Source organism: Amycolatopsis sp. La24 (assembly GCF_029087445.1).
GTDB classification, from domain to species: Bacteria; Actinomycetota; Actinomycetes; order Mycobacteriales; family Pseudonocardiaceae; genus Amycolatopsis; species Amycolatopsis nivea.
Genome location: NZ_JARACH010000031.1, coordinates 1 through 55,567, shown reverse-complemented (window position 1 = coordinate 55,567; position 55,567 = coordinate 1). Strand labels below are relative to the sequence as shown.

General features: G+C 68.6%; 54 protein-coding genes and 1 riboswitch (1 of these 55 cut by a window edge). Of the genes, 24 read left to right on the top strand and 30 right to left on the bottom strand.

Going from position 1 to position 55,567, the window contains the following annotated elements; translation table 11 throughout:
- Nucleotides 1-5, bottom strand: the start of a protein-coding gene (locus tag PUT80_RS26715; RefSeq protein ID WP_275293885.1) for an NAD(P)H-binding protein. 730 nt of this gene lie to the left of the window's left edge; the window shows 5 of its 735 coding nt (coding positions 1-5); it begins with the start codon at nt 3-5; its stop codon lies beyond the left edge, outside the window.
- An 88-nt stretch (nt 6-93) separates the two neighbouring features.
- Between PUT80_RS26715 and PUT80_RS26710 the strand changes: the two genes are divergently transcribed.
- A complete protein-coding gene (locus PUT80_RS26710) occupies nt 94-948 on the top strand; it encodes a sigma-70 family RNA polymerase sigma factor (RefSeq protein WP_275293884.1) in 855 nt (284 codons plus the stop codon).
- Nucleotides 949-951: 3 nt separating this feature from the next.
- Here the strand turns inward: PUT80_RS26710 and PUT80_RS26705 are convergent, their stop codons facing one another.
- Both PUT80_RS26705 and PUT80_RS26700 read right to left on the bottom strand, forming a co-directional pair.
- Entirely contained in the window at nt 952-1,266 is a 315-nt protein-coding gene (locus PUT80_RS26705; RefSeq protein WP_037808251.1) for an SMR family transporter, read from the bottom strand.
- Between the two features lie 33 nt (nt 1,267-1,299).
- Nucleotides 1,300-1,362, bottom strand: a riboswitch (guanidine-III (ykkC-III) riboswitch).
- A gap of 49 nt (nt 1,363-1,411) precedes the next feature.
- Nucleotides 1,412-2,176 carry a class I SAM-dependent methyltransferase gene (locus PUT80_RS26700; RefSeq protein WP_275293883.1) on the bottom strand — a complete coding sequence of 255 codons (765 nt, stop codon included), beginning with the start codon at nt 2,174-2,176 and terminating at the stop codon, nt 1,412-1,414.
- An 82-nt stretch (nt 2,177-2,258) separates the two neighbouring features.
- On the opposite strand from PUT80_RS26700, the gene lysS reads away from it, so the two are divergent.
- Together lysS and PUT80_RS26690 are read left to right on the top strand one after the other, a co-directional pair.
- The gene (gene lysS / locus PUT80_RS26695; RefSeq protein WP_134728478.1) at nt 2,259-3,767 is read left to right on the top strand and encodes a lysine--tRNA ligase; all 1,509 of its coding nucleotides are present in this window, start codon (nt 2,259-2,261) and stop codon (nt 3,765-3,767) included.
- A gap of 162 nt (nt 3,768-3,929) precedes the next feature.
- Complete coding sequence (locus PUT80_RS26690) at nt 3,930-4,283, top strand: Lsr2 family protein (RefSeq protein ID WP_037354752.1); 354 nt, start codon at nt 3,930-3,932, stop codon at nt 4,281-4,283.
- 120 nt (nt 4,284-4,403) lie between these two features.
- On the opposite strand, the gene PUT80_RS26685 is transcribed toward PUT80_RS26690, so the two are convergent.
- A complete protein-coding gene (locus tag PUT80_RS26685) occupies nt 4,404-5,231 on the bottom strand; it encodes an AraC family transcriptional regulator (protein ID WP_238603966.1) in 828 nt (275 codons plus the stop codon).
- Nucleotides 5,232-5,299: 68 nt separating this feature from the next.
- On the opposite strand from PUT80_RS26685, the gene PUT80_RS26680 reads away from it, so the two are divergent.
- Nucleotides 5,300-5,869, top strand: a complete 570-nt coding sequence (locus tag PUT80_RS26680) for a TIGR03086 family metal-binding protein (RefSeq protein ID WP_275293882.1) — start codon at nt 5,300-5,302, stop codon at nt 5,867-5,869.
- Between the two features lie 18 nt (nt 5,870-5,887).
- On the opposite strand, the gene PUT80_RS26675 is transcribed toward PUT80_RS26680, so the two are convergent.
- The gene (locus PUT80_RS26675) at nt 5,888-6,703 is read right to left on the bottom strand and encodes a (2Fe-2S)-binding protein (RefSeq protein WP_275293881.1); all 816 of its coding nucleotides are present in this window, start codon (nt 6,701-6,703) and stop codon (nt 5,888-5,890) included.
- Nucleotides 6,704-7,070: 367 nt separating this feature from the next.
- Between PUT80_RS26675 and PUT80_RS26670 the strand changes: the two genes are divergently transcribed.
- A complete protein-coding gene (locus PUT80_RS26670; RefSeq protein WP_037808241.1) occupies nt 7,071-9,620 on the top strand; it encodes an ATP-dependent Clp protease ATP-binding subunit in 2,550 nt (849 codons plus the stop codon).
- A gap of 62 nt (nt 9,621-9,682) precedes the next feature.
- On the top strand, nt 9,683-10,672 hold the full coding sequence (locus PUT80_RS26665) for a hypothetical protein (protein ID WP_275293880.1): 990 nt from the start codon (nt 9,683-9,685) through the stop codon (nt 10,670-10,672).
- Nucleotides 10,673-10,678: 6 nt separating this feature from the next.
- Here the strand turns inward: PUT80_RS26665 and PUT80_RS26660 are convergent, their stop codons facing one another.
- Nucleotides 10,679-11,071, bottom strand: coding sequence for a hypothetical protein (locus PUT80_RS26660; protein WP_275293879.1), 393 nt, complete (start codon nt 11,069-11,071; stop codon nt 10,679-10,681).
- 57 nt (nt 11,072-11,128) lie between these two features.
- A complete protein-coding gene (locus tag PUT80_RS26655) occupies nt 11,129-11,554 on the bottom strand; it encodes a helix-turn-helix domain-containing protein (RefSeq protein WP_037808236.1) in 426 nt (141 codons plus the stop codon).
- Nucleotides 11,555-11,687: 133 nt separating this feature from the next.
- Here PUT80_RS26655 and PUT80_RS26650 point away from each other — a divergent pair, with 133 nt between their 5' ends.
- Nucleotides 11,688-13,475 (top strand): Hsp70 family protein, encoded by a 1,788-nt coding sequence (locus PUT80_RS26650; RefSeq protein ID WP_275293878.1) that lies wholly within the window; start codon nt 11,688-11,690, stop codon nt 13,473-13,475.
- Between the two features lie 3 nt (nt 13,476-13,478).
- Here the strand turns inward: PUT80_RS26650 and pcp are convergent, their stop codons facing one another.
- Both pcp and PUT80_RS26640 read right to left on the bottom strand, forming a co-directional pair.
- Nucleotides 13,479-14,084: a pyroglutamyl-peptidase I gene (gene pcp / locus PUT80_RS26645; protein ID WP_037808230.1), complete on the bottom strand. Its 606-nt coding sequence runs from the start codon at nt 14,082-14,084 to the stop codon at nt 13,479-13,481.
- Nucleotides 14,081-15,526, bottom strand: coding sequence for a M1 family metallopeptidase (locus PUT80_RS26640; RefSeq protein WP_037808228.1), 1,446 nt, complete (start codon nt 15,524-15,526; stop codon nt 14,081-14,083). Before PUT80_RS26640 ends, pcp begins: the two co-directional genes overlap by 4 nt.
- A 146-nt stretch (nt 15,527-15,672) precedes the next feature.
- Here PUT80_RS26640 and PUT80_RS26635 point away from each other — a divergent pair, with 146 nt between their 5' ends.
- Nucleotides 15,673-18,855 carry a BTAD domain-containing putative transcriptional regulator gene (locus tag PUT80_RS26635; protein ID WP_275293877.1) on the top strand — a complete coding sequence of 1,061 codons (3,183 nt, stop codon included), beginning with the start codon at nt 15,673-15,675 and terminating at the stop codon, nt 18,853-18,855.
- A gap of 69 nt (nt 18,856-18,924) precedes the next feature.
- On the top strand, nt 18,925-19,944 hold the full coding sequence (locus tag PUT80_RS26630) for an amidohydrolase family protein (protein ID WP_275293876.1): 1,020 nt from the start codon (nt 18,925-18,927) through the stop codon (nt 19,942-19,944).
- Here PUT80_RS26630 and PUT80_RS26625 read toward each other — a convergent pair.
- Nucleotides 19,933-20,346 (bottom strand): SRPBCC family protein, encoded by a 414-nt coding sequence (locus PUT80_RS26625; protein ID WP_037808221.1) that lies wholly within the window; start codon nt 20,344-20,346, stop codon nt 19,933-19,935. The genes PUT80_RS26630 and PUT80_RS26625 overlap by 12 nt on opposite strands.
- Before the next feature lie 116 nt (nt 20,347-20,462).
- On the opposite strand from PUT80_RS26625, the gene PUT80_RS26620 reads away from it, so the two are divergent.
- Complete coding sequence (locus tag PUT80_RS26620) at nt 20,463-21,272, top strand: helix-turn-helix domain-containing protein (protein ID WP_037808220.1); 810 nt, start codon at nt 20,463-20,465, stop codon at nt 21,270-21,272.
- Nucleotides 21,273-21,345: 73 nt separating this feature from the next.
- Here PUT80_RS26620 and PUT80_RS26615 read toward each other — a convergent pair whose 3' ends face one another.
- On the bottom strand, nt 21,346-22,152 hold the full coding sequence (locus tag PUT80_RS26615; protein ID WP_037808218.1) for an ABC transporter permease: 807 nt from the start codon (nt 22,150-22,152) through the stop codon (nt 21,346-21,348).
- Complete coding sequence (locus PUT80_RS26610) at nt 22,149-23,126, bottom strand: daunorubicin resistance protein DrrA family ABC transporter ATP-binding protein (protein ID WP_037809320.1); 978 nt, start codon at nt 23,124-23,126, stop codon at nt 22,149-22,151. The genes PUT80_RS26615 and PUT80_RS26610 overlap by 4 nt, the downstream gene beginning before the upstream one ends.
- A gap of 108 nt (nt 23,127-23,234) precedes the next feature.
- Between PUT80_RS26610 and PUT80_RS26605 the strand changes: the two genes are divergently transcribed.
- Both PUT80_RS26605 and PUT80_RS26600 read left to right on the top strand, forming a co-directional pair.
- On the top strand, nt 23,235-24,188 hold the full coding sequence (locus PUT80_RS26605) for an endonuclease/exonuclease/phosphatase family protein (protein WP_275293875.1): 954 nt from the start codon (nt 23,235-23,237) through the stop codon (nt 24,186-24,188).
- Entirely contained in the window at nt 24,185-24,619 is a 435-nt protein-coding gene (locus PUT80_RS26600; protein ID WP_275293874.1) for an acetyltransferase, read from the top strand. The genes PUT80_RS26605 and PUT80_RS26600 overlap by 4 nt, the downstream gene beginning before the upstream one ends.
- Here PUT80_RS26600 and PUT80_RS26595 read toward each other — a convergent pair.
- A complete protein-coding gene (locus PUT80_RS26595) occupies nt 24,606-25,409 on the bottom strand; it encodes a Sir2 family NAD-dependent protein deacetylase (protein WP_275293873.1) in 804 nt (267 codons plus the stop codon). The genes PUT80_RS26600 and PUT80_RS26595 overlap by 14 nt on opposite strands.
- Nucleotides 25,402-25,710, bottom strand: a complete 309-nt coding sequence (locus tag PUT80_RS26590) for an antibiotic biosynthesis monooxygenase (protein ID WP_037808215.1) — start codon at nt 25,708-25,710, stop codon at nt 25,402-25,404. The genes PUT80_RS26595 and PUT80_RS26590 overlap by 8 nt, the downstream gene beginning before the upstream one ends.
- Nucleotides 25,711-25,795: 85 nt before the next feature.
- Between PUT80_RS26590 and PUT80_RS26585 the strand changes: the two genes are divergently transcribed.
- A complete protein-coding gene (locus tag PUT80_RS26585) occupies nt 25,796-25,927 on the top strand; it encodes a hypothetical protein (RefSeq protein WP_275293872.1) in 132 nt (43 codons plus the stop codon).
- 19 nt (nt 25,928-25,946) lie between these two features.
- Here PUT80_RS26585 and PUT80_RS26580 read toward each other — a convergent pair whose 3' ends face one another.
- Nucleotides 25,947-27,368: a M1 family metallopeptidase gene (locus tag PUT80_RS26580; RefSeq protein ID WP_037808210.1), complete on the bottom strand. Its 1,422-nt coding sequence runs from the start codon at nt 27,366-27,368 to the stop codon at nt 25,947-25,949.
- A 57-nt stretch (nt 27,369-27,425) separates the two neighbouring features.
- Between PUT80_RS26580 and PUT80_RS26575 the strand changes: the two genes are divergently transcribed.
- Nucleotides 27,426-28,178, top strand: a complete 753-nt coding sequence (locus tag PUT80_RS26575; RefSeq protein WP_199817286.1) for an alpha/beta hydrolase — start codon at nt 27,426-27,428, stop codon at nt 28,176-28,178.
- Between the two features lie 46 nt (nt 28,179-28,224).
- On the opposite strand, the gene PUT80_RS26570 is transcribed toward PUT80_RS26575, so the two are convergent.
- The 4 genes from PUT80_RS26570 to PUT80_RS26555 form a co-directional block, all read right to left on the bottom strand.
- Nucleotides 28,225-29,178, bottom strand: coding sequence for a peptidoglycan recognition family protein (locus tag PUT80_RS26570; protein ID WP_037808209.1), 954 nt, complete (start codon nt 29,176-29,178; stop codon nt 28,225-28,227).
- Nucleotides 29,179-29,268: 90 nt separating this feature from the next.
- Nucleotides 29,269-30,144 (bottom strand): A/G-specific adenine glycosylase, encoded by an 876-nt coding sequence (locus PUT80_RS26565; protein ID WP_037808207.1) that lies wholly within the window; start codon nt 30,142-30,144, stop codon nt 29,269-29,271.
- Nucleotides 30,145-30,167: 23 nt separating this feature from the next.
- Nucleotides 30,168-30,659: a carbonic anhydrase gene (locus PUT80_RS26560; RefSeq protein ID WP_037808204.1), complete on the bottom strand. Its 492-nt coding sequence runs from the start codon at nt 30,657-30,659 to the stop codon at nt 30,168-30,170.
- Nucleotides 30,660-30,765: 106 nt separating this feature from the next.
- The gene (locus tag PUT80_RS26555; RefSeq protein WP_037809317.1) at nt 30,766-31,866 is read right to left on the bottom strand and encodes a LacI family DNA-binding transcriptional regulator; all 1,101 of its coding nucleotides are present in this window, start codon (nt 31,864-31,866) and stop codon (nt 30,766-30,768) included.
- A 178-nt stretch (nt 31,867-32,044) separates the two neighbouring features.
- Between PUT80_RS26555 and PUT80_RS26550 the strand changes: the two genes are divergently transcribed.
- From PUT80_RS26550 to PUT80_RS26540, 3 genes are read left to right on the top strand one after another with little or no spacing between them, the layout of a single operon-like run.
- Nucleotides 32,045-32,959 (top strand): zinc ABC transporter substrate-binding protein, encoded by a 915-nt coding sequence (locus PUT80_RS26550; protein ID WP_238603978.1) that lies wholly within the window; start codon nt 32,045-32,047, stop codon nt 32,957-32,959.
- Nucleotides 32,959-33,795 carry a metal ABC transporter ATP-binding protein gene (locus PUT80_RS26545; protein WP_275293871.1) on the top strand — a complete coding sequence of 279 codons (837 nt, stop codon included), beginning with the start codon at nt 32,959-32,961 and terminating at the stop codon, nt 33,793-33,795. The genes PUT80_RS26550 and PUT80_RS26545 overlap by 1 nt, the downstream gene beginning before the upstream one ends.
- Before the next feature lie 3 nt (nt 33,796-33,798).
- Nucleotides 33,799-34,683 carry a metal ABC transporter permease gene (locus PUT80_RS26540; RefSeq protein ID WP_275293870.1) on the top strand — a complete coding sequence of 295 codons (885 nt, stop codon included), beginning with the start codon at nt 33,799-33,801 and terminating at the stop codon, nt 34,681-34,683.
- Between the two features lie 82 nt (nt 34,684-34,765).
- Here PUT80_RS26540 and PUT80_RS26535 read toward each other — a convergent pair whose 3' ends face one another.
- The 4 genes from PUT80_RS26535 to PUT80_RS26520 all read right to left on the bottom strand — a co-directional run bounded on the left by PUT80_RS26535 (nt 34,766) and on the right by PUT80_RS26520 (nt 39,945).
- Nucleotides 34,766-36,082 carry a hypothetical protein gene (locus tag PUT80_RS26535; protein ID WP_037808193.1) on the bottom strand — a complete coding sequence of 439 codons (1,317 nt, stop codon included), beginning with the start codon at nt 36,080-36,082 and terminating at the stop codon, nt 34,766-34,768.
- A gap of 53 nt (nt 36,083-36,135) precedes the next feature.
- Entirely contained in the window at nt 36,136-37,359 is a 1,224-nt protein-coding gene (locus PUT80_RS26530) for a DUF445 family protein (protein ID WP_037808190.1), read from the bottom strand.
- Nucleotides 37,360-37,407: 48 nt separating this feature from the next.
- Nucleotides 37,408-38,583 carry a DUF445 family protein gene (locus tag PUT80_RS26525; RefSeq protein ID WP_051171477.1) on the bottom strand — a complete coding sequence of 392 codons (1,176 nt, stop codon included), beginning with the start codon at nt 38,581-38,583 and terminating at the stop codon, nt 37,408-37,410.
- Nucleotides 38,584-38,715: 132 nt separating this feature from the next.
- Entirely contained in the window at nt 38,716-39,945 is a 1,230-nt protein-coding gene (locus PUT80_RS26520; RefSeq protein ID WP_275293869.1) for a DUF445 family protein, read from the bottom strand.
- A gap of 129 nt (nt 39,946-40,074) precedes the next feature.
- Here PUT80_RS26520 and PUT80_RS26515 point away from each other — a divergent pair, with 129 nt between their 5' ends.
- A complete protein-coding gene (locus PUT80_RS26515; protein WP_275293868.1) occupies nt 40,075-41,937 on the top strand; it encodes a hypothetical protein in 1,863 nt (620 codons plus the stop codon).
- A 549-nt stretch (nt 41,938-42,486) separates the two neighbouring features.
- On the opposite strand, the gene PUT80_RS26510 is transcribed toward PUT80_RS26515, so the two are convergent.
- The 4 genes from PUT80_RS26510 to PUT80_RS26495 all read right to left on the bottom strand — a co-directional run bounded on the left by PUT80_RS26510 (nt 42,487) and on the right by PUT80_RS26495 (nt 46,744).
- Nucleotides 42,487-43,926, bottom strand: coding sequence for an FGGY family carbohydrate kinase (locus tag PUT80_RS26510; RefSeq protein ID WP_275293867.1), 1,440 nt, complete (start codon nt 43,924-43,926; stop codon nt 42,487-42,489).
- Nucleotides 43,923-45,254, bottom strand: coding sequence for an MFS transporter (locus PUT80_RS26505; protein ID WP_167754080.1), 1,332 nt, complete (start codon nt 45,252-45,254; stop codon nt 43,923-43,925). Before PUT80_RS26505 ends, PUT80_RS26510 begins: the two co-directional genes overlap by 4 nt.
- Nucleotides 45,255-45,330: 76 nt before the next feature.
- The gene (locus PUT80_RS26500) at nt 45,331-46,125 is read right to left on the bottom strand and encodes a DeoR/GlpR family DNA-binding transcription regulator (RefSeq protein WP_037808176.1); all 795 of its coding nucleotides are present in this window, start codon (nt 46,123-46,125) and stop codon (nt 45,331-45,333) included.
- Between the two features lie 7 nt (nt 46,126-46,132).
- Entirely contained in the window at nt 46,133-46,744 is a 612-nt protein-coding gene (locus PUT80_RS26495; protein ID WP_275293866.1) for a histidine phosphatase family protein, read from the bottom strand.
- 102 nt (nt 46,745-46,846) lie between these two features.
- Between PUT80_RS26495 and PUT80_RS26490 the strand changes: the two genes are divergently transcribed.
- The 6 genes from PUT80_RS26490 to PUT80_RS26465 are packed head-to-tail and all read left to right on the top strand — an operon-like array spanning nt 46,847 to nt 52,864.
- Nucleotides 46,847-47,530, top strand: a complete 684-nt coding sequence (locus tag PUT80_RS26490; protein WP_037808172.1) for an HAD family phosphatase — start codon at nt 46,847-46,849, stop codon at nt 47,528-47,530.
- 3 nt (nt 47,531-47,533) lie between these two features.
- A complete protein-coding gene (locus tag PUT80_RS26485) occupies nt 47,534-49,219 on the top strand; it encodes a dihydroxyacetone kinase family protein (RefSeq protein ID WP_275293865.1) in 1,686 nt (561 codons plus the stop codon).
- Nucleotides 49,219-49,674 (top strand): ribose-5-phosphate isomerase, encoded by a 456-nt coding sequence (locus PUT80_RS26480; protein WP_037808168.1) that lies wholly within the window; start codon nt 49,219-49,221, stop codon nt 49,672-49,674. Before PUT80_RS26485 ends, PUT80_RS26480 begins: the two co-directional genes overlap by 1 nt.
- A gap of 53 nt (nt 49,675-49,727) precedes the next feature.
- On the top strand, nt 49,728-50,768 hold the full coding sequence (locus PUT80_RS26475) for a 2-hydroxyacid dehydrogenase (RefSeq protein ID WP_275293864.1): 1,041 nt from the start codon (nt 49,728-49,730) through the stop codon (nt 50,766-50,768).
- Nucleotides 50,765-52,213, top strand: coding sequence for an FGGY-family carbohydrate kinase (locus PUT80_RS26470; protein WP_275293863.1), 1,449 nt, complete (start codon nt 50,765-50,767; stop codon nt 52,211-52,213). Before PUT80_RS26475 ends, PUT80_RS26470 begins: the two co-directional genes overlap by 4 nt.
- Nucleotides 52,214-52,864, top strand: coding sequence for a class II aldolase/adducin family protein (locus PUT80_RS26465; RefSeq protein ID WP_037808161.1), 651 nt, complete (start codon nt 52,214-52,216; stop codon nt 52,862-52,864).
- A gap of 22 nt (nt 52,865-52,886) precedes the next feature.
- Here the strand turns inward: PUT80_RS26465 and PUT80_RS26460 are convergent, their stop codons facing one another.
- From PUT80_RS26460 to PUT80_RS26450, 3 genes are read right to left on the bottom strand one after another with little or no spacing between them, the layout of a single operon-like run.
- Nucleotides 52,887-53,252 (bottom strand): hypothetical protein, encoded by a 366-nt coding sequence (locus PUT80_RS26460; protein WP_037808158.1) that lies wholly within the window; start codon nt 53,250-53,252, stop codon nt 52,887-52,889.
- A gap of 16 nt (nt 53,253-53,268) precedes the next feature.
- On the bottom strand, nt 53,269-53,829 hold the full coding sequence (locus tag PUT80_RS26455) for a TFIIB-type zinc ribbon-containing protein (RefSeq protein WP_275293862.1): 561 nt from the start codon (nt 53,827-53,829) through the stop codon (nt 53,269-53,271).
- Between the two features lie 58 nt (nt 53,830-53,887).
- The gene (locus PUT80_RS26450) at nt 53,888-55,321 is read right to left on the bottom strand and encodes an MBOAT family protein (RefSeq protein ID WP_275293861.1); all 1,434 of its coding nucleotides are present in this window, start codon (nt 55,319-55,321) and stop codon (nt 53,888-53,890) included.
- Between the last annotated feature and the right edge of the window lie 246 nt (nt 55,322-55,567).

Here is a 55,567-nt window from a genome sequence, read left to right as displayed (position 1 = left end):
GTCATGACAATTCCTTCCGGGTACAGTGCCGCTGGGCTTGGGCACTGGGGGTGTCCTACTGGGATGAACCCGGCCGTGAAGGAGATGTGACAAGTGGACGACAAAGGCCTGCTCGCGGCTCAATTCGAGGAGCAACGTCCACGGTTGCGCGGAGTCGCTTACCGGATGCTCGGGTCGCTGAGCGAGGCTGACGACGCGGTGCAGGAAGCCTGGCTGCGCGTCGACAGCGCGGACATTTCCGCAGTGCAGAATTTGCCTGCCTGGCTCACGACTGTGGTCGCGCGGGTGTGCCTGAACCTGTTGCGCACGCGCGAACGCCGTCGGGAGGATTCGCTGGACGCGTTCCCGCTCGACCGCGGCGACGACGGCGCGGACCTCGCCGAAGAAGCCCAGCTGGCCGATTCCGTCGGCCTGGCGATGCTGGTAGTGCTCGACGTCCTAGCCCCGGCCGAGCGGATCGCGTTCGTGCTGCACGACATGTTCGCCGTGCCCTTCGAGGACATCGCGCAGATCCTGGACCGCAATCCGGCGGCGGTCCGGCAGCTGGCCAGCCGAGCCCGCCGCCGGGTGCGTGGCGGAGAAGCCGGACCGGCTGATGCGAGCAAGCGGCGTGGGGTCGTCGAGGCGTATCTGGCCGCGGCTCGCGAGGGAGACTTCGCGGGACTGTTGAAGGTGCTCGACCCAGACGTCGTGCTGCACTCGGACACCGGCGCGGCCCCGGTGGTGCTGCGCGGTGTCCGAGCGGTCAGCAAGGGCGCGCTGCTCGCTTCGGAAATGGCGCGCAGCACGCAGGTCGCGGTGGTCGACGGCGTTCCCGGATTGGTGCTCGCCCCGCGCGGCAGGCTGGCCGTGGTTCTCAAGTTCGTTTTCGACGGCGACCTGATTACCGGGATCGACGTGATTTCCGCGCCGGAGCGGCTGCGCGGGCTGGAGATCGCGCTCGGATGAAGCTCAGTGGAACAGTTTCAGCCCGACGACCCCGGCGACAATCAGCACGAGGCAGGTGATCCGGCCGACGGTGAGCGGATCGTTCATCGCGACGATCCCGTACACCGCGGTCCCCACCGCACCGATGCCGACCCACACCGCGTATCCGGTGCCGAGCGGAATTTCGCGCAATGAATACGCGAGGCCGGACATGCTGAGCAGCAGCGCGCCGCCGAACAGCACGCTCGGCCAGAGCCTGCTGAAGCCTTTCGAGGCGCCGAGCGCCGCGGCCCACACGGTTTCGAGAAATCCGGAAACAACGAGAACGAGCCAGGCCATGATCGAGAACCTTTCGCAGTGACGGATGCGTTCACTGCGCCGTCTTGTCGTCACCGGGTACGACGCGCTCGTCCGGGGCGGGAGCACCGCCGCTTCCGAAATTAGCACTCCGGGCCCGCGGCGAGGTGGTGATTTCGGTCGCCGCTCAGCCCCGGCGAGCCCGCATAACCGTCGTGACCAGTGGATAGTCGAATTCGCCTGTTCCCGTCTCCGGAACTGATTCCAGGTACTCCCTGGCTCGCGCGAGCGTCCGGTCGCGGTCCGGCTCCGAAGCGACGAGCAGATGCGAATGCGTGGCCACGGTCGCCAGCAGCGAATCGATCGAGCGCCGGTGCGTGTGGGCGAACCGGTCCTGTTCGAACGGGCCGAAGCCGTCCGCGCGCAGCGGTTGCGCCGAATCGGCGAACCCGCGGCTGATGCCCGTGCGGACCAGCCGGGCGAATTCGAGCACCCACGGCACGGATTCGTCGTCGTGATTCCACAGCGCCACGACGGCCCCTCCCGGCCGCAGCACCCGGCGGATCTGCGCGAACGCCGGCGCCAAATCGAACCAGTGCAGGGCCTGTCCGACGAACACCGCGTCCACCGACGCGTCCGGCAGCGGAATGTCCTCGGCCTTGCCGAGCAGCGCGGGAACGTCCGGCAGCCGCCGGGACAGTTCGGCGAGCATGTCCGGATCGGGCTCCACCGCGGTCACCGAGCGGCCGAGGCCGGCCAGTCCCTCGGTGAGTTTTCCGGTGCCCGCCGCGAGGTCCAGCACCTCGCGTACCGGTCGATTTGCTCCGGACATCCCCCATTCGAGTGCGGCCAGGGGATAGTCCGGCCGGTGCCGGGCGTAGGCGCCCGCCTGGTCGCCGAACGAAGAAGCCCGCCGGGCGTGCAGTTCCGCATCAGTGCCGGGATCGCTCACGAGTAACCACCCTAATACCGTGAGTGCCCCGGTAGGGGAATCCGGTTGACGCGGTTCACCAGCGGCTTCGTACGCTATGGCCATGACCGAATTCCCCGCGTCCGACGCACTGCCCGATGACGACCTGCCCGAACAGATGCGGGTGCGCCGGGACAAGCGCGACCGGATAATCGCGGAGGGCGCCGATCCTTACCCGGTAGAGGTTCCGCGTACGCACACTCTCGCGCAGATCCGTGCCGAACATTCCGGTCTCGAAGCCGACACCAGCACCGGTCAGTCGGTCGGCGTCACCGGTCGCGTCATGTTTCTCCGCAATACGGGCAAACTGTGTTTCGCCACTCTTCGTGAGGGCGACGGCACGGAACTGCAGGCGATGCTGAGTCTCGCGCAGGTCGGCGCCGAGTCGCTCGCCTCGTGGAAGTCCACTGTCGATCTCGGCGACCACGTATTCGTGCACGGCGAGGTGATCACCTCGAAGCGCGGCGAGCTTTCCGTGCTGGCCGACAGCTGGCAGATCGCGGCGAAGTCGCTGCGCCCGCTGCCGGTGGCGTTCAAGGAGCTGGCCGAGGAAACGCGAATCCGGCAGCGTTATGTCGATCTGATTATGCGGCCGAAGGCGCGCGACGTGGTGCGCACGCGCTCCGGCGTGATGCGTTCGCTGCGGGAGTCGTTCCACCGCCGGGGATTCACCGAGGTCGAGACGCCGATGCTGCAGACGCTGCACGGCGGAGCGGCGGCCCGGCCGTTCGTCACGCATTCCAATGCCTTCGACCTCGAGCTGTTCCTGCGCATCGCGCCGGAGCTGTACCTCAAGCGCTGTGTGGTCGGCGGCATCGAGAAGGTTTTCGAGATCAACCGGAACTTCCGCAACGAGGGCAGCGACTCCTCGCACTCGCCGGAGTTCGCGATGCTGGAGTACTACGAGGCGTACGCCACTTACGACACGAATGCCGTGATGACGCGCGAACTCATCCAGGAGGCCGCGGAGAACGTGCTCGGCACCCAGGTCGTCACTCTCGCCGACGGAACCGAGTACGACCTTTCCGGCGAATGGACGACACTCGGCATGTACGAGTCGCTCTCGGAAGCGCTCGGCGAGGAAGTGACGCCGGATACTCCCGCCGAAGCACTGCACAAGATCGCCGCGGCGCGCGAGATTGAGGTGGATCCCAAGCTAGCGCACGGCAAACTCGTTGAGGAACTGTGGGAACATCTCGTCGGCGACGGACTGCACGCCCCCACATTTGTCCGCGATTTCCCGCTCGAGACGTCTCCGCTCACCCGGCAGCACCGCACCCGCGCGGGCGTGGCCGAGAAGTGGGACCTGTACGTGCGCGGATTCGAACTCGCCACCGGATACTCCGAGCTGGTGGATCCGGTCGTGGAACGGCAGCGGCTCACCGAACAGGCGCGGCTCGCCGCTGCCGGGGATAGCGAGGCCATGCGTCTCGACGAGGATTTCCTCCGCGCGCTCGAGTACGGAATGCCGCCGAGCGGCGGGGTCGGAATGGGGATCGACCGGCTGCTCATGGCACTGACCGGGCTCGGTATCCGGGAGACGATCCTCTTCCCGCTCGTACGCCCTGAATAGGCCGCGGCCCCGTCGCACGGTCGGATTTTCTCAATGCGGATTTGCCTACGGCGGGGCAAGCGGGTATTAATATGGGTGTCAAAGACTTCTGTAGCTCGGGGCTTGCCCCGAAACCAGATCATGTAGCCAGATCATTCGGGCAAGCCCCGCAGGAGGAATCAGATGGCACAGAAGGTGCTGGTCTCTCTGGTCGACGACCTCGACGGCAGTGAGGCGGAAGAGACCGTTGAGTTCGGTTTGGACGGTGTGAGCTACCAGATCGACCTGTCGAGCGAAAACGCCGAGGAACTGCGGGACGCGCTGGCGCAGTATGTCGAGCACGCGCGCCGCGCCGGCGGCCGCAAGCGCGCGCCGCTGCGTCCGGTCGCTGGCGGCAAGTCCCCGGCCCGCCCGGCCGCGGTCGACCGCGAGCAGAACCAGGCGATTCGCGCGTGGGCCCGCAAGAACGGTTTCCAGGTTTCCGACCGCGGGCGCATCCCGTCGGAGGTCGTCGAGGCTTACCACAAGAAGAACTGACCGGGCATTTCCGGAACTCGCGGATGCGGTCCTCCGGTTAGCGAACCGGAGACCCCCCTTCGCGGACTGCCTGCCAAACGGCCGTCGGGAACATTCCCGGCGGCCGTTTGGCGTTCCGGATTAGTTTCCCGGCTTTGCGCCGTCCGGCGCGCCCGACATCAGCCGGCGAGCGGAGCGCGCGTACTCCGCGGGAGGCGCTCCGGTCACCGCGCGGAAATCGCGGATGAAGTGAGGTTGGTCGCTATAGCCCAGCCGAGTCGCCAGATCTGCGTAATCCGGCGGGATCGGTGCGGCGAGCAACCGAGCGGCTTCGTTGAGGCGGTAAATCCGGATCGCCCACTTCGGCGTTGTTCCGACGTGCTCGGCGAACAACCGCTGCACCGCCCGGACGGACAGTCCGAGTGCTGCCGCCAGTTCCGCGACCTTGGTGATCCCGGGATCCGCGGCGATTGTTTCCACCGCGTCGGCGGCCGCTCGGGTCGCTCGCGGAATGGGACGGCGGCGTGCGATCAGCAAGTTGTCGATTGCATTGATCATTTCCGCGTCGGTCCGCGCATTCCGGATGGATTTTTCCGCGAGCGCGGCGTCCGGCCCGAAGACCTCGGCCACGTCCGCCGCGCGATCGGCGAGGGTGCGCACCGGGGCGTCGAGGAACGGGCGGAAACAGCCGGGCCGGATCCTCGCCCCGATCCCGTGCACGCGTCCGGTGAGCCGGTGCGTGAAAAGCTGGTGCGCCGGACCGTAAACCCCGCACGCGCCGGGAAAGAACGTCACGTGCACCGACAGATTCGGCAGCACGTGCTGGTCGTGGGGTTCGGTCAGGTCCCAGCGCAGGATCCAGTGGTGTTCCACGAATTCGCGCAGTTCCGGGGCGGGCGGATGCCGGGTCAGCGTGAACTTGGTGCGAGCCGTCCGCTCGTTCAGGATGCCGCTCGGGATCCGCCGCATGGCTGAAAACAGTAGTGCGTCGCGTAATTTCAAGACGGCCGCCGAACCCGGGTGGTTGGCTCGGGAGCATGTCGAATCACTCCGGACTGCTCGCCCCGGCCGCCGCCGAACTGCGGCGCGTCGCGGCGGCCGCCCCGTCGCTGACCGCGCCCACCGCGTGCGCCGACTACGACGTTCGCGGCCTCCTCAACCACCTTCTCTACTGGGGCCCGTGGCTCGCCGCCGCGATCCGGCACGAGCCTTACGAACCGCCCGCGCCGACCGAAGCCGAGGCATCCCTCGTCGGCGACGACTGGCCGAAGGCGTTGGAAGCGATGACCGACGACGTGCTCGCCGCGCTCGCGCCGGCGGAGGCGTGGACCGGCACCATCACCTTCGGCGGTTCCGAGTTGCCCGCCGCGGTCGTCGGAGACATGGTGCTCGGCGAACTCGTCCTGCACGCCTGGGACCTGACGCGAGCGAGCGGCACTGAGCTGAACTGTCCGGACGAAACTGCCGAGGTGGTCCTCGCGTTCGCGGCGGGGATGGGCGAGGGGGCCCGCAAGGGCGGCGTCTTCGGCCCGGAAGTCGCGGTGCCGGAAACCGCGCCGGTGCTGCATCGGGCGCTGGGCGCGACGGGCCGGGACCCCTACGCCTGAAATTTCACTCGATGGAGATCATCGGGGACAGGTGCGCGGGCAGCTGTCGCATTCCGCCTCGCCGGGTAGGAGATAGGAGAAGCAACAGCTCTCCCGGCGGCGCTCCCAAACCCGGTGTCCGTCGTCGTTGACCGCCATTCGCAAGGTGGACGCCGAGGTCAGCGGGCGGTACTGCGCGTCGAGCACCAGCGCGGCATCCGCGACGCCAGCGCCTTCGGACTCGGCTGTCCCGCCTTGCCGGCCAACCCGCCACAGCGCGCCGTCCAGTGCGTCTGTGGCGGCCGCCCAGAGCATGCGGCGGCCGAGCCGGGTGCCGGGGGCGTAGGCGCGGACGAAGCGGGCAGCGTGGCCGACGAACTGCGCGCGCAGCACCGCGGCCAGCGCGCGCTCGTCGCGGACGACGGTCGCCTCGGGGCGGACGCCGCCCGGGTCGGTGGGCAGGCAGTAGAAGGCGTCGCTGAGCACGGCCATGCCCTCGGGATGCGGCCGGTCGGGGCCGAGGCCGAACGCGAGCTGCTCCGGCTTCAGCGACGGCACCCGGCGCTCGTGGTGCAGCAGCAGCGCGCCCGCGTAAGCGGGGACGTACAGGTACCAAGACATCACGTAGCTGGCCGCCGTGCGCGCGGGCGCCGCGCCGTGCTGGTCGAGGAGCCAGTCGGTCAGCCGGGACCGCCACTCGGCGAACAGCTCGGGCTGTTCCAGGAGGTCAGCGCAGCGGAACCAGTCCTCGGGGACGTCGCGGCGCAGTTCGTACCGGGCGCTGGTGCGCAGCAGGGAGGACGCGAGACCGTCGCCGATCTCGCGGGCGTCGTCGCGTGAGCGCTGCGGGTTCACCGGTCCACCCCCTGTTCTGCCTGCATTAGGTGTGCCTAACTTTACATACGGCGCGGGATTGCGCCAATCGGGTGGCCAAGGGGTGAGACCACCCGGACGCGCGGGGGTGTTCGCGCTGAGCGGACAGGGGCGCCGGGGCGGAATCCTGATCCGGTCCCGTACGTTCGAGAGGGAGTAAAGGTGCAGCGCAACCGGATGAGCAGCGGTGACCGACCGGGTCGCCGTCCGGGTGCGAACGGGCCGCCGGAAGCCGTAGTGGTACGCAAGCGCGACCGCTTGGCTACTAGAGTGGTCTCACGGTGCTGTCCGCCGCGGACGCGATCCGCGGAGGTTACGGGCCGCCGACGCAGCAGTCGAGGGAGTGCGCATGTTTGAGAGGTTCACCGACCGCGCGAGGCGGGTGGTCGTCCTGGCCCAAGAAGAGGCCCGGATGCTCAACCACAACTACATCGGCACCGAGCACATCCTCCTGGGTCTGATCCACGAGGGTGAGGGTGTCGCCGCCAAGGCGCTGGAGTCGCTGGGCATCGCCCTCGAGGGCGTGCGCCAGCAGGTCGAGGAGATCATCGGCCAGGGCCAGCAGGCGCCGAGCGGGCACATCCCGTTCACGCCGCGGGCGAAGAAGGTGCTGGAGCTGTCGCTGCGCGAGGCGCTGCAGCTCGGCCACAACTACATCGGCACGGAGCACATCCTGCTCGGCCTGATCCGCGAGGGCGAGGGCGTCGCCGCCCAGGTGCTCGTGAAGCTGGGCGCGGACCTCAACCGGGTCCGCCAGCAGGTGCTGCAGCTCCTGTCGGGCTACCAGACCGGCGAGAAGTCCGCCGAGAGCGGTTCCGGCCGCGGCGAGGGCACGCCGTCCTCCTCGCTGGTGCTCGACCAGTTCGGCCGCAACATGACCGTGCTCGCCCGCGAGGGCAAGCTCGACCCGGTCATCGGGCGCGGCAAGGAGATCGAGCGGGTCATGCAGGTGCTGTCCCGCCGGACCAAGAACAACCCGGTGCTCATCGGCGAGCCCGGCGTCGGCAAGACCGCCGTCGTCGAGGGGCTCGCGCAGAGCATCGTCAAGGGCGAGGTGCCCGAGACGCTCAAGGACAAGCAGCTCTACACCCTCGACCTCGGCTCGCTGGTCGCCGGTTCGCGGTACCGCGGTGACTTCGAAGAGCGCCTGAAGAAGGTGCTCAAGGAGATCAAGACCCGCGGCGACATCATCCTGTTCATCGACGAGCTGCACACGCTCGTCGGCGCGGGCGCGGCCGAGGGCGCGATCGACGCGGCGTCGATCCTGAAGCCGATGCTGGCCCGCGGCGAGCTGCAGACGATCGGCGCGACCACGCTCGAGGAGTACCGCAAGTACATCGAGAAGGACGCCGCGCTGGAGCGCCGCTTCCAGCCGATCCAGGTGGGCGAGCCGTCGCTCGAGCACACGATCGAGATCCTGAAGGGCCTGCGCGACCGGTACGAGGCGCACCACCGCGTCTCGATCACCGACTCGGCGCTGGTCGCGGCCGCGACGCTGGCCGACCGCTACATCAACGACCGGTTCCTGCCGGACAAGGCGATCGACCTGATCGACGAGGCCGGGGCCCGGATGCGCATCCGCCGGATGACCGCTCCGCCGGACCTGCGCGAGTTCGACGAGAAGATCGCCGACGTGCGCCGGGACAAGGAGTCCGCGATCGACGCGCAGGACTTCGAGCGGGCCGCGCGCCTTCGCGACGAGGAGAAGCAGCTCCTCGGCCAGAAGGGCGAGCGCGAGAAGCAGTGGAAGGACGGCGACCTCGACGTCGTCGCCGAGGTGGACGACGAGCAGATCGCGGAGGTGCTGGCCAACTGGACCGGCATCCCGGTGTTCAAGCTCACCGAGGAGGAGACCACCCGGCTGCTGCGCATGGAGGACGAGCTCCACAAGCGCATCATCGGCCAGGAGGACGCGGTCAAGGCCGTCTCCCAGGCGATCCGGCGTACGCGTGCGGGTCTGAAGGACCCGAAGCGCCCGTCCGGTTCGTTCATCTTCGCCGGCCCGTCCGGTGTCGGTAAGACCGAGCTGTCGAAGGCGCTGGCGTCCTTCCTGTTCGGCGAGGACGACGCGCTCATCCAGATCGACATGGGCGAATTCCACGACCGCTACACCGCTTCGCGGCTCTTCGGCGCCCCTCCGGGCTACGTCGGCTACGAAGAGGGCGGGCAGCTGACCGAGAAGGTGCGGCGCAAGCCGTTCTCGGTGGTGCTTTTCGACGAGATCGAAAAGGCGCACCAGGAGATCTACAACACCCTCCTGCAGGTGCTCGAAGACGGCCGCCTCACCGACGGTCAGGGCCGCACGGTCGACTTCAAGAACACCGTGCTGATCTTCACCTCGAACCTGGGCACCTCGGACATCTCGAAGTCCGTGAGCCTCGGCTTCTCCTCCGGAGCGGATTCGACGAACCGCTACGAGAAGATGAAGCAGAAGGTCAACGAGGAAATGAAGAAGCATTTCCGCCCGGAGTTCCTGAACCGGATCGACGACATCATCGTCTTCCACCAGCTCAACCAGGAACAGATCATCCAGATGGTGGATCTGATGATCGGCCGGGTCGAGACGCAGCTCAAGGCCAAGGACATGGAGATCGAGCTCACCGAAAAGGCGAAGGCGCTGCTGGCCAAGCGCGGCTTCGACCCGGTGCTCGGCGCCCGGCCGCTGCGTCGCACGATCCAGCGCGAGATCGAGGACCAGCTGTCGGAGAAGATCCTCTTCGGCGAGGTCGAAGCGGGTCAGATCATCGTGGTCGACGTCGAGGGCTGGAGCGGCAACCCGGAGGACCGCGACGACGAGGCGCACTTCACCTTCCGCGGGGAGAAGCGTCCGTCCTCGGTTCCCGACGCTCCGCCGGTGAGCATCGGCGCCGCCGAGAACGGCGAAGCCGAGAACGAGTGAGTTAAGCAAGGAAAAGGGCGGCTCCCAGGTTTGGGGGCCGCCCTTTTCTCTATTGTCGGGTTATGGGGTCTTCTTCGAGAATCTCGCGGCACGCCACGGCGAGCACCGGTCTTTCGCTGCTGAGCGACCGGCAGCTCACCGAACGGCTGGAATCCGCCGAGGTGCTGTCGGAAGGAATCGGCGGCACCGGTGCCCGGCTGGATGTCGACGGAGTCCCAGTCTTCGCGAAGCGGGTGCCGCTCACCGCACTGGAGCGGCAGCACCCGCATTCGACGGCCAATCTCTATGGCCTGCCTGCCTTTTGCCATTACGGCCTAGGTTCGCCGGAGGGCTCGGCATGGCGGGAACTGGCGCTGCACACCATGGCGAACGGCTGGGTCCTCAGTGGCGCGTGCGAGAACTTCCCACTGCTGCACCATTGGCGGATCCTGCCGGTCCCCTCGGGCCGGGTGCCAGACCGTCCGTTGGAAGAAGATGTCGAGTACTGGGGCGGTTCCGCCGCGGTCCGCAGGCGGCTAATGGAATTGCGGGACGCGTCGTCGAGTGTTGTTTTGTTCTGCGAGTATTTCCCGACCAATGTGCATCGGTGGCTGCCTGGCCAACTGGATCAGATCGAGCGCCTTGCCGGGAAGGTCGCCGAGACGCTCTCGTTCCTTCGTGCACAGGGAGTTCTGCACTTCGACAACCACTTCGAGAACTTCCTGACCGACGGCGACCGGTTCGTCCTCACCGATTTCGGCTTGTCCTTCGCGCGCCGGTTCGATCTGACCGCGGAGGAGGTGGCGTTCGCAGAGCTGAACGCGGGGCATGACCGGGCTTATGGGTCGATGTATCTGGTGAACTGGCTGGTGACCGAGGTGTGCGGGACTTGGGACCGAGGGAGCCGCCTGACCGCGGTCCGCCGCGCGGCTGCCGGGGAGCTTTCGTTGCCCTCGCCGGTCGCTGAGGTAGTGGCTCGCCATGCCGCGGTGGCGGTGGAGATGAACGCCTTTTACGGGCGGTTGCTGGAGGACCGGGAGACGCCTTTTCCGGCGGAGGTTTTCGAGGGGTAGGCGCGACTAAATATCGAACGCGATCTCGCGGCGACGAATCATCGATGCGCGCGAATAATTCGTTCGAGGTGTAGATCTCGTAATCGAGGATCCGGCGACGGCGGCTGCGTGGATGTGCCGATCGAAGGGATCGGTCAGAGCGACAGCGTCCTGCCCGGACGGGTAGTCGTCGATCCGGCCGTCCATCGTTCCGGCGATCGCGTCCCGGATTTTGGTGATCTCGGTTCCGCTGAGGCCGGAATTTCGCCTGCGGATGCTCTGGATGGTCTCTGCGAGAATGTCCTCGGTGTAGAAAACGTGGAACATGCTTGCGTTTCCCGTGTCCTTGAGCAGAAGCAGCCAGTCTCGGAGCGTTCTGGCGTGCAGGACATTGGCATCGGGAAGCACGCGCGTGGGCATCGCACCACGATACGAGGGCGAAATTTTCGCGGGGCGACCCCTCCTGTTCGATTCTGACTATTCGATGCCGAGTTGGTCTTCGATCGCGAGCAGGTCGTTCAACGCGTCTCGTTGTTTGCGCAGTCGTTCCCGGCGGAAGGCGAGAACGTCGTCGCGGCGAAGTTTGGTGTGGCTGCCGGTTCGGGTGCTTGGCAGGTCGCCGGCGCGGACGTGTTTCATCAGCGTGGTCCTGGAGATTCCGAGCAATTCCGCGGCCACGGTGGTGGTGATGACCTCCGGCATCGCGCCGACGGTCACGGTTCCGCCCTCGGCGACGATGGAGATGATCTGGCGCAGCAGCTCGCGGATTTCGCCACCCAGTTCGACGCCGTCGAGCGTGACCTGGCCGCCCGCGTCGGCGATCAGTTCCGCGGCGGCGTGTGCCTCCTGCTGGGCGCGCGGGGTCGCGAACAATGACTCTCGCGCGGTGGTGGTCGGTGTCATGATCTCTCCGCTTCACGGCTGTTGACGTACTCAAGTGTGCCTCAGCTTCACTTATGTTGGCAACTTGGTTTCAGTTATATCTGTCACCAGGGCTCATGAGACGATGCGATGGGGTTTTGGGGAGGGGAACTGCGTGGACGTCCTGTCGATCGACTTCGGTACTTCCAGCACGGTCGGCGTCTTGGCGGCCTTTGGGCGCGGGCCGCGGGCTATTGAGGTTGACGGGTCGGTCACCATGTCTTCCGCGGTGTACGCGGAGGATGACGGGCGGCTCGTCGTCGGGCAAGACGCGGAGCGGCGGGCTCGGCTGGATCCCAGCCGGTTCGAGCCTAATCCCAAGCGGCGGATCGACGACGGTGAGCTGCTGCTCGGCGATCGGCCGGTGCCGGTCGTCGACGCGTTCGCTGCCGTGTTGCGGCGGATGGGCGAGGAGGCCGAGCGGCAGCTCTCCGGGGTTCCGGACGAGGTGCGGTTGTCGCATCCGGCCGGGTGGGGTGCGCAGCGGCAGCAGACTCTCCGGGCGGCGGCGGGGAAAGCCGGGTTCGTTCAGGCGCGGTTGGTGCCGGAGCCGGTCGCGGCGGCGGCGCATTACGCGACTCTCCGCGAAACAGGTGCGCCTAGCGGGCCGATCGCGGTGTACGACCTCGGCGCGGGCACGTTCGACTGTGCGGTCGTCGGCGCGGGTACCGCGGTTCTGGCGGAGGACGGGTTGCCGGATCTCGGCAGTCTCGACATCGACCAAGCCTTGCTGGTCCACATTGGACGGTCGGTGTCGCACGCGGATCCGGCACAGTGGCAACGGCTTCTTCGTCCGCAGACGACCAGTGACCGGCGGTTGCGGCGGGTGTTGCTCCAAGACGTCCGCGACGCGAAGGAAAGTCTTTCCCGGCACGCGCACACTGAGGTGCCGATGCCGGATCCGTTCGGCGACGTTCTCGTCACCCGCGCCGAATTGGAAGCGTTGGTTCGGCCGAATCTGTTGCGCAGTGCGGAAATGCTCGCGGCGACGATCGCCCGGGCCGGGCTTACGCCGGATCGGCTCGGGGGCGTGTATCTGGTCGGCGGGCCCAGCCGGATGCCGTTGCTGGCTTCGCTGGTCGGGTCGACGCTGGGCGTGGTGCCGACTACCGAGGACCAGCCGGAGACGGCGGTCGCGTTCGGCTTGCATCACGTGGACGTGCGTCCGCCAGTGCCCATGCCCGCGCCTGCACCGGCTTCTTGGCCGCCCGTGCAGCAACAGCCCAGGCAGCAACAGCCTGCCCAGCAGCCCGTACTGAACCAGCGGCCTCCGGCACCCATGCCGCCCCCGCAGGGATGGCAACAGCCGCACAAGAAGAAGTCCCGCAAACCGCTGATCATCGGCGCGATCGCCCTGACCGTGCTCGTCGTCGCCGGGATCGTGACCGCTGTCGTCGCCACCCGCGGCGACGACAAACCCGCGGCCAACCAGCCAGTCGTCCCGCCGAACACCACGACCTGCGCCGGTTCACAACCAGCGCTCCCCGGTGAAAACGGCCTCACGAAGTGCATCCGCCGCCTGGCGGGGCCGACCATCCAAACCCGCGCCACCTGCTCCGACGACCCGGAACTGGCGAAAGCCCTAGGCGCGGTTCGCAGCGCGCTATGCCGCTTCCCGGACAAGACCACCGTCGCGTTCCACGAAGGGCTCACCCTCGCCCAGGTCGAGCCGAGCGCGCGCAAGGACATGGCAGGCCGCATCGAGACCGACACCTGGCGCACTCGCACCGGGCTGAGCGGCCGTTACGTCGCGGGAGTCGGGCCGAAGCTCGGGCTGCTGATCTACCAGGCCGACGGCATTCCGGTCGTCGGCACGGTGATGGACACCAGCCCGTCGCACACCAGCCGCCGGCCACAGGACCTGGTGCAGTTCTTCGAGAAGACCGTCCAGCCTGGCGAATAGAACTCAGTGCAGGGTGCCTGCCGAGGTGGCCACGTCCTCGTGCACGGTCAGCGCGGTGTCCGCCACGATCTCGAGCGCTCGCGCGATCGAGTCCAGCGGCATCCGCGCTTCCTCCGGCACGTGCACGAAACCGCCGCGCAGTCCGGGAAACTCCGTCGCGATCAGGTGCATCAGGCCGTAGAAGACTTGATTGCACACGTACGTCCCGGCGGTGTACGACACGGCCGCGGGCAGCCCCGCCGACTCGATCGCCGCGACCGCCGCTTTCACCGGCAGCGTGGTGAAGTATGCGGACGGCCCGCCCTCGACCACCGGGACGTCGACCGGCTGCGCGCCCGCGTTGTCCGGGATCCGGGCGTCGATCAGGTTGATCGCCACCCGTTCCGGCGTGACGTGCTGGCGGCCGCCGGCGAGCCCGGCGCACACGACCAGGTTCGGCCGGTGCGCCAGGATCGCGGCCCGCAGCGCCGGCAGCGACGCGTCGAACTCGCACGGCAGCTCTACCGCCACCGTGTCCGTCCGCCGCGCCGCTGCCAGCGAAGCCGCCTGCCAAGAAGGGTTCGTCGCCGCTCCGTCGAATGGCGCGAACCCGGTTAGCAGAACCGTCACTTGGCGGCCGGCTTCAGGTCGCCCGGGTAGAGGTACTCGTCGGACGGCTTGCCGTTGCCGTAGATCCACGCGTCGAAGAAGCCCTGCAGATCCATGCCGGACACCTTCTCACAGTACTTCTGGAAGTCCTGCATGCTCGCGTTTCCGTCGTGGTGCAGGCGGTTCCAGGTCTTGAGCACCTGGTCGAACGCGTCCTGTCCCATGTACTTGCTGAGCGCGTGCAGCATGACCGGGCCCTTGGAGTACACGTAGGTGAACTCGTGGCCGGGACCCATGTCGTACAGCTTGCCCGCCCAGAACGAATCGCTGGCCGACGCGACCTGGTCGAGGTACCTGGCGTCGAGGTCGGTGCCGTTCTTCTGCGCCCACAGCCAGGTCGCATACGACGCGAAGCATTCGTTGAGGCAGACGTCCTTCCAGTGGTCGACGGCGACCGTGTCGCCCCACCACTGGTGCGCGTTCTCGTGCACGATCGTGCCGATATTGCCCGCGCGGCCGGAGTAGATCGGCCTGCTCATCGTCTCGAGGGAGAACCCGATCGGCTCGGTCAGGTAGATGCCGCCCGCGGCGTCCACCGGGTACTTGCCGAACTTCGATTCGAGGAAGTCGAGAACCTCGGGCAGCTGCGCGTCGGCCTGCTTCGTGGCGTCGGTGGTGCCCGGCGCGTACGCGCTGACGATCGGGGTGCCGTCCGCGCGCTTGCGCTGGTTGAAGGTCCACTTGTCGATCGCGACCGTGGTCATGTACGGCGCGGTCGGGGTGTTCTCCGCCCAGACGTGCGTGGTGCCCGCGCGCGTCCGGTACTTGCCGACCTCGCGGCCGTTGGCGATCACGCCCCACTCGTTCGGGACGGTGATCGACAGCCGGAACTTCGCCTTGTCGCGCGGGGTGTCGTTGACCGGGTACCAGGTGGTGGCCGACTTCGGCTCGCCCGCCGCGAACGCGCCGCCGGACTTGGTGAACTGCCAGCCGTTCTTGCCGAGGTTCGGGTCGTCGATCGCGACCGGGACGCCGTGGTAGGCGACCTCCGTGGTGAACGGAAGGCCCTTCCACAGCGGCAGCCTCGGCGTGATCACCAGTTCGTGGTCGCCGGTGCGGGTGAACTTCGCGGGAATGCCGTTGACCCGGACCGCGTCGACGGTGAGGCCCCGCAGGTCGAGGTCGAACGAGCTGAGCGACTGGGTCGCCTTCGCGTGGACCGTCTGGACGCCGGCGAGCTGGTGGGTGTCGGGAGCGTAGTTGACCCTGAGGTCGTAGTCGGAGACCTCGTACCCGCCGTTGCCGTCTTGCGGGTAGTAGCTGTCCCCGGCGCCGTCCGAACCGGGCGTGGGCTTGTCCCAGCCGGCCGGTCCGGCCGACGCGATCCCAGTGCCGAGCGTCAAAGCGGTGAGGGTGGCTGCGACGGTCACTGCCGGGCGATGCCAGCGGTGCAGTGCTCTCATGGGCGCTCCTGTGTCTGCGGGTGAATCCTCCGCAACGTAGCGCCGGGAAGCCGGGCAGTAATCGCTTTGGCCGCAGTTTGTCCCGAAAGTCCACACTTACGTCGGGCCCCGACACGGCGAGGGCGTTGTCTGGAAAGGTGGACCTCATGCGCGTCGCGCTGCTGGGCCCGCTGCGAGCGGAGGGGGAGGACGGCACGCCGATCGACATCGGCGGAGCCCGCCTTCGCATGCTCCTTTCCCGGCTCGCGCTCGACGCCGGCCGCGCGGTTCCCGCCGAGGCGCTGATCGACGGTCTGTGGGGCGCGGAACCGCCTGCGGACGCGGCCAATGCGCTCCAGTCGCTGGTCTCGCGGCTGCGTCGCGTGCTGCGGCCCGCGGGGGCCGAGCTGGAGTCGGTCAACGGCGGTTACCGGCTCGCGGTGCCGCCGGAAGCGGTGGATCTTCACCGGTTCGAGCAGTTGTCCGCCGAGGGGCGCCGGGAGCTTGCCGCTGGCCGGGACGGCACCGCCGCCGAATCGCTCGCCGCCGCGCTCGCGTTGTGGCGCGGACCGGCGCTCGCGGACGTGCTGGACGCGCCGTTCGCCGCCGCGCCCGCGACGCTGCTGGAGGAGCGGCGCACGGAGACCTCCGAGGACTGGTTCGAAGCCGAGCTGCGGCTGGGACGGCACGCGGACGTGCTCGCGGAACTCACCGCCGCCGCGCAAGCGCATCCGCTGCGGGAACGGTTGGCCGGGCTGCGAATCCGTGCGCTTTCCGCAGCCGGACGGCAGGCCGACGCGCTCGCCGCGTATTCCGCGATCCGGACGACGCTGGCCGACGAACTGGGCGTCGACCCGTCGGCAGAACTGCAGGAAGTGCATCTGCGTGCGCTGCGCGGCGAGTACACGCCGGTCGCCGCGGTGGTCGACCGGTTGCCGCAGCGGCTGACCAGCTTCATCGGCCGCACCGACGAGCTGAAGCTGCTGGCCGAACTGCTCGAAGGATCCCGGCTGGTCACGCTTGTCGGCCCAGGCGGCGCAGGCAAGACCCGGCTCGCGACGGAAGCGGCTTCGCGGCATCCGGCGCACTCGCGCGGGTTGGTGTGGTTCGTGCCGCTGGCCGGTGTGCGGGACGCGGAAGACGTGCTGGCCGCGCTGCTCAACGCGCTGGAGGTCCGCGATATCCGGACGACGGAGACCGACGCGCGACGCCGGCAGATCGATCCGTTCGAGCACGCGGTGGAAACTCTCGGCGGCGCGGAAGCGTTGCTGGTGCTGGACAACTGCGAACACCTCGTGGACACCGCCGCGGAGCTGGCCGAGAATTTGCTGCGCCGGCTGCCGGCGTTGCGGGTGCTCGCCACGAGCCGTGAGCCGCTGGCGATCACCGGGGAAGCGTTGTGCCCGCTCGGTCCGCTGCCGGTGCCGGACGAGGCCGCGCCGCCCTCGGACGTCGGCACGCTCGATTCCGTCCGGCTGTTCCTTGACCGCGCGATGGCGGTACGGCCGGGGTTCCGGCTCGACGAATCCACAGTGGACGCGGTACGGCAGATCTGCTGCCGGCTCGACGGAATGCCGCTGGCGCTCGAACTGGCCGCCGCGCGGTTGCGGTCGATGACCGCCGAACAGATCGCCGAACGGCTCGACGACCGGTTCCGCTTGCTCACCTCCGGCAGCCGCACGGCGTTGCCGCGTCAGCGCACGCTGCGCGCGGTGGTGGAGTGGAGCTGGGATCTGCTGAGCGACGCGGAGGTCCGGCTCGCGCGCAGGCTCGCGGTGTTCGCGGCGAGTTTTTCCGAGGAGGCGGTGGAAAACGTCTGCGCGGACGAGGAACTGCCCGCGGAAGACATCGTGTACGTGCTGGGTTCGCTGGTGGAGAAGTCCATTGTGGACGTGGTGGGCATGCGCTACCGCCTGCTGGAAACCCTGCGCGCCTACGCGACCGAGCGGCTCGCCGAATCCGGCGAACGGGAGCGGCTGCGGGAGGCGATGGTCGCCTACTACGCGGAATTGGCCGACCGCAACGAACCGTTGCTGCGCGGACGGGACCAGCTCCAGGCGATCGACGTGTACGAGCACGAAAGCGATAACTTCAACGCCGCGCTGCGAGCGGCGATCGAGTCCGATTCCGCGGCAGCGGCGGCCCGGCTGCTGTTCGGATTGTTCTGGTATCTCAACATCGTCGGCCAGAACGAACGGGGCGCGCTGTTCGTGGACGAGGTGCTCGAACTGAGCGGCGAGCTGCCGCCGGACGTGGCGGCGAGCCTGCGGTTGATCCAGGTGCTGATGCGGGTCATGGCCGGGCCGCAAGAGAAGGTGGACGTCCCCGACCTGATCGAGGAATGTGTGCGGACCGGCGCCGCGGACCGGAATCCATGGCTGTGGGTGGGGTTGCCGATCGTGGCGTACCTCAACGGCGAGCGGGACCTGGCGCTGCGCGAGATCCGCCGGGCCGTCGCGCGGGACGACGTCTGGAGCCGCGCCGCCGGGCACTGGGCGGAGAGCTTCGTCCTCGGCGACACCGGCGATCTCGGGAGCGCGGACCGGGCGCGAGAGCTTGCCCACCAGGGCTTCGCCGAGGTCGGCGACCGCTGGGGACTCGGGATGACGCACGGGTTCCGGGCCGCGGCGCGGTCGCAGGCCGGCGACCACGAGGGCGCGATTGCCGGGTACACCGAGGGATTGCGGCTGGTGATGGAGCTGCGGTCAAGGGACGACATCGTGCAGCAGTGGTGGCGGCTGGCGGTGGAGCGTTCGCGCTCCGGAGATCAGGAAGGCGCGTGGCGGGACATGGAAGCCGCCGAACGCTACGCGGCTGCCGGCGTCAACAACGGCTTGCGCCTGATCGTGTTGCTCGGCCGTGCCGAGTTGCTGATCCGTGAGCGCAATGTCGCCGAGGCGCGCGAGGTGTTCCGGGAAATGAAGGCGGCGCGCGCGGATTGGCCGACTCCGGAGGGGTTCGAGGCGGAATGGCTCGGCACCATCGAGGCCGGTTTGCTGCTCGCCGAAGGCCGTCCGGACGAAGCGGAGCCAGCGGTGTTCGGCGTGGTCGAGCAGGCGGCGAGGCGCTTCGACATGCCGGACCTCGCTGCCATGGTCGAACTGCTGGCGCGGATCCGGTACCAGCAGGGGCGGCTGGAGTCGTCGGCCCGGCTGCTGGCGCTGAGCGCGGTGGTGCGCGGCCGGTTCGACCTGGGAAGCCCGGAGGTCCGGGAGCTGATCGAGAACCTGACCAGGGAGCTGGGCCAGGAACGATACGAGGCGCTCGTGGCCGAGACCTCGCAGCTGGACCGGGCGGAGGCGATCGAGGCGGTCCGGGCGGAGCGCTCGCCTGTTATCGACGATAACTAAAACTTGCTTCCACTGATGTTTCCAGTGATACGCTCCATTGGGTATCACTGGAAACGCAGAGGAGCTGTCATGCGCATCGTCGCCCTGGAAGAACACGTGATCCTGCCTGTCCTGCGCGACGCGTGGGCGAAGGCGGGCCTCCAGCCGCACGGCTATCCCGACGACCATCCGGTCACGCGACGCCTGCGCGATGTCGGCGAGGGACGTCTCGCCGACATGGACGACCAGGGCATCGACGTCGCAGTGCTGTCCCTGTCGACGCCCGGCGTGCAAAACCTTCCGGCTGCCGATGCCGTGCCCGTCGCGCGCGAGGCCAACGACGTACTCGCCGAGATAGTCGCCGCCAATCCGACGCGATTCCAGGCCTTTGCCACGCTCCCGACGTCCTCGCCCGAAGCCGCCGCTGAGGAGCTGGAACGCGCGGTCAGCCTGGGTTTCCGCGGCGCGATGCTGTACGGCCGCACTGGCGACAAACTGGCCGATGCCCCGGAGTTCGACGACCTCTACGGAACCGCCGCACGACTCCGCGTCCCGCTGCACTTCCATCCCCAAGCGCCGGTGCAGGCAGTACAAGAGGCGTATTACTCGGGCCTGCCCAACGGCGTCGGCGCGGCATTGGCGACCGCCGGACTCGGCTGGTACTACGACTTGGGCGTGCAGTACCTGCGGATGATCTTCTCCGGCGTCTTCGACCGGCACCCCGAGCTGCAAGTGATCGCCGGACACTGGGGCGAGGTGGTCTTGTTCTACCTGGACCACGTCGGCTTCCTGCGGGAAATGGCCGGGCTGCGGCAGCCGCTCGCCGACTACTTCCGCCAGAACTTCTGGATCGCGGGCAGCGGAACGGTCAGCGAACGCTACCTGCGCTGGGCGGCGGAGGTCGTCGGGACGGATCGGATGCTGTATTCGACCGACTATCCGTACACCTTCGGCACCCGGCCGGGCGGATTTCCTTACCTGGACACGAGCGGCGGCGTCGCGCGGTCGTTTTTGGAGAAGGCGCCGTTCAGCGAGGAAGAGAAGGCGGCCATTGGCTCCGGGAACTGGGAGCGGCTGACCGGCCACCTCTCGGGGGCTTCACTCGGGTGAGCCTGGGCGACCGAGAGTCCGCTTGATCACCTCCATACCGGCCGACATCGTTTTGCTCATCGGCGCGGCCAGTTCGTCGGGCAGCACGTCGCGGATCCACACCAGCCGGCACCGCTGTTCGCCATCTTCGAGTACCTGCATAGAGGCGTTGTCGTGTTCGGGCTGGACGTCGCCGCCGACGACTGAGTAGACGATCCGGCGGATGTCGTGGTCAACGCCGATCCGCCGTTCCCGGACGACCGTGCCGGCGGCGAAGGTGACGACCCGGCAGTCCTCCTCGGCCCGGCTGTCCAGCACGAACCCCGGCGCCATCCGCCGGGGACCCGCGGCGAAGTCGCCGATCACCTCCCACACGTCGTCGGCGCTGGACTCGATCACTGCTTCTTCGCGGATGGACGCCATGTCTCCTGCTCCCTTTTTCGTGCGGTGGCAATGGATGTGCCAGCCTGCCCGGTCCCAGCCGCTCGCGTCTTGAAGATTTTTGCGGAATTGTCAGACCCTCGCCGTAGCCTCCGGGTGTGCTCTCCTTCGTCGATCTCGCCGCTCGCCCGGAGTTCGCCGTCGGCACGGTGGACTGCCGGGACGATCACCGCGGCTGGTCGGCCGAGCGGCCGCGCGAGGACGTGCGGCTCGTGCTCGTGCGACGCGGCGGGTTCCGCCGCCGGGTCCGCGGGCTCTGCGCGGACCTCGACCGCACCGTGGGATACCTCGGGACGCCCGGCGAGGAGGAGTACTTCGCCCATCCCGTCGGCGGTGACGAATGCACCTCGATCACCCTGACGCCCGCGTTCTGGCGCACCCTGGCCGGCGACGCACCGCTGCTGGAGCGTTCAACGCTCTACGTGGACGGCACACTCGACCTCGCCCACCGCCGGCTCCTCGCCGCCACCCGCGCCGCAGACCCCGAGTACGCGGCGACCGAAGGACTGCTCGGCCTGGTGGCTGTGGTGGTCCGGCAGGTCGTGGCCACAGTCGCTCCGGACGGCGGCCGGGCAGGCGACCGTGCGCTGGCAGCTCAAGCCCGCCGCGCGATCGGTGACGATCATCCCGCGGCGGACGGCCTGATCCCGCTGGCGGCCCTGCTGGGCGTCTCGCCTTACCGGCTCAGCCGGGCCTTCACCCGCGAACTGGGAGTGTCGCTGACCCGGTACCGCAATCGCGTGCGCGTAGCCCGCGCGCTGGACCGGCTGGAGGCAGGCGAACCCAGCTTGGCCGCCCTCGCCGCCGACCTCGGGTTCGCCGATCAGGCCCACCTGTGCCGAACGGTGCGCGCGCACCTCGGACACACCCCGACCGCACTGCGCCGGCTGCTCGCCACAAAAAAGTGAGTGTCTGTGCCCGGCTGTGGAACCCGGACACAGACACTCACCCACAGCGTCCACACCCCCGTGCGGGACGCCCTCAGACCCGCTTGCGGTAGGCCCACGTCGCGAGCGGGAAGAACACCACGACCGCACCGGCCATCCACGCCAGCGCGCCCAGCAGGGAGCCGCCGTACGCGGCGCCGCCGTTGAGCAGGCCGCGCATCACGTCGGACATCAGGCTCACCGGGCTGATGTCCGCCCATGCCTTGAGCCAGCCCGGCATCGTGGCCGTCGGGAGGAACACGTTGCTGCCGAAGGTCAGCGGCATGATGAAGACGAACATCACGCCCTGCGCCGCGCCGGGGGACTTCATCAGCATCCCGACGAACACCGAACCCCAGCAGAAGCACAGGCCGAACGCGATCGCCAGCAGGATCGCGAGGACGAACTCCCCGGGACCGGTCTGCACGCGGAAGCCCATCACGGTCGCCACGGTCAGCAGCACCGTCAGGCACACCACGTACCGCACGAGGTCCGCCAGCACCGCGCCCACCAATGGCGCCGAGCGGGCGATCGGCATGGAGCGGAAGCGGTCGAAGACGCCCTTGGTGATGTCGGTGTTGAGCTGGGTGCCGACCGTCAGCGAGGCCTGCAGCACGTTCATCACGATCAGGCCGGGCACGAACGACTGCAGGTAGTTCTCGATCGAACCGCCCAGCGCGTTGCCGAACAGGTAGGTGAACATCAGCAGGAAGATGATCGGCATCAGCGTGACGTCGGCCAGCTGTTCCGGGTTCTTGCGGATCTTCAGGATTCCCCGCCAGGCAAGCGAAAACGCGTGCTTCGCGCCCTGGACCGGGCTGATGTGCCGGGGCGGGGCCGCCACGGCGGTCGCGGTGGTCACGACCGGCTCCCTTCGAGTTCGCGTTCGGGCTTCGGCTCTTCGGCGGCGTGTCCGGTCAGGGCGAGGAACACCTCGTCGAGGCTGGGCAGCCGCAGTGCCAGTTCGTCGGAGGTGATGCCAGCCGAGTCGAGCCGCCGCACCAGCGTGGACAGCAGGACCGGGTCGGAGACCGGCGCGGTCAGCAGTCCGGTGGCGTCGTCGCGGACCGGGCGGGCTCCGGTGAGCTCGGCCAGGATGCGGTCGACCTCGTCGAGGTCGCTCAGCGACGTCGGCCGCACCTGCAGCGTCTGCCCGCCGACCCGCCGCTTCAGCTCGTCGGCGCGGCCGTCGGCGACCACGTGGCCGTGGTCGAACACGGTGATCCGGTCCGCCAGCTGGTCGGCCTCCTCCAGGTACTGCGTGGTGAGCAGCACAGTCGCGCCGTCGGCGACAAGGCTGCGGACCACCGCCCACACCTCGTTGCGTGCGTGCGGGTCGAGTCCGGTGGTCGGCTCGTCCAGATACAGCACGGCGGGGCGGCCGACGAGGCTCGCCGCCAGGTCGAGCCTGCGCCGCATGCCGCCGGAGTACGTCCGGATCGGCCGCTTGGCCGCGTCGGTCAGCTCGAACCGCTCCAGCAGTTCGGCCGCCCGCGCCCGCGCGTCAGCCCGGGACAGGTTGAGCAGCTTCCCGATCAGCACCAGGTTCTCGGTGCCGCTCAGGTCCTCGTCCACCGACGCGTACTGCCCGGTGAGCCCGATCAGCCCGCGCACCCGGACCGGGTCGCGGACCACGTCGTAACCCCCGACCGTGGCCCGCCCCGCGTCGGGTCTCAGCAGGGTCGCCAGGATGCGGACCGCGGTTGTCTTGCCCGCGCCGTTCGGCCCGAGCACCCCGACCACCTTGCCGAACGGGACCTCGAGGTCCACCCCGTCCAGCGCCTTCGTCTCCCCGAAATGCTTGACCAGGCCCTCGGCCTGGATCGCGTGCGACATGACGCCTCCTCCTGTGTCGCTCAAGCACACAGTGGACGGAGGCGCTGGCAAGCCGCGCACACGGCGCTGACACGGACCTGTCAGCGCCTGCCCGGCATACTCTGGATCATGGTGATGGAGGCGCGGACGCGAACCCGGCTGGTCACGGGCCTGCTCGTGCTGGTCGGACTGCCGCTGTTCACAGTGGCCTTGCTGCGCACGATCGGCTGGGACGGCAGCAGCTGGTACCTGACCGCGCTGCTGGCGCTGACCCCGTACGTCGTCATTTACGGCGTGCTGCTCGCCGCGCTCGCGCTGGTGCTGCGGCGCTGGTGGGTCGGCGGCGTCGCGCTGGCGTTGTCCGCGCTGCTGGCGGTGTTCGTCGCGCCGCGGGTGATGTCCGACGACCAGCCCGCGGCGCAGGGGAAGACGGTGCGCGTGCTGGCGGCCAACCTCTACCTCGGCCAGGCCGATCCCGCGGCCCTCGTGCGGCTGGTCCGGGAGCAGCGGGTCGACGTGCTGAACCTGGTGGAGATGACACCCGCCGCGATGTCCGGGCTGGAGAAGGCCGGGCTCTTCCAGACGCTGCCGTACCGCGTGCTTCATCCGGCGTCCGGTGTGGACGGTTCGGGCATCGTGTCGCGATATCCGCTTGCCGAGCAGGATTACACTGGTGATTCGGTTCAGAATCAGCCTGGCGCGGCGGCGGATCTCGGCGGCGGAACGACGTTGGAGATCGTGGCGGCGCATCCGCGTTCGCCGGATTCCGGGTATTACCAGTGGGAGCAGCAGATGCGGGACCTGTCGCGCGCCATCGGCGAGCACGGCCTGCGTGTCGTGGCAGGCGATTTCAACGCGACCCTCGACCACGCCGCGTTGCGGACGGTGCTGTCGCGCGGGTACGTCGACGCGGCGGAGGCGCGCGGCGACGGCCTGATCCCGACCTGGTCGACGTCGGCGGTTCCGCTCGTGCCGCTGGATCACGTGCTGGTGGACCGCCGGGTCGCGATCCGGGATTACCAAGTGTTCGATGTGCCCGGAAGCGATCACCGGGCGGTTTACGCGGAGGTGCAACTGCCATGACGACCTTGCGGCCGAGCAGCGGGGAAGCCGAGTACCCGCGGCTGCTGGAGATCTGGCGCAGTGCCGTCGAGGCGACGCACCATTTCCTGGTGCCGTCGGACGTCGAGTACTACGCCACGCGCGTCCCGGTCTACTTCCCGGAAGTGGAGCTGACCGTGGCGGAGGTCGACGGACTCGCGGCCGGTTTCTCCGGGATCGCCGAGGGAAAGCTGGAAATGCTGTTCGTGCACGACGATTTCCGCGGTCGCGGGGTCGGGTCGGCGTTGCTGCGGGCGGCGTTGGACCGTTTCCCTGGCCTCACGCTGGACGTGAACGAGCAGAACCCGCAGGCGGTCGGTTTCTATCTGCACCACGGGTTCGAGGTAGTCGGCAGGCAGGAGACCGATCCGGACGGCCGCCCGTTCCCGTTGCTGGAGCTCAAACGAGCTTGACCAGCGTCTCCAGCGCTCCGGCGGGGATCGAAATCCCACGCCCGTGGCGGATCTGCGGTTCGCGCGGATTGATCCGGATCAGCGCACCCGTGGCCGCGCTGGCGAGTTCGGAATACCGGCGCACGGTCGGAACCGCTTGCCCGGCACCGATTTCGACCACCACCGCGTCACGGTGCGCGCGCCGCCACGCCGCCAGTTCGTCCAGCTGTGCCTGACTGCGGTCCGGAACCCAGTCGAAATCCCCGAACATCAGGATGTTGGGCCGGGCGAGGCTGCCGCAACGCGGACACGACGGCAACGGCGGCCGGGCGCGCATGGTCGCCTCGTCCAGATCGACCGCGACGTCCGCGGCCGACCAGATCTCCCGCGAACACCCGGCCAAGCACTGCAGATGGTGGATCGACCCGTGCGCCTCGGCGACGTGCGGGAAGCCCGCCGCCTGGAACTGTCCGTCCACATTGGACGTGAAGACCCGGACGCCGCCAGGCTTCGCGAGCCCGCGTTCGAGCAGCAGGCCGAACCCGCGGTGCGGCACCGTCTTCCGGTACAGGTCGAGCCGGTGCCCGTAGAAACCCCAGGCCAGCTCCGGGTCCGAGGCGAAATGCTGCGGGTCGGCCAGCTCCTCGAACCGCAGCCCGAGCCCGGCGTACGGCGGATAAGCCCGCCAAAACCCTTCCCCGCCGCGAAAATCGGGCAGACCGGAGTCGACGCCCATCCCGGCGCCGGCGCACACGAGCAGCGCGCCGGCACCCGAGATCAGCTCGGCGGCGCGGGCGAGTTCGTCACTCACCCGGCTTCGATGCCTGCACGACCTCGAACTCCAGCAGGTTCGCACCGGTCGACACCGGGTTCTTGCGCTCGCCCGCGTGCGCCTCGCGCGCCGGACCGCCCGCCCAGGCCTGGTAGTGCTCCTCGGTTTCCCACTTCGTGTAGACGAAGTAGCGCGTCTCGCCCGCGACCGGGCGAAGCAGCTCGAAGCCGAGGAAGCCCTCCTGGTTGTCGACGGAGTGCAGCCGAGCGGCGAACCGCTTCTCCAACTCCGGGCCGGCGCCTTCGGGGACCTCGATTGCGTTGATCTTGACCACTGCCATGGCTCGAGTTTATGGCACCGACTTCGTCGGCGAGCGATCCCGCGTCGGGGTCAAGTAGCCACCGGCTGGTTCGGCCCTGGTCGGCATGCTGGTCACGGCCAAACAGCACGAGCTGGGCGCGGTGAACTACGCGACGGTCGCGGTCGGCCCGGACGAGGCGGCGGACGTCGTCCAGCTCGGGCTGGTCGGCACGGTCGCGACTCCCGCAGCAGCTTGACAAGGTCGTTGCTCGGCAGTCAGGGCCGCAACCCGCCCGGATAGAGATCGGCGTCCGACGGCAGTTTCGACCCGTGGAACCAGTCGTTGAGGAACCCGCTCAAGTCCCGGCCGGCGACCTTCGACACGAGCTTCTCGAAGTCCGCCCACGTAGCGTTGCTGTTGCGGTGCTCGCCCACCCACTCGTGCAGCACCTTCTCGAATCCCGGCTCGCCCAGTTCCCGGCGCAGCGCGTGCACCGCGAGGATGCCCTTGTCGTACGCGCCTTCGAACAGGTGCTCCGGCCCCATGTCGACGAGCTTCTGGCCCCAGAAATCCGTGCTGCCCTTGGTGATCTCGACGGCCGCGCGGTAGCGGTCGTCCAGGTTCTGGCCCTCGCGCTCGCCCCACATCCACTGCGCGTACGACGCGAAGCACTCGTTCAGGCAGATGTCCGCCCACGAGTTGAGCGACACCGAATCGCCGAACCACTGATGCGCGTTCTCGTGCACCAGGGTCAGGATTTCCGCCCATTTCGCATAAGTGGGACGGGTTTGCGTTTCCAGGGAGAAATGGATGTCCTCGTCGAGGTAGATCCCGCCGGCCGCGCTCTGCGGGTACTTGCCGAACTTGCTCTCCAGGAACGAGATCACCTCCGGCAGCCGGTCGCCGGTGGCCTCGCGGGCCTCGGCGCCAGGGGCGTAGCCGGAGACGATCGGCGTGCCGTCCGGGAGCGTGGACCGCTGGACGGTGAATTTGTCGATCGCGATCGTGGTCAGGTAGCTGGCCACCGGATTCGGATCGGCCCACGTCGTGGTGGTTTTGCCGTCCTTGGCGCTGGTGCCCTTTTCCCGGCCGTTGGACAGCACCGTCCAGCCGGTGGGCACGTGCGCGGTCAGCGTGAAGGTCGCCTTGTCGCGCGGGGTTTCGTTGACCGGATACCAGAATGACGCCGAATGCGGCTCGCCGACCAGGTACGCGCCGCCGTCCTCGGAGCGGGCCCAGCCGTTCTCCGATCCGCCGTCGTGCGGGGTTTTCGCCGGAACACCCGAATAGCGCACGCGCGTCCGGAACGTCGAGCCCGACCGCAGCGGTTCGGCCGGAGTCACGACCAGTTTGTTCTTCTCCCGGCTGTACTTCGCCGGTTTCCCGTCGATCTCCACCGAGGCGACGTCCAGTCCGCGCAGGTCGAAGTCGAAGCGGCTGAGGTCTTGGGTGGCTTTCGCGGCGACCGTGGTGTCGCCGTCGAGGCGGCCGCTCGGCGGGTCGTAGCTGACGTCGACGTGGTAGTCCAGAGCGTCGTACCCGCCGTTGCCGTCGTCGGGGAAATACGGGTCGCCTGCGCTGCTCGCGCCGGGTGCGGGATGCATCGGCGGCGGCGGAGCGGCGGGTTCGGCCGGGCTGCACGCGGACAGCGCAAGCACGCCGATAAGGGCGAGGACGGCGGGCTGACGGCTGCGCATTCCTTCACCCTAGGGGCAGATTTGTGATGAGGTAGCCGGGAAAACCCGGGAGGATTAATGCGACCAGGCCTGATCGACTTCGGCGGCGACGAACGCCCTGGCGTGTCGATCTTGCTGTTGCACGGGCTGATGGGCCGCGCTCGCACGTGGTGGCCGGTCGCGCAATGGCTCAAGCGGTACGGCCGCGTGCGCGCCCTCGACGCCCGCGGGCACGGTCGCGCGCCGCACACCGGTCCGTGGACCACCGAGCAGTTCGCCGAGGACGTCGCGGACGTGCTGGCCGACGTTGGTCCGTCCGTGCTGATCGGGCATTCGATGGGCGGGCTGCACGCGTGGGCCGCCGCGGCGAAGCACCCGGAGCTGGTGCGTGCGGTGGTCAGCGAGGATTTCGCGCCGGACCAGCGCGGACGCACCGTCGAGACCTGGCGGGGCTACTTCGAGAGCTGGCCGGTGCCGTTCGAATCGCTGGCCCACGTGCGCGAGTTCTTCGGAGCCGCGGGCGACTACTTCACCGAATGCGTCGAGGAACGCGACGACGGCTATCACCTGATCGCCGACCTGGAGAACCTGTACGAGATCGCCGCGGAATGGGGCCGCCGGGACTATTGGTCCATTGTGGACGGTATCCGCTGCCCGCTGCTGCTGGTCGAGGGCGAGCACACCGCGATGCCGCTTGGCCAGCAAGCCGAGGTGGCGGCACGAGTACCGGGCGCGAAGCACCTGGTCGTGCCCGGTTCGGCGCATTTGCCGCACGCCGAGGCTCCGGAGACCTATCGCGGCGCGGTGGAGGCGTTCCTGTCCGGCCTGTGACGCCCCACGCGTGCCGCCCTCGCTGGCACACGTGAGGCGTCCCCGGTCAGCGGGCCAGCTCGGTGCGCCACGCGGCGGTCGAGCGGTCTGCCGGCACGATCAGCGGCCAGACGTCCGAGCCCAGGTAGGCGGACTCGTCGCTGGCGCGAGCCGCGGTGCAGCTGTCGCGGGAAAGCCCGTGCTCAGCCGCCAGCGCGGACACGGCGGCCGCGGTCGCCTTGCCGAACACGCCGTCGGTGGGCACGGCGAACCCGGCGGCGCGCAGGAACCGTTGCGCGGTCATCACCCGCGGCCCGGTGTCACCCGGTTTGAGCAGCGGCCACTCCGGTGCGTCAAGGCGCGCGACAGACAGGCCGAGCTGCTGGCCGACCGCTTTGCGCAGCTCCGGGAGCCGGTCGTAGAGCACCTGGCCGCAGCACTCGGTCGAGTTGAAATCGCGGTGGCCCTTGATGAACTCGGGCGTGATGCCGTATTGGTGCGCGATGTAGGCGATCAGCTGCACGAGCGAATCCCACAGCGCGACCGGCACGTCGACCGTGCTGTAGAGGCCCTCGTTCTCGATGCCGAGGCATTCGCTGTTGTGGTTCGCGACGTTCGCGCCCTGCACGTGCTGCGTCCCGCCGCGCAGGATTTCGAGGCTGCGGTGCCGCCCCTCGGTGACGAAGCCGCCGCGGCTGTTCGTGAACTGCTGGCCGGTGTCGATCCAGCCGCGGGTGTCCATGTGGAAGTTCTGGATGTCCCGCGAGATCTGCAGCGCGTGCGCCAGCGAGTAGTCGGTGTTGTTGCCTGGATCGACGGTGTGGTGCACCACGATGTACGTCGGCTTGTGGTTCTCCACCACGATCGCGCCCGACGGCGGCCGGGCGTTCCACTCGGCTGTCGAATGGATGACCGGAGCGGTGACCGCCGCCGCGGATTTCGCCGTGGCGAAGCCCAACGCACCCACGGCAGTGACGGTGAGGCCGCCCTTCAAGACGGCACGACGCGATGCTTCCCCCATGCGGAACTCCTCAGCCCGGAAGTGCGACGGGGGAAAGCTAACCCGGCGCCCCGGGGGTGACAACTTTTTGCCGACTTTCGTCGTAGTGCGTCAGTGTTCCCCGGGAAGCGCGAACAGCCCGTCGCGGGTTTGCTCCAGCAGACCGTCCACGAGCAGCGAATCCAGGCACCGGTCGCGCTGGCCCGATTCGTGCCACACGAGGTCCAGCCGAGCCTTCTCGACCGGCCCCTCGGCACCGCGCAGAACGTCCAGCAGCAGCCCGCGCACCTGCCGGTCGGTGCCGGCGAACTTCTGCACCGGCTTGGCGGGACCGGCGTATTCGGGACGGCCGTTGTGCTGCCACTTGCATTCGGCGTAAATCGGGCAGTCCGCGCACTTCGGCGACCGGGCGGTGCAGATCAGCGCGCCCAGCTCCATCAACGCCGCGGACAGCTTCGCTGCAGGCGCGTCCTCGGCGGGCAGCAACGCTTCGACGTCCGCCATGTCGCGAGTATTCGACGCCGGGCCCGCGTCGCCCGCGCCATGCACGGCACGCGCGACCACGCGTCGGACGTTCGTGTCGACCACCGGCGCGCGCTTGCCGTACGCGAACGCCGCGACCGCGCGCGCCGTGTACGCGCCGATGCCGGGCAACGCGAGCAGCGTGTCCACATCGGACGGCACGACGTCGCCGTGCTCCTGAGCGATGACGGTGGCGGCGGCGTGCAGCCGAAGCGCGCGACGCGGGTAGCCGAGCTTGCCCCACGCGCGCACGACCTCGCCGGTGGTCTCCGCGGCCAGCGCCGAGGGCACCGGCCAGCGAGCCATCCACTCCAGCCAGATCGGCTGGACGCGCGAGACCGGCGTCTGCTGCAGCATGATTTCGCTGACCAGCACGCCCCACGCCGAGCAGTCCGGCTCCCGCCAGGGCAGGTCCCGGCCGACGTCGGCGAACCACTCGATCAGAACATCGGTGTCTACTGCCACCCCGCCATTGAATACGACGGCCCTTACTTGACCTCGGTCAGGCTCCCGGCCTTCACGTCGTAGACGAATCCGCGCACGTTGTCGTTGTGCAGGAGGAAGTCGCTGCGCCGGGCGCGTTCCATCGAGGTGCGCACGCTGTCCTCGACCTTGCGGAACGCCTCGACCGCCCAGGTCGGCCGCAGCCCGGTCGCGGTCTCCAGCTCGTCCTTGAACTCGTCCTCGGTGACCGTGGAGAGGCCGCAGTCGGTGTGCTGGACGATCAGCACCTCGCGGGTGCCGAGCTTGCGCTGGCTGAGCGCGAGCGACCGGATCATGTCGTCGGTGACCACCCCGCCCGCGTTGCGCAGCACGTGCGCCTCACCCTGCAGCAGGCCGAAGATCTCGAACACCCGGATCCGGGCGTCCATGCAGGTCAGGATCGACACCTGCAGCGACGGCTTGGGGGAGGACCGGTCGCCGGGAACGATGTTCCCGATTTCCTGATTACGCTTGAGCAGCACGTCGATGGAGGTCATGGGGCACCTTTCGGCCTGCGCGGGCGGTTCCCACTATGGAACCGGCCCGGACCCGCGTACACAATGCGGTGGGCCGGAAATCACGGCAAAGGCTGGGGTGAACCGCTCAGCCGCCGAACCAGGGCTCCTCGACCGTCCGCGGCGGCGCTGACGTCCTCCCGACCCGCAGTTCGGTCGGCAGCGTGATCACCTTCGGCCCGACCCGCTCGGCGGAGCTGAGCAGCAGCCGTCCGGCCACCTTGCCCTTCTCCAGCACCGGTTGATGCACCGTCGTGAGGCCGGAGCGTTCCGCCTCGGCGATGCCGTCGAAGCCGGTCACCGTGAGGTCGAGCGGCACTCGCAGCCCGCGTCGCGCGGCCTCGGCCAGCGCGCCGAGTGCGAGGATGTCCGACGTGCACACCAGTGCGGTGACCTGCGGATACGCGTCCAGGAGCTGACGTGCGGCAGAGGCGCCGTCGTCCACCGTGTGGTCGAAGCGCTCGACCACCGGGACGGTCGCCCAGTCGACGCCCGCCGAGGAAAACGCCGTCGCCAGCGCCTCCAGCCGGGTGCGTTGCACGTGGAAGTGCGCGCCGCTCTGGCGTTCGGAAGTCACGAAGTCGTCGTTGCGCTCGCGGCCGAGCCGCATGCAGAGAACGCCGATCTGCCGGTGGCCCAGCGCCACGAGATGGTCGGCGAGCTGGGTGACGGCGGCCGCGTCGTCCGGGCCGACGCGGTCCACGCCCTCGATCCGGGGCTGGTCGATGATCACCGTCGGCACGGGCCGTTCCAGGACGGCCGCGAGATGCGGGTCGTCGTCCGGCACGGAGTACACGACGAACCCGTCCACGCCCGCGCGGTGCACCGCGGCGAGATCCTCGCGACCGGGGCTGGCCGGCACGAGATGCAGGCCGACGCCCGCGTCCTCGCAGGCCAGCGCGAGTCCTTCGAGCACGCCGACGGCGGCCGGGTCGCGGAAGGCGTAGGAGAGGTTCTCGGTCAGCAGCAGCCCGACCGCGCCCGCCTTGCGGGTGCGCAGCGAGCGCGCGACCGGGTCCGGGCCGGGGTAGCCGAGCCGTCGCGCGGTCTCGAGCACCCTGCGGCGCAGTTCGGGGGAGAGCTGATCCGGGCGGTTGTAGGCGTTGGACACGGTGGTCCTGGACACCCCGAGTTCCGCCGCGAGCGACGCCAATGTCGCCTGCCTCCGGGTGCGAATAGGACGGCCCATCCGCAAACCGTAACGGTTCAGATCGTTTTCCAGAAGCGACACCCCTGTGGTGAGCGTCTCGATCCGCTCGGTGATCAAGAGCGCGTGCGGCCACCCGGTGGAGTGAGGCTCGCCGTTCGGATGGGGTAAAGTGAATCTGACAACGGTTTCCATTAGCAGTTCGACCCAGGAGTGCCCGATGACTTCCCGCCGCACCACGAGCGTCCTCGCCGCCGCGTCGGCTCTGGCTGTGTTCGCGCTCGGCGCGTGCTCCAGCACGTCGTCCTCGTCCGGTTCCGGGGCGGGAGGGGGCACGGGCGACCAGGTGAAGGTCGTCGCCTCCACCGATGTCTGGGGCAGCGTCGCGTCCGCCGTCGGAGGCGACAAAGTGCAGGTCACGTCGATCATTCACGATCCATCCGCTGACCCGCACTCGTACGAATCGACCGCCGACGACGCGCTCGCCGCCAAGAAGGCGCAGCTGACGCTGGCGAACGGCGGCGGGTACGACGAGTTCTTCACCAAGCTGTCCGGCGAGGCGGCCTCGGCGAAGAAACTGGTCGCCTACGACATCGCCAAGCCGGGCGAGGAGAACGAGCACGTCTGGTACGACCTGCCGGGCGTCGCGAAGGTCGCCGACCAGGTCGCGGCCGCGCTCGGCGAGATCCAGCCCGCGTCGAAGCAGAAGTTCGACGAGAACGCCAAGACCTTCAAGGGCCAGCTCGACGGCCTGATCAAGAAGGCGTCCGCGCTGGGCACCGCGCACCCGAACACGAAGGTTGTCGTCACCGAACCCGTCGCGCACTACTTGCTGAAGACCGCGAACATCGCCGACGCCACTCCGAAGGCCTTCTCCGACGCGATCGAGAACGAGACCGACGTGCCCGCCGCGGCGGTCTCCGAGTTCACCAAGCTGATCAAGGAGAAGCAGGTGAAGGCGCTGGTCAACAACGTGCAGACGGTCACCCCGCTGACCAAGCAAGCGGTCGCCGACGCGAAGGCGTCCGGGGTCGCGGTGGTCGACGTATCCGAGACGCTCCCGGCGAACGTCACGGGCTACATTGACTGGATGACCAAGGATGTGGACTCGCTGTCGGGGGCTCTGAACAGCTGATGTCCGTCCAGCTTCCGGAAGCCGGCCCCGCGGTCCGCGTGCGCGGGGCCGGGCTCGCCTTCGGCGACCGCACCCTCTGGTCCGGTTTGGACCTCGATGTCGAGCCGGGCGAATTCCTGGCCGTCCTCGGTCCGAACGGTTCCGGCAAGAGCAGCTTCCTCAAGGCGCTGCTGGGGATGCAGTCGCTGTCGGCGGGCACGGTGGAAATCGCGGGCGGGCGTCCGGGAGGGGTGAACCGCAAGGTCGGCTACATCCCGCAGCAGCGCGCGATCGACGATTCGCTCACGCTGCGCGGCGTCGACCTGGTCGGGCTGGGACTCGATGGCCACCGCTGGGGTCCAGGCCTGGCCGGAATGCGGGCACGGAAACGCCGCGTGGCGTCGGTAATCGAATCCGTCGGCGGCACGCGCTACGCGAAACAGCCAGTCGGCCGCTTGTCCGGCGGCGAGCAGCAACGACTGCGAGTGGCGCAGGCATTGGTCGGCGACCCGACGGTGCTGTTGTGCGACGAACCGCTGCTGTCGCTCGACCTGGCACACCAGCGCGCGGTCAGCGAACTGATCGACGCGCGCCGGCGCGAGGCCGGGTCCGCGGTGCTGTTCGTGACCCACGAGATCAACCCGGTCCTGCAGTTCGTCGACCGCGTGCTGTACCTGGTGAACGGCCAGTTCCGGATCGGCAAGCCGGACGAGGTGATGACCTCGGAGACGCTGTCGGATCTGTACGGAACGAAGATCGAGGTGCTGCGCGTCGGCGGGCAGATTCACATCGCCGGTGCGCAGAGCGCGCTGTGCGAGGACGAACCGCATCACCACGAGCAGGAAGCAGTGGGCTGAGCCTTGGACGGCATGTTCGACTTCGCCAAGACGTGGGAGCTGATCTCGGAACTGGACAGCGTCCGCATCGCCCTGATCGCGGCCGCGGTGCTCGGCTTACTCGCCGGGATGCTCGGCCCGCTGATCGTGATGCGCCGCATGTCCTTCGCGGTGCACGGAACGTCCGAACTGGCCTTCACCGGCGCGGCCGGTGCCCTGTTGCTGGGCGTCGGAGTGGAATACGGCGCACTGGCCGGCGCCGTCGCCGCCGCGCTGTTGCTGGGAATCCTGGGAATCCGCGACGCCGACCGCGATTCGGTGATCGGCGTGATCCTGTCCTTCGGTCTGGGCATGGGCGTCCTGCTGCTGTCGTTCTACAAAGGACGGTCAGCGAACAAGTTCGGCATTCTCACCGGCCAGATCATCACCGTGGACAGCACGAACTTGACCGCCTTGGTGATCTCCGCCGCGGCGGTGCTGGCGGTGCTGGCGATGATCTACCGCCCGCTCCTGTTCGCCAGCGTCGACCGCTCGGTGGCCGAGGCGCGCGGGGTCCCGGTCAAGACGCTGACGGTGCTGTTTTCCCTGCTGGTCGGTGTCGCGACGGCGCTGAGCGTGCAGGTGGTCGGGTCGCTCCTGGTGGTCGCCCTGATGGTGACCCCCGCCGCGGCCGCCGCCCGGGTGACGGCCAGCCCCTTGCGCGCCACGGTGCTGTCGGTGGTATTCGCGGAGGTCGCCGCACTGGGCGGAATCGTCTTGTCGCTCGCCCCGGGGCTGCCGGTGAGTGCGTTCGTGACTTCGATTTCGTTCTTGATTTATCTGGTGTGCCGAGTGATCGCGTGGGTCCGCGACCGGCGACGCGGAGTGCGGACTAGTCCAGTGGAAGCGGCCCCGGTCCCGGTCGGTTAGCCGTAGCCGTACCCGACTTGAAGAAACGCTTACGCCCCACGTCTCCGACGAGCTCCTTGGTGTGCCGCCATCACCGAATCCGCTACCGGATCGGATGCTGCGCCAACGCCGTCTTCACCGCTGCGATAAAGCCCTCATCCGTGAACGGCACCAACCCGCCAGCCACATTCCGCTCCACCGCCTGCAGCACCACCACGTGCGAGTTCACGAACTGGTCAACCGCCTGCGACTGCGGCGTCTTGTCCGTCGAATACGCCAAATACGTGAGGTTCGTGAACGCCGCCTCCAGGTACCGCGACGACGCGAGGCTGAACGAGTCCCCGTAAACCAGGGTCGGCTGGTCGATCGTGCCGACGATCGGCGGGGCCGAGCGGTGCACCGGCTGGTCGATGCTGCCGATGAATTCCCCCGCGCGGTCGGTGACGCCGTCCGGGCGCAGGTTGTAGCGGGTGTTCGTCTTGACGCCGGTTTGGCCGAGCAGCAGCGGCAGGTCCGCGACCGCGTCGTACTGGCCGTCCGGGGCGCTCAGCCAGCTGTTCGTCGCGCCCGGCTTGATCGTGTCGGCGAGTGCGCGCGTGAGGACGAGGCCGCCTTCGTCGCGCCAGTGCGTGTCGTTGGGGGCGTAGATCGGGTGGCCGACCCTGGCCGCTTCGGCGGCGAGTTGCGGGCGCAGGTCGAGCGAGTGGCCTTCGGTGGTGATCTTATACCAGTCGTTCGGCGAGGCGGCCTGCGAACATTCCTTGCCCGGGTAACTCGCGGGCAGGAACTGCGGCACCATCGTCGTCTTGTCCGGCGTCACCACGAACACGAACTTCCGCCCGGACGCTTCGACCGCCGCGCGCAGTTCGTCGATCCGCTTCATCGTGGTGTCGATGTCCTGGGTCGGCGTGCACTTCGCTTCGGAGTCGTAGCCGTAGTACAGCCAGCCGTCGGTGCCCTGCACGACCTTGCGGTATCCGGCCTGGCTGGAACCCGGTCCGCTCGGCGTCGACGGGCCGGTGTTCGGCGCGCCCGGCTGCTGCAGCGGCGGGGCCGGGATCGGGCCGGAGTTCGACGCGGAACCCTGGTCGAGCGGGGCTGCTTCGCCGAAGACGCCCTCGCTGATCCCGTTCGCCGCGTTGATCGCGCCGGCCCGGAACGACAGCTGGTCGGTCGCCCATTTGGGGAGGTTGGTGAAGAACTTGAAGCCTTCGCCAAGGCTGGGGAACCCGGCGAGCTTGTGGTTTTCGATCTCGCTCGGCCGGACCCCGACGACCCACAGCAGGGTCGGCGTCACGAAGAACAACAGGGCGCTGACCAGCGCGGTCAGCTGCCGTTTGCCGTGCCGCGGGCGATGCAGCGCGTGCTCGCGGGGCAGGTAGGCCTCGTGGACTGCGGGCAGCTGCGGTGGCTCGGACACGTCACTGAGGTTAGCCAGTTCGAGTGAGCCCGGCGCGAACAACCGCCGAAAAGTCAGCCGAGCATGAGGAGGACTTGCAACTCGCCGACGAGGAACCCGATCACGCCGCCGACCGCGATCAGCTTCCACTCGTCCTGCCGGAACGCCGGCCGCAGCAAGCCCTCGAACTCCAGCGGCGTCAGCGCGAGCATCCGCTGCTCCACCATCTTCGCCACGTCCATCGCCTCGGTCAGGTACCCCTCGGCGTATCGCGCGGTCAACGGCATCTCGGCCAGCGCCCGCTGCGCCGCGGCGTGCTTCATCTCCTGCAGCCGCTGCGCCCCGACGGCGAGCGCGACCACCGGTTTCGCGGCGCTGACCTGCGCGTCCACTGCGTGCCCGACAGCGCGTTCGACCATCGCCACGAGCCGGTCCGACTTCGGGCCGCGCAGCAAGGCATCGAGCAGATTCGGGACGGTCAGCACCTCGTTGGCGACCAGCTCGCCGTACTGCCGGGCGACCTCGGCGCGCCGCCGCTGGAACTTGCCTTGCAGGATGACCCGGCCCAGCCGCACCGGCTCGCGCGGCAGGAAGATCATCTTGATCGCCAGCCAGTCGGTGAACAGCCCGATCGCGCCGCCGAAGATCGGCAGCACCAGCGGCTGCCGGGTGAACGCCCACACCAGGGCCTGGACCAGGCCGAGCACGAAGCCGAAGACGATCCCGGCGCGCGCGATGAACGTCATCTCCGGCCGGGACGTCTCGCGGATCAGCCGGACCAGCAGCGCGCGGTCGCGGGTGAGCCGTTCGACGGTCATGTGCCGGACGTCGAGGACCTCGTCCAGGTTGTCGCGGACCTCGTCCAGGAACTCCCGCACCAACTGCGGCGTGCTTGCCTGCACCTGCTTGATCAGCAGTTCCTGGGCGAGCGTGGGCATGACCTCCCACAGCCGCGGATGATGCTGTTCGAGCACGTCGCGGGCGATCCCGTCGACCGCGCGCAGCAGCGGCTGCTCGAGTTCGCGGGTGATGATCACCGGGTCGACGCGGGCGAAGACCTCCTCGATGTCGAGCAGGTTCGCGGTGAGCAGGTCGGTCGCGATCGCGGCCATCCGGCCGCCGTGCTTCGGCACCACGCCCTGCCAGCCGAGGAACGGCCGGATGCCGACGAATTCGAGCGGACGGAACATCATCTCGATCGCGACGCGTTTGGTGACGTAGCCGATCAGCGCGGCGACGAACGGCATCGAGACGTACACCGGCCAGTGCCGCGCGAGGTCGTCCAGCACCGCGTTCACCGGGTCTCCCTCCCCCGTTCCGGAAGGAAACCGTATCGCGTGCGCGGGCTAACCGAGGAGCAGCAACGCCTGCAGTTCGCCGACGAGCCCGCCGATCACCGCGCCGACCGCGATCAGCTTCCATTCGTCCTGCCGGAACGCGGGCCGCAGCAGCTGCTCGAACTCGAGCGGGCTGAGCCGGCGCATCCGGTCCACGATCGTGTTGCGGACGTCGAGCGCGTTGATCGCGTACGTCTCCGCGTGCCGGATCGTGTCCGGCACCCGCTCGGCGGCCTTCGCGGCGGCGACCTGCTTCATTTCCTGGAACCGCTTCGTGCCGACCGCGATCGCGACGAACGGCTTCACGACGCTGGCCTGCGCGTCGATCGTCTTCTGCACCTCGCGGCTGATCAGCGAGAAGAGCCGGTCCGATTTCGGCCCGCGCAGCACGGCTTCCAGCAGATTCGGCACGGTGATGATCTCGCGCGCGATCATGTCGCCGTAGTCGGCGGCCACCTCGTCGCGGCGTTTCTGGAACACGCCCTGCCAGTTGTAGAAGCCGAAGAACCGTTTCGGCTCGCGCGGCAGGAAGATCATTTTGAGCGCGAGCCAGTCGGTCAGCCAGCCGATTCCGAGCCCGAACAGCGGCAGCACGATCGGCGACTTCGTCAGCGACCACACCAGCAGCTGCACGCAGCCGAGAATGAACCCGAACCAGAGGCCCGAGCGCGCGATGAACCGCATTTCCGGCCGCGAGATGTCGCGGATCAGCCGGTTGAGCAAAGCCTTGTCGCGCACCAGGTTCGTGACGACCATGTGCTTGAGGTCGAGCACGTCCTCGATGTTCTGGGAAATCTCGCGCATGATCTTCGTGATCGCGCGCGGCGCCTCGGCCTGCACGCGTTTCAGCAGCAGTTGCTGCGCGCCGGACGGCAGCATTTCCCACAGCCGCGGCTGGTAGGTCTCCATCACCTCGCGGGTGACGTCCTCGACCACGCGCAGCAGCGGCTGTTCGATCTCCTTCGCGACCTGCTCCGGGTCGAGCCGGGCGAAGATCTCCTTCGGGTCGACGAGGTTGGTGGTGAGCATTTCGGTCGCGGTCGTCGCCATCCGCTCGGCGTTCGCGGGCAGCACGCCCTGCCAGCCGAGGAAGGGCCGCAGGCCGACGAATTCGAGCGGCCGGAACATCATCTCGATGGCGACGCGCTTGGTGACGTAGCCGATCAGCGCCGCGATGAACGGCATGGAGACGTACACCGGCCAGTGCTCGGCGAATGTGTGCACGCGCGTCCCCTCCGTGTTGCCTACGGAACGGTAACCCGCGCGTCATTCCGCATCCTCCCCACCACCGCCCTCAACGGACGGCAGAGCCGCGGATTATCCCAAGAAGAGCAGCACCTGCAGTTCGCCGACGAGGCCGCCGATGACCGCGCCGACCGCGATCAGTTTCCATTCGTCCTGTTTGAACGCCGGCCGGAGAATGCCCTCGAACTCCAGGGGCGTCAGCTGCTGCATCTTCTCGACGATGGTGTTGCGGACGTCGAGCGCGTCGGTCGCATAACTCTCGACGTGCTTCACGGTCTCCGGCAGATACGCGATGGCCTTCTCCGCCGCGGCCTGCTTCATCTGCTGGTACTCACGCCCGCCGACCGCCAGCGCGACCAGCGGTTTCGCCAGGCCCGCCTGCGCGTCGACGGTCCGCTGGACCTCCCGCGTGACAAGCGCGAACAGCTTGTCCGCCCGCGGCCCGGTGAGGACGGCTTCCAGCACGTTCCCCGCGGTGAGGACTTCCTCCGCGATCAACGCGCCGTAGTCCGCGGCGACCTGCGCGCGGCGTTTCTGGAACATGCCCTGCCAGGTGAAGAACAAGAACCGGCGCGGCTGGCGAGGGTAGAAGATCATTTTGAGCGCGAGCCAGTCCGTGACGAAGCCCGTGACGAAACCGAAGACCGGCATGATCACCGGTTGTTTCGTGAGCGCCCACGCGATGAGCTGGACGAGCCCGATGACGAATCCGAAGCCGATTCCGCTGCGCGCGATGAACCGGAACTCGGGCGCGGCGACCTCGCGGATCAGCCGGCAGGTGAGCGATTTGTCCCGGACCATGGCGTTGATCAGCATGTCGTTGACGTCGAGCACTTCGTCCACATTCGACGCCACTTCCCGCATCAGCCGCTTCACGACGACGGGCGCCTGCGCGCGGACGCGGTCCACCAGCAGTTGCTGCGCGCGAGCGGGCAGCATTTCCCACAACCGCGGCTGGTAGGTCTCGAACACCTCGCGGGTGACCTCGTCGACCGCCTTCAGCAGCGGTTCTTCCAGCTGCGCGACCATTTCCTCCGGATCGAGCCGGGCGAAGACCTCGCGTGGGTCGAGGAGGTTTTTGGTCAGCAGGTCGACCGCGGTGGTGGCCATCCGCCGGGAGTTGGCCGGGATGACGCCCTGCCAGCCGAGGAAGGGCCGGATGCCGCGGAACTCGAGCGGCCGGAACATCATCTCGATCGCGACGCGTTTGGTCAGGTAGCCGATGAGCGCCGCGATGAACGGCATGGTCGCGTACACGTGCCAGTGCGCGGCCAGGTCGGCGGCGATGGCTGAAAGGTCCATGCGTCTGCCCCGTTCGCCCGCGCGGTACGTCGGGGGACAGGATGCCATGCGTGACGTCGGGTTTCGCGCTTCGTAATACAGCCGTTTGGCGGTACGTGCCGCAGGTGCCCGGATCACTAAGGTGGCCCGATGGTCGCGCCCGAGAAGCCGCAGCACCCCGCCTTTGCTGTTACCCGGAAGGGATACGACCCGCACCAGGTCGACACCCGCATCGCCCAGCTGACCAGCGAACTCAAGACGACCTCCCACGGCCGCGACGAGGCGGTGGCCACCGCTGGCGAGCTCACGAAGGCCCTGACGACAGCCCAGTCGGAGCTGTCCGAGGCGAAGGCCGCACTGGTCCGAGTCACCTCGAGCCCGGCCGGTGCCGGCGCGATCTCCGAGCGCGTGCGGATGATGGTGCAGCTGGCCGAGGAGGAAATCGCCGACCTGCGCCGCTCCGCGGAAGCGGACGCGTCCTCGACGCGTACTGAAGCGGACCGCTACGCCCACGAAACCCAACGGGCAGCGGACAAAGCGGCCAAAGAAGCGGAAGCGGAACGCCAGCGTTTGCTAGCGGAGACCCACGCCGCTTTGGCCGCACGCTCGGAGGCCCTGGACGCCCGCGTCGCGGCTGCGGAGCAGGACCTGGCTGCGCGACAAGCGGATCTGGAGTCCCGGATCGCCGCCGCGGAAGCGGACATCGCGAGCCGGACGGCCGCAGCGGACGAGGAGATCGCGACCCGCCTGGCGGACTTGGAAGCGCGACTGAAGGCAGGAAACGAAGACATCGCGACGCGGACTGCGGCTGCCGACGCGGATATCGCAAGCCGGACGGCCGCAGCCGATTCGGATATCGGGACCCGCACCGCGGCAGCCGATGAGGACATTTCCACGCGCACCGCCGCGGCGAACGAAGACATCGCCACCCGGACCGCAGCGGCTGATTCGGAGATCGCGACCCGCCTGGCCGCAGCAGAAGAAGACATCGCGACGCGCACTGCGGCCGCCGACGCGGATATCGCCACCCGGACCGCAGCGGCCAATGAGGACATCACCACCCGCACGGCTGCGGCCGACGCCGAAATCGCGTCGCGCACCGAAGCCGCCGACCGCGCCCGCGCCGAGGCAGACCAGGCTTCCGCAGCAGCCCGCGCCGAAGCCGATCAGGCAGCCTTGACTGCCCGCACCCAGGCCGACGAGGCAGCCGCCGAAGCCCGCACCCAGGCCGACGAGGCAGCCGCCGAAGCCCGCGCCAAGGCGGATGCGGAAGCCCAGCACGCCCGCCTATCCGCCGACGCCGAAGCCCGCCGCATCCGCGACGAGAAGGACGCCGAAGCCCTCCGCATTCGCACCGAAGCCGACGAAGCCGCCGCCCAGTCCCGCGCCGAGGCAGACGCCGCAGCCGAAGCCGCCCGCCAAGCCGCCGACGAGGAATCCGCCCGACGCCGCGCCGAAGCCGACGCCGCTGCCGAAGCCGCCGCCGCCCAAGCCCGAGCCGAGGCCGACCGTCGAGCGTCGGAAGAGATCGCCATCAAGAAGGCACAGGCAGAGACTGCCCTCGCCGACGCTCTCCAAAAGCAAACCGAAGCCACCGAATCCCGCACCCTGGCCCTGGACCTGCGCACCAAGGTCGCGGACCGGATCGCTGCGACCAACGAAGCCGTCCAGGAGGCGTTGCGCTTCCTCGGCTCGCAGGAGGAGGACGCTGTTTCCGCTCCTCCGCAAGCCTCCGCCTCGTCGCCGACGGATGCTCCTTCGGGAACTGCCGCTCCGGGGCAGACCTCGACGTCTTCATCGGCTGACGCACCTTCCCAGCCATCAACCACGTCACCGACCGACGCCCCTTCAGCAACCGGCTCGTCCGCACCGGCTTTGCCCCAGCCGACCCCGCGCCCAGACACCCAGTCGTCCGCGGGGCCGCAACAAACGGCAAAGTCCTCCGAACCGCCGACCCCTCGCAGCAACGGCAACGGCCGCCGCCCCGGCCGCCCGCGCGCAGGTCGCAGCTAACCGCCTCGACCGCACCGTCCGAACCAGCCCAGCCGTCTCGACTAGCCCAGCTCGCGAGCGACCGGGCTGGCTTCGCCCGCGCCCTTGCCCTTGGCTCTGGCCCGCCAGTTTGCTGGCGTGGTCGGGTTGGTTCGGTTTCGGCGTGCGAGTTTGCTGGCGTGGTCGGGTTGGTTCGGCCTCGGCGTGCGAGTTTGCTGACTTCGCCGCGCTGCCTCGGCTTCGGCGTGCGGGCCTGCTGGCGTGGCCGGGTTGGCTCGGCCTCGGCTGCGAATCCGCTGGCGTCGCCGCTCTAGCTCGGCCTCGGCCTGCAGACCTCCGGACTTCGCCGCGCTGATGGCTCGTTCAGTTGCTGGTCGCGCAAGGATCCGAGCTCGCTGCTCTCGTTGGCGGTTGGGCGAGCTCGTCGGCGACGAGAATCGCCAGTTTGCTGGCCGGACTGCCAGACCGGCCTCGCACCTTCCAGGGAATCGACCTGTCCCGTCTCAACCGACCGGCAGCGCCCACGATCGGGTCCAAGTCCCAGTCAGCCGCGCAAAATCCCCAGCAGCATCACCCCGCGGCCACCGTGAACAGCTCTTCGTCAATCCAGCCACGATCCCGCAGCTCTCGGCAAAACCGTTGGTACGAAGCCAACATCGCCGCCGACTCACCGGGCACGGGCTCAATCAACGACCCCACCGGCATTCCCTTGCACACCGCACTCAGCCCACCCGACGTGCACCCCGCCGCCGCGAGGAGTGCTGCGCCGTAGCCCGTTTCTGCTTGCGGTGCGACTTGCAACCCAAGCCCGCTCACCGTGGCCCGGATCTGCGTCCACAAAGGACTCTTGCTGCCACCGCCGGCGGCAAGGAGCGGTTCGCGGACCGGGACCCCCAGACGCCGCAAATGGTCCAGGGCGAGTCGTTCCAGGAAGGCGACCCCTTCCAATCGTGCCCGGTGCAGCTCGACGTCGTCGGTTGGAGTGCCGAGGACGAAACCCTCGGCGTCACCATGGGCGAAGGGAAAACGTTCTCCCTTGCGCCGCAACGGGAAAGCCACGACCTCGGCCGGACCGTGCGCAGCAGCGGCGGCATCCAACTCGGCTAGCCGCGGACTGTCCGAAACGGACTCGCCGCCGGTGTTCGACGCACCGCCTGGCAGCCACCAGCCGTCTGGATGCCGGTGGCTGTACATGACTCCGGTGGGATCCGGCACGAGCGATTCCGTAACACCCTTCAGGACATAGGTGGTTCCGAGGATTCCCACAAATCGCCCTGGTTCGACCGCGCCTGCGGCGAGTTGTCCGGCGCATCCGTCTGTCATGCCTGCCACCACGAGACATCCGGCAGGCAACCCGGCGACCGGCACCGAGATTTCGCCGAGCACGCTCGTCGGTGCGACCACCGGCGGCAGCATTCCGTCTGGGACGCCCAGACCGGCGAATACTTCGGACGGCCATTCCCCAGCCAACGGGTCGTAACCGCTTTTGAGTGCGTGCGACCAATCCGCTGCGACCGGATGTCCGGTCAGTTTCGCCGCGATCATCTCCGGCGTGTGCCGGACGGTGACCGCCTCGGTGTGCTCGGCCAGCCAGGCGATCCGGCCGAGTGCCGCGGTCGGCGAGACGCTCGAACCCAGTTTCTGCCACCGTCCGGCGCCGAGTTCGACGGCTTTCGCGTTGTAGTCCGCTCCGCGCCGGTCGTCGTACATCAACGCGGGCGTCACCGGTTCGCCCGCGGCGTCGACTCCGACGATCGTTCCGGATGTCGCCGCGATCGCCACCGCCGAGACTTCCGCGCCGCGGCCGGGCAGCGCGGCCGTGACCTCGTTCAGCACCGAACCGACCGCGGGCCACCACGCCGACGGATCCTGTTCGCTGCGGCCACCGTCCGCGCGCACCGGTGCCGGCAGCGACGCCGATGCGGTGGCGAGGACCGAGCCGTCGCGCACCGCGAAGGCGCGAACCCCCGCGGTGGCGACGTCGATGCCGACCGAGACCTGCTCGTTCACGCCGTGCTGACCCTTTCTTCGACATCTTGCAAGCTGCCGTCGCTCGCGAGTGCCTTCTCGGTTTCCTCAGGGAGCTTCAGGAATCGCACCAGCACCGCGGCCACCAGATACAGCGCGGCGAAGATGATGACGACTCCGGCGGCACCGGCCGGTCCGAGGAACAGCGACACGATCGCCGGTCCGACGAACGCCGCCGCGCCCGCGCCGAGGTTCAGCAGGGCCATCGCGCCGCCCTTGTGCTCCGGGGCCAGCGACGGCAGCAACGCGGAGATCGGCACGAACCCGGCGAGCGTCGCACCGTAGAGCGCGCCGACGATCAGCGCGAGCCAGTAGTACTGCGAGCCCATCGCGACCGGCACGAAGTACAGCAGCAGGATCGAGATCGCGCAGCCGATCGCGCCGAACCAGAAAATCGTGGTGCGCCAGCCGATCCGGTCGCTCAGCACGCCGAAGATCAGGTTGAAGAAGATGTTCGTCCCGTAGATCACCGACACAAGCAGCAGCCAGCGGCTTTCCCCGAATCCGATCTGGGAGATGAAGATCGTCGGGAAGAACACGAGCATGCCGAATTCGGGTGCGGTGTTGATGACCCGCACGATCATGCCGACCCCGACCCGCGGCTTCTTCCACGCGATCGAGACGCTGGAAACGAGGCTCTGCACCGGTTTCACGTCCGGCGGCGCGAGCCTGCGGTACCCCGTGCGCTGCCGGACGCCGAACACTGCCACGATCCCGCCGACGCCGAGCAGCACGACCGCCACCCACAGCGTGCCGTAGTGGCCGAACAGCGGATTGGTGAAGCTGGCGACGAGCGCGCCGAGCGTGGGCAGGCCGCCGGTGAAGGCGAAGTAGAACCAGCCGACCGCCGCGCCGAGCCGGGCGACCGGGGCTACCGCGGTGATCCACACCAGGAACCCGAACGCGAACATCGGATAGCCGAATCCGCGGATGCCGTAGCAGATCAGCATCGCCGCGTAGTTCCCGCCGGCGAGGCCGATCGTCAGGAACAGCGCGTCGAACACCAGCCAGATGACCAGGCCGATGATCATGACCCGCCGCGGGCCCCACAGTTCGGACAGTGCGCCCGACAGCCACGACGCGAGCATCACCGCGACGCCGTACACGGTGATCACGTACGACGCCTTGATTTCCGTACCCGCGCCGTTGTCCGCCATGTACGGCGCGATGAAACCGGATTCCACTCCGTCGCCGATCATGAACAGGAGCAGTCCGACATACCCGAGGAACAGGGGTGCGGGCAGCCCCCATTTCGTGAGCAAGCGCCCGAAGCCCGACTTGGGCAACTCCGCTGTTGCCGACTCGTTCATACACGCCTCCATGACGTCGAGATCCAACGTATCATGGACTGTGTGAACTTCGCACGCAAGAGTGTTATGAAGTCGATCAGTTCTCAGGGTCTTCGGCGACCTGCACCTCGACCCGGCTGCGCATCTCGTCGACGTAGTGCGGATCGGCACCCTCGTCCACGATCAGCAGGTCGTAGTCGTCCAGCGGCGCGAGCCGGTGCAGTGCCGTGCGCTTCATCTTGCTGTGGTCCATCAGCAGCACCTTGTGCCGCGCGGCGGCCAGCATGGCCCGCTTGATCATCACGATCTCGGGCTCCTGGTGGAAGCTCATCGACGTGCTCATCGCCGAGGTGGACACGAACGCGATGTCCACCGAGAGCCGTTCGATCGACTCGATGCTCTGCATGCCGAGGAACGAATCGTGGGTGGGCGAGTAGTCGCCGCCGATGCAGATCAGCCGCAGTTCGTGCACGTTCTTGAGCACGTCGATCGCGGCGAGGTAGTTCGTGGCCACGGTCAGCGGCGTCACTTCGACCAGGAGCCTGGCCAGCGCGAGCGCGCTGGTGGAATCGTCGAGCAGCACCGACATGCCCGGCTCGACCTGCTCCACCGCGTGCATCGCGATCACCCGTTTGGCGTCGACGTGCGCGTTCATCCGGTATTCGGCGTTGCTCTCGAACACCGTCGACGGCATCGCCGAGACCCCGCCGCGGTACTTGCGGACCAGGCCGCGCCGGGACAGTTCGTCGATGTCCCGGTGCACCGTCATCATGCTGACGCCGAGCAGGTCGACGAGCTCGCCGATGGTCGCCGAACCCTGCCGGAACACGTGCTCGGTCAGCTTCTGCTGACGGTTCTCGCGGGGATGGGCGGCAGGCTTTTCGCTCGACATGCCGTGATTATCGCGGTTCCACTGGGAGGTTGAATCGCACCAGGGCAGTTCGGTCACCGCTCACCTCCAGTTCGGTGACGGCCGCGTTGTCCAGGCGGGGAAACACGCTGCGGTAGCGGGACAGCGGGATGCCGAGCAGCTCGCAGAGGGTGAGCCGCAACAGCGTGTTGTGCGCGACGACCAGTGCGGTTCCGCTGGTCGCGGCGGCAATCGAGCGGAGCGCGCTGGCCCCGCGCCTGGCCGCTGCGGCCGGATCGTCGGCACCGGGGAACGCGCCGGCGATCGGATCGGCGAGGAAGCGTTCGACCGCGTCGGGATCGGTCTCGCGCACCTCGTCGCGGGTGCGGCCCTCGGCGATGCCGAAATAGGTCTCCCGCAGGTCGGGGATGATTTCCGGGACCAGGTTGAGTGCCTCGGCTGCCGGTTCGATCGTGTGCCGGGCACGTCGTTGCGGCGAACAGAACAGCGCGTCCGGTTTCACCCGGCGGGCGTACGCGGCCAGCGCGTCCGCCTGGCGGATCCCCTCCTCGGTCAGCGCTACCTCGCTGGTGCCCGCGTAGCGGTTCTCCGCGTGCCATTCAGTCTGCCCGTGCCTGGCGAGCAGCAGCCGTGCACCCACTCGTGCCCTCCTTGTGTGAACACCCTTGCGAACTTCTCATCGTCGCTGTTAACTTAACATTGCTCGTGTGAAGCGGGCTCGCTCTCTGAAGGGATCTGGTGGATGACTCTCGACGCGGTGGTGTTCGACCTCGACGGTGTCCTGGTGGAAAGTGAACACCTCTGGGAGGAGAACTGGGTCGCTTTCGCAGCTCGTCACCAGGTCGAGTGGACGGCGGAGGACACGGCCTCGGTGCAAGGCATGAGCGCGCCCGAATGGGCCGGCTATCTCGCCCGGCGGTGCGGGGTGCCGGACCAGGCGGACGAGGTGGAACGCGCGGTGGTCGACGGCATGATCGCCTCGATCGACGCAGGCGAAGCGCCGCTGCTTCCCGGTGCGGGTGCGATGGTGCGTGAGGTCAGCGAGCGGGTCCCGGTCGCGCTCGCGTCGTCGGCGGCCCGCCGGGTGATCGACGCGGTGCTCGAAAAGCATCAGCTCACCGGCGAGTTCACCGCCACGGTGTCCAGCGCCGAGGTCGCGCGGGGCAAGCCGAATCCGGACGTGTACCTGGAGGCGGCGGCCCGGCTCGGCAAATCGGGCAGCGAATGCCTCGGGGTCGAGGACTCCAGCAACGGCATCCGGGCGGCGGCCGCGGCCGGGCTCACCGTGATCGCGCTGCCCAACCCGACGTACCCGCCGAAGCCGGACGCGCTGGAACTGGCCAGCGCGGTGGCCGAGAGCAATGACGACGTCCGACTGAAGCTCCTGGCCTACCTGGCCGGCGAGCCGGTGGCTGCGAGGGACTGAACCATGACCACCTTGGGTTCCCCGGACACGTTCAAGCGGCAGTGGCTCGACGGGTTCGTCACCGCGTACGGCCGCACGGTCCAGAAGGTGCCGGACGCCTACGGCGTCGTCCGCCGCGAGGCCTCGGCGAGCTCGAAGGTCGCGGTCGTGATCGGCGGCGGATGCGGTCACTACCCGGCCTTCGCCGGTCTCGTCGGCCCTGGTCTGGCCGACGGCGCGGTCGTCGGCGACGTGTTCACGAGCCCGAGTGCCGAGCAGGTTTACCGCACGGCTCGGGCGGCGGACAACGGCGCCGGCGTGCTCTTCGGTTTCGGCAACTACCAAGGCGACGTGCTCCACTTCGGACTCGCCGCTCGCAGGCTGGCGGCGGAGGGCATCCCGAGCCGCACCATCCTGGTCACCGACGACATCGCGAGCGGCCCGGCGACCGAACCGGAGCGACGGCGCGGCGTGGCGGGCGATTTCCTCGTCTTCAAGATCGCCGGTGCGGCGGCGGAGCGCGGCTACAGCCTCGACGCGGTGTACGAGGTCGCGGCGAAGGCGAATGCTCGCACGCGGACCTTCGGCGTCGCGTTCGGCGGTTGCACGCTGCCCGGCGCGGACGCGCCCCTGTTCACGGTCGCGGACCAGGAAATGGAGCTGGGCCTCGGAATTCACGGCGAACCGGGCGTCCGCACGGTGGGCCGGTTGTCCGCGGCGGAACTGGCCGACGAATTGGTCGACGGTCTCCTGCCGGAGCTTCCGGAAGGCGATGGCCGCGTGGTCGTGCTGGTGAACGGGCTCGGCCGCACCAAATACGAGGAAATGTTCGTCACCTACACCCGCGTGCACGAACGGCTCGCCCAGGTCGGGCTCAGCCCCGTGCATTCCGAGGTCGGGGAGTTCGTCACCTCGCTCGACATGGCCGGGGTTTCGCTGTCGATCCTGGTGCTGGACGACGAATTGGCCGAGTTGTACGCCGCGCCGTGCGATACCCCGGGCTACCGCACCAGCGGTGCCGAGCTGACCGCGGTCGATCTTGAGTCCACAGTGGACGAATTGCTGACCGAGGAGGCTCCGGGGACCAGCGTGGTCGACCGGGTTCTCACCGCGGCTCTGCGCAGCATCGAGGAAAACGAAGCGGAACTGGGCAGGCTCGACGCGGTGGCCGCGGACGGAGACCACGGGCTCGGCATGACGCGCGGGATGCGCGCCGCCGTCGCTGCCGCGCGGCGCGAGCCGGACACGGTTTCCGGTGCGCTGCTGGCTGCCGGTACGGCGTTCGCCGATGCGGCTGGCGGTGCCTCGGGCGCGTTGTACGGCGTGCTGCTGGCGGAGACCGGTGCCGGTCTGCGCGGTGTCGATGCCGGGGACATCACCACGACAATGCTCGCCGACGCGGTCGACGGTGCGGTGCGCGCGTTCTGCGAGCTGGGCAAGGCCGAACTGGGCGACAAGACAATGCTCGACGCGATCGAGCCGTTCCGGGCCACGCTGCGGGAGCAGTCGGGCTCGGAAGTAGTGCAAGCCTGGCGGAAAGCCGCTGGAGCCGCGGTCGTAGCCGCGCAGGAGACCGCGCACTTGCGTCCGGCGAAGGGGCGCGCTGCGCGGCTGGCGCAACGGAGCGAGGGTCATTCGGACCCGGGTGCGGTGTCGTTCTCGCTGCTGGTCACGGCAGTCGGCGAGGAGCTGGAAAGGAGCGCGGACTGATGCGCATCGTGGTAGCGGCGGACAACGCCGGGGTCGAACTGAAGAATCAGCTGCGCGACCTGCTGCAGGCCGACGAGCGAGTCGCCGAGGTGACCGACCTCGGCGTGCCCGACGCGGCGGACGACCGGGCGTACCCGTTGCTGGGGCTGGCCGCGGCGGAAGCCATCGCTCGCGGCGAAGCGGACCGCGGCGTCCTGGTGTGCGGCACCGGCATCGGCATGGCGATCTCGGCGAACAAGGTGCCCGGCGTGCGGGCGACGGTCGCGCACGACTCGTACTCCGCCGAGCGGTCGATCAAATCGAACGACTGCCAGGTGATCACCTTCGGAGCGCGCGCGATCGGCCCTGAGGTGGCGAAGAAGATCGTGGCCGAATGGGTCGGGTACCGCTTCGATCCCGCCTCGGCCAGCGCGACCAAGGTCGCGCACATCACCGAATACGAGAACGCCCACTGACCAAGGCGTCCGTCGTGGCGCACAATCGGCACAGAGCGAGTGAGGGAGCAGAGTTGCACATTCTCGCTGCGGGAGACCACTTCGTCAGCCCCGGCCTGCTGGCCGGAGCCGTCCGCGCGGAACTCGGCGGCGGCCACGAGGTCGCCGAGCTGACGCTGCCGTGGCCGGTCGAGCCGTTCGGGCCGGTCGGCAACGTGCTGGAGGCGAGCGGTACCGAGGACCAGGTGATCGAGGCACTCGCCGGTGCCGAGGCCGTCGTCACGCAGATGGCCCCGTTCACCAAGAAGGTCTTCGCCGCCGCGCCGGAGCTCAAGCTCGTGTCGGTGTGCCGCGGCGGGCCGGTGAACGTCGACCTCGTCGCCGCCACCGAGGCCGGAGTCGCCGTCACGTACGCGCCGGGACGCAACGCGGGCGCGGCGGCCGAGTTCGCGGTCGGCATGATCCTCGCCGCGATGCGGCGGATCTCGACCTCCTCGGCTGAACTGCTCGCCGGCACCTGGCGCGGCGACTACTACGCGTACGACCAGGCCGGGCTGGAGCTGGGCGGCACCACGGTCGGGCTCGTCGGCTACGGCGCAATCGGGTCCCGGGTCACGAAGGTGCTCGTCGCGTTCGGGGCGAACGTCCTGGTAGCCGACCCCTATGCCGACCGTGCCGCGGTAGCAGCCGACGGCGCGCAGCTCGTCGAGCTTGACGAGCTGCTCCGGCAGAGCCGAGTCGTGAGCCTGCACGCGCGGCTCACTGAGGAAACCCGGCACCTGATCGACGCGAGCAAACTCGCTCTCCTGCCGGAGGGCGCGGTCCTCGTGAACACCGCTCGCGGTGGCCTGCTCGACTACGCGCCGCTGCCCGACGCCCTGCGTTCCGGACAGCTCGGAGCGCTCGCCCTCGACGTTTACGACGTCGAACCGCCGCCGGCGGACTGGGCGCTGCGCGACGCGCCCAACGTCATCGCGACCCCGCATCTCGCCGGCGCGAGCAGGCAGACCGCCGAGCGAGCGGCAGCGATCGTCGCCGCGGAAGTCGGCCGGTACGCCCGCGGCGAGCAGCTGGCCAACCTCGCGAATCCCGAGGTACTGGAGCGGCGGCCGTGATTGTCGGGGTCGACATCGGGACGTCGCTCACCAAAGCCGTGGTGTTCGACGAGGACGGCAGCTCCATCGCGAGCGCATGCACGCCGTCCGAGGTGCACCACCTGCCGGGCGGCCGGGTCGAACAGGATCTCGACCAGGTCGTCGGCACGGTCGCGAAGGTGGTGCGCGAGGTCGCGGCCGCGCTGCCCGAGCCGGTGTCCGCGTTGGCCTTGACCGGACAGGGCGACGGGCTCTGGCTCCGCGACGAAGCAGGCGCCGCGGTGCACCCGGCCATCTCGTGGCTCGACGGCCGGGCGAACACGGTGCTCGCGAAATGGCAGGCCGACGGCGTGACCGCGGAAGTCTTCCGACGCACCGGTTCCGGCATGTTCCCCGGCTGCACCGCGGCCATTATGTCCTATTTGGACACCCATGAACCTGAGGTGCTCGACCGTGCCGCAGTCGCCGGATACTGCGTGGACGCGGTGTTGCAGCGGCTCACCGGCGAGATCACGGTCGACGTTTCGGACGCGTCGCTGCCGTTCCTGAACCCGGCCACCCGCAGCTACGACGACGGTGCGATCGAGGCCTGCGGGCTGGGACATCGCCGGTCGTTGTTCGCGAAACCAGCCCCGGCGAAGTCCGTGTTCCGGCTCGACCGGCGCGGTGCCGAACTGCTCGGGTTGCCGGTCGGATTGCCAGTCACCGCAGGGCCGTTCGACCTGCCAGCCAGCGCGATCGGTGCTGGCGTGCGGAAACCCGGCGACGGCATCCTCACCGCCGGGACCACGCTCGCCTGTCAGGTGCTCACCTCCGACCCGACGTTCGATCCCGAAGCGGAACCCGCGGGCATGTTCCTGTGCACGCCGGACGAGCACGAGTACCTGCACGCGATGCCCGCGATGGTCGGCACGGCAGGCATCGATTGGGCTTGCCAGTTGCTGGGCATCAGCGTCGAGGAAATCGACCCGTTGCTGGCGAACAGCAAGCCGGGCGCTCGCGGGGTCCGCGCGCTGCCGTTCCTTTCGGTATCGGGGGAACGCGCGCCGTTCGTTGACGCCGGAGCACGCGCACAGTTCTCTGGGCTGAGCCTCGAAACCGGCCGGGCCGACCTGGTCCGGGCGCTGTGCGAGTCGATCGCTTACGCCGCAAGGCATTGCTTTGACGCCGCCGGCCTGTCGGGACAGCTCTACGCCTGCGGCGGAGGAGTCCGTTCGCCCGAATGGCTGCAGATTTTCGCCGATGTACTCGGTCGTCCGGTCGTGATCCCGAGCGATCCCGGCGTCGGCGCGCGCGGTGCCGTGCTCACCGCCGCGGACGCGCTCGGAACGCCGTACGATCGGGATCGCTGGGCCGCGAACGCGCGAACGGTCGAGGCCCGGCCCGAAAATGTGGCTGACTACGAGCGCGGTTACGCCGACTACCAGGCTTCCCTGTCTGCCGCGCGCGGACTGTGGAGGCTGTGAATGATCCTGGAGAACGAGCGTGCCGCGGTCTGCGAGTACGCCCGTCGGCTGACCGCGGACGGCTTGGTCGTCGGCACCTCAGGCAACGTGTCGGCGCGGGCTGGCGACCTGGTCGCGGTAACCCCGACCGGCGTTGACTACGCCGCCCTCACTCCCGCCGACATTCCCGTGGTGGACCTCGACGGCAAGATCGCCGACGGTGCGCTGAAGCCGACGAGCGAACTCCCGATGCACCTGGCCGTGTACACCCGCGCCACCGACCCGGAATCCGCCCCGGTGAACGCGGTCGTGCACACGCATTCGGTGCACGCCACCGCAGTGTCCACTTTGGTCACCGAAGTCCCGCCGATCCACTACATGCTCGCGGCAATCGGTCCGACGGCTCGAGTAGCGCCGTACGCGACCTACGGCACCACCGAACTTGCCGATGCGATGCTGCAAGCCCTGGACGATCGCCGAGGTTGCCTCCTGGCCAACCACGGCACGATCACCTATGGCGACTCGCTGGGGAGTGCGTACAGCCGGGCGCAGCAACTGGAATGGGTCTGCCAGGTGTGGCTGACGGCTCGATCCGCCGGTACTCCGGCTCTGTTGCCGCCAGCGGAAATCGAGCACGTGGTGGAGAAACTGAAGGGATACGGTCAGCGATGACTGGCTAGAGCGTGGGCGCGACTTACGGCAGCGGTACGAGCGCTCCCATGCCTGCCCGTACGAACTGGGTCGACAGGCGTTGCGGCAACGGATTCGGGTACAAGATAATCGACGCGAACGGCGACGGCGTGTACCCGGCCCCGCCGTTGCTCTGCAGGTGCACGCTGACGTGGACGTTGCGGTCAGCGGGAATCTCGAACGACACGGTGCCCCAGGAAACGACGTACTGGCGGCCGTCGATTCCCGCGATCGGGATGTACGCACCGGCGTGGAAGATGTGCGTGGAAATGTCGATCATGAGCAATCGCCGCGGGCCGTCGTGCGGGTCGACATACGGGATGACGTTCGGGGTGGACGACAGGTCTGGCGGCTCGGTCGGGTCAGTCATCGGTCCGGGCCTTCCGTCAGGGCGATGAGCGAAGCTTACCCTCGACGGATCGGTCGTCGGGTGCCGAAGGCCGGAGAGTCGCGCGCATCCGGCCGATTCGGCGCAGGATCCGTTCGCGGTTCTTCGCGGCTTTCAGCCAGGCCGGAAGCGTGGCGAGCATGGTCATGAGGCGTAGACCCCCGCCGTCAGCAGGCAACTGCTGCTCCCGAAGCCGAGCGGCGACATAGGCTTCGAGGTAGTCCAGGTGTCGTTCGTTGTAGGCCCACAGCACATGTCCGTCGAAGTCGGCTTGCAGCCACAACGGGTGCTGCAGGAAAGGATCGCGCGCGTTCCCCGGCGGAGCTGGCGCGGGCTGAACGGGATTTCGCGCGTCCTCAGTGTGACCGCAACGGCCGCACACTAGCCGTCTCGGGGCGAACAGGATCCTCTCAGTCGGCGGCGCGCCGGGTACGACGACGACTTTCGCGCAGCGCTCACAACGAGGGCAACGAACCAGCACCTCGTCAGCGGTGAAATCCCATATCCACAGCTGCTGGTCGCGAAACCGCTCCCCGCCGTTGCTGGCTGCCGACCTCATGCGGGAAGCCTGACGTTCGCCTGTCCGGGACGTCAACCGGAATAACGCGGCTCCGCGATCAGAACTGGTAGTACAGGAACGGGCTGAACGTCCCGGTAGCCACCAAGATCGCCGCGTAAACCAGGCCCACCGTCATGACCCCGATGCGCAGTGCGGTCGCTCCGCGGCTTCGGGACGATTCCAGCAGCGGGCCGGTCACCGGATGCGCCGGGAGGATGAACACGATCAGCGCCAGCAGCAGGATCACCAGCCGCTGGTTCGTCAGCGCGCTTTCCACGACGTCGCCGAGGCCGCCGAAATCCGGGATCAGCATGTGGCCGATCATCGACAGCGCATGACCCAGATCGGCTGAGCGGAAGAAGACCCAGCCGAACACGACCAGGATCAGGGTCAGCACGCGGCGGGCGATGCGGGCGACCTGGCCGGCGGGAGCGTCGCCGAGGTGGAAGCGGCGTTCGATGACCAGAAGTGCGCCGTGGTAGCAGCCCCAGATCAGGAACGTCCATTGCGCGCCGTGCCAGAAACCGGTCAGCACGAAGACGATCGACAGGTTCCGGTACGTCTTTCCGGCACCCGAACGGTTGCCGCCCAGCGGGATGTAGACGTAGTCGCGGAACCAGCGGGACAGCGACATGTGCCAGCGGCGCCAGAACTCCGTGATCGTCACCGACGAGTACGGGCGCGCGAAGTTTTCCGGCAGCCGGAAGCCGAGCATGCGGCCGAGGCCGATCGCCATGTCCGAGTAACCCGAGAAGTCGAAGAACAACTGCAGGGTGTAGCCGATCGCGCCGAGCCAGGCCGTCGTGAAGGTCATCTGGTTCGCGGGGGTCGAGAAGCAGGCTTCGACCATCGGGCTGAGCGAGTCGGCGATGATCGACTTCTTGCACAGGCCCAGCGCGAACCTCGGGAAGCCCGCCGCGATGTCGTCCAGCCGGTGCGAACGCCGTTGCGGAAGCTGGTCGGCGATCTCCCGGTAGCGCACGATGGGACCCGCCACCAACTGCGGGAACATCGCGATGTACGCGGCGAACGACACCGGGTTGCGCAGCGCGTGCCGCTCGCCGCGGTAGATGTCCACCACGTACGAGATGTGGTGGAAGGTGTAGAAGGAAATGCCGATCGGCACCACGATGTTCGCGACGCCCAGGTCGCCGCCGAACCAGTGCGCGACGGCGGCGATCTGCTGCGTCGCGAAACCGGCGTACTTCCAGATGACGAGCACGAGGACGTCGAGCGTGATGACGCCGATCAGGATCCGCTTCCGGCGCGTGCCGCGGACGTCCCACGGGCTCGGCTCCAGCGCGGGTCCGGCCAGGAAGTTCACCGCCATGCAGAGCAGCAGCAGGAACAGGTACGGGCCGGCGCCGATCGTGTAGAACAGCAAGCTCGCGACCGCGACGATGCCGTTGCGCCAACTGCGCGGGCACACCAGGACCGCGATCAGCACCGCGGGCATGAAGTACCACAAGAACAGCGGCGAAACGAACGACATCGGTGACGGACCCCCTCGGTTCCGGAGGAGACCTTAGCCCGAGCGGGTGGCTTCGCGGGGCGATGCCCGACGGATCACAGCACGAATCACCGAGGGTGACGGATTTGGGGGGATTTCGCCCTTCGCGACGGGGAAGTGGGCGGGTCGTGGAGCTGCGCCGTGGCTGGGGCGGGGAGTCTCATGGGGCGGGCGGCAGGCCGGGGGCGGCGGCTGGGTGGAAGGGCGGTGGGTGCGCGAGAGGGCAGG

What these genes read in the sequence shown, in the direction of transcription:
- PUT80_RS26605 (WP_275293875.1), top strand. Translation starts at nt 23,235, where the DNA reads ATGGTGATGGAGGCGCGGACGCGAACCCGGCTGGTCACGGGCCTGCTC.
- PUT80_RS26570 (WP_037808209.1), bottom strand. Translation starts at nt 29,178, where the DNA reads ATGGGGGAAGCATCGCGTCGTGCCGTCTTGAAGGGCGGCCTCACCGTC.
- PUT80_RS26555 (WP_037809317.1), bottom strand. Translation starts at nt 31,866, where the DNA reads ATGGGCCGTCCTATTCGCACCCGGAGGCAGGCGACATTGGCGTCGCTC.
- PUT80_RS26465 (WP_037808161.1), top strand. Translation starts at nt 52,214, where the DNA reads ATGATCCTGGAGAACGAGCGTGCCGCGGTCTGCGAGTACGCCCGTCGG.
- PUT80_RS26685 (WP_238603966.1), bottom strand. Translation starts at nt 5,231, where the DNA reads ATGCGGCGGATCCCGAGCGGCATCCTGAACGAGCGGACGGCTCGCACC.
- PUT80_RS26455 (WP_275293862.1), bottom strand. Translation starts at nt 53,829, where the DNA reads ATGAGGTCGGCAGCCAGCAACGGCGGGGAGCGGTTTCGCGACCAGCAG.
- PUT80_RS26500 (WP_037808176.1), bottom strand. Translation starts at nt 46,125, where the DNA reads ATGTCGAGCGAAAAGCCTGCCGCCCATCCCCGCGAGAACCGTCAGCAG.
- PUT80_RS26545 (WP_275293871.1), top strand. Translation starts at nt 32,959, where the DNA reads ATGTCCGTCCAGCTTCCGGAAGCCGGCCCCGCGGTCCGCGTGCGCGGG.
- PUT80_RS26705 (WP_037808251.1), bottom strand. Translation starts at nt 1,266, where the DNA reads ATGGCCTGGCTCGTTCTCGTTGTTTCCGGATTTCTCGAAACCGTGTGG.
- PUT80_RS26655 (WP_037808236.1), bottom strand. Translation starts at nt 11,554, where the DNA reads ATGACACCGACCACCACCGCGCGAGAGTCATTGTTCGCGACCCCGCGC.
- PUT80_RS26560 (WP_037808204.1), bottom strand. Translation starts at nt 30,659, where the DNA reads ATGACCTCCATCGACGTGCTGCTCAAGCGTAATCAGGAAATCGGGAAC.
- PUT80_RS26610 (WP_037809320.1), bottom strand. Translation starts at nt 23,126, where the DNA reads ATGTCGCACGCGATCCAGGCCGAGGGCCTGGTCAAGCATTTCGGGGAG.
- PUT80_RS26525 (WP_051171477.1), bottom strand. Translation starts at nt 38,583, where the DNA reads ATGCCGTTCATCGCGGCGCTGATCGGCTACGTCACCAAGCGCGTCGCC.
- PUT80_RS26680 (WP_275293882.1), top strand. Translation starts at nt 5,300, where the DNA reads ATGTCGAATCACTCCGGACTGCTCGCCCCGGCCGCCGCCGAACTGCGG.
- PUT80_RS26635 (WP_275293877.1), top strand. Translation starts at nt 15,673, where the DNA reads ATGCGCGTCGCGCTGCTGGGCCCGCTGCGAGCGGAGGGGGAGGACGGC.
- PUT80_RS26460 (WP_037808158.1), bottom strand. Translation starts at nt 53,252, where the DNA reads ATGACTGACCCGACCGAGCCGCCAGACCTGTCGTCCACCCCGAACGTC.
- PUT80_RS26630 (WP_275293876.1), top strand. Translation starts at nt 18,925, where the DNA reads ATGCGCATCGTCGCCCTGGAAGAACACGTGATCCTGCCTGTCCTGCGC.
- PUT80_RS26660 (WP_275293879.1), bottom strand. Translation starts at nt 11,071, where the DNA reads ATGCCCACGCGCGTGCTTCCCGATGCCAATGTCCTGCACGCCAGAACG.
- PUT80_RS26515 (WP_275293868.1), top strand. Translation starts at nt 40,075, where the DNA reads ATGGTCGCGCCCGAGAAGCCGCAGCACCCCGCCTTTGCTGTTACCCGG.
- PUT80_RS26480 (WP_037808168.1), top strand. Translation starts at nt 49,219, where the DNA reads ATGCGCATCGTGGTAGCGGCGGACAACGCCGGGGTCGAACTGAAGAAT.
- PUT80_RS26690 (WP_037354752.1), top strand. Translation starts at nt 3,930, where the DNA reads ATGGCACAGAAGGTGCTGGTCTCTCTGGTCGACGACCTCGACGGCAGT.
- PUT80_RS26485 (WP_275293865.1), top strand. Translation starts at nt 47,534, where the DNA reads ATGACCACCTTGGGTTCCCCGGACACGTTCAAGCGGCAGTGGCTCGAC.
- PUT80_RS26550 (WP_238603978.1), top strand. Translation starts at nt 32,045, where the DNA reads ATGACTTCCCGCCGCACCACGAGCGTCCTCGCCGCCGCGTCGGCTCTG.
- PUT80_RS26585 (WP_275293872.1), top strand. Translation starts at nt 25,796, where the DNA reads ATGCTGGTCACGGCCAAACAGCACGAGCTGGGCGCGGTGAACTACGCG.
- PUT80_RS26520 (WP_275293869.1), bottom strand. Translation starts at nt 39,945, where the DNA reads ATGGACCTTTCAGCCATCGCCGCCGACCTGGCCGCGCACTGGCACGTG.
- PUT80_RS26505 (WP_167754080.1), bottom strand. Translation starts at nt 45,254, where the DNA reads ATGAACGAGTCGGCAACAGCGGAGTTGCCCAAGTCGGGCTTCGGGCGC.
- PUT80_RS26580 (WP_037808210.1), bottom strand. Translation starts at nt 27,368, where the DNA reads ATGCGCAGCCGTCAGCCCGCCGTCCTCGCCCTTATCGGCGTGCTTGCG.
- PUT80_RS26450 (WP_275293861.1), bottom strand. Translation starts at nt 55,321, where the DNA reads ATGTCGTTCGTTTCGCCGCTGTTCTTGTGGTACTTCATGCCCGCGGTG.
- PUT80_RS26665 (WP_275293880.1), top strand. Translation starts at nt 9,683, where the DNA reads ATGGGGTCTTCTTCGAGAATCTCGCGGCACGCCACGGCGAGCACCGGT.
- PUT80_RS26625 (WP_037808221.1), bottom strand. Translation starts at nt 20,346, where the DNA reads ATGGCGTCCATCCGCGAAGAAGCAGTGATCGAGTCCAGCGCCGACGAC.
- lysS (WP_134728478.1), top strand. Translation starts at nt 2,259, where the DNA reads ATGACCGAATTCCCCGCGTCCGACGCACTGCCCGATGACGACCTGCCC.
- PUT80_RS26575 (WP_199817286.1), top strand. Translation starts at nt 27,426, where the DNA reads ATGCGACCAGGCCTGATCGACTTCGGCGGCGACGAACGCCCTGGCGTG.
- PUT80_RS26490 (WP_037808172.1), top strand. Translation starts at nt 46,847, where the DNA reads ATGACTCTCGACGCGGTGGTGTTCGACCTCGACGGTGTCCTGGTGGAA.
- PUT80_RS26640 (WP_037808228.1), bottom strand. Translation starts at nt 15,526, where the DNA reads ATGAGAGCACTGCACCGCTGGCATCGCCCGGCAGTGACCGTCGCAGCC.
- PUT80_RS26600 (WP_275293874.1), top strand. Translation starts at nt 24,185, where the DNA reads ATGACGACCTTGCGGCCGAGCAGCGGGGAAGCCGAGTACCCGCGGCTG.
- PUT80_RS26670 (WP_037808241.1), top strand. Translation starts at nt 7,071, where the DNA reads ATGTTTGAGAGGTTCACCGACCGCGCGAGGCGGGTGGTCGTCCTGGCC.
- PUT80_RS26590 (WP_037808215.1), bottom strand. Translation starts at nt 25,710, where the DNA reads ATGGCAGTGGTCAAGATCAACGCAATCGAGGTCCCCGAAGGCGCCGGC.